Below are 55110 nucleotides of genomic sequence, written 5' to 3'. Positions count from 1 at the left end.
TTCAGATTTTCTCCTGCGAACCGACGGGTATTTCGCCACCTCGGCGGGTCGGGAGCGCGCTCACGAGGAGGCACGGTCCGAGTGCGCCGCCGGGCCGGTCACAGGGCCAGCACCGCGCGCACTCTGTTGCCACCCCCGGCGACCCGAACGATGTCGAAGCGCTGCGCCAGGCACCGCACCATGGCGAGACCCCGCCCGCTCTCGCTCCAGGTCGTCGGCGGCCGCACGACGGGTCGGCCCGGGCTGCTGTCGTAGACCTCGACGGTCACCTGTGTGTCGGACACCCGCAGGCGCAGCCGACAGGTGCCGCCGTGCCGTGTGGCGTTGGTGACCAGCTCGGAGACGATGAGGGTCGCGTCGCCGATGTGCTCGGCGTCGAGCCCCGCCGTCCGGCGGTCCGACCGGGTGAGGAACTGCGAGGTCAACTTGCGTGCCCTGCCCGCCGATTCGGCCTCGTCGGGCAGCAGGTACTCGACTTGCGCGGAACGCCTATGGGTACGCCGATGCGTACGCATGGCGGATCACTTCCCCTCCTGGGCCATCCGACCACCATGGCCGTGGCCGCTCGCCGGGCCGCGGCGTGTCCTGCCCGGCCGGGCCTGCCCGGTGCTGATGCCCGGTGCGGATGATCGCCAACCGGAAAGGGTGAGCCGGGCATCGCCGACGCCGCACGGTGCCTCACCGGAGGTCGTGTGTCCCCGGCGCGGTGGCGGCCGTAGGGGGCACACGCGGGCCGCACGGTCGGCAGGTCACCGGCACGGTCCACCGGCGCCGCCCTCGCACGGCCGTGCGGGAAGCCCCCGCTCCTCCGCCTCGGCATGCCGACAGGCGGGCCGCCCGAAGGGTGCTCGGTGGCCGTGCGGGCTGATCACCCTGGGGAGCCCGCCCGGCGCTTGCGGAGTCCTTCATCTGCTCGCCCCGCATCCCCCGCGTGGCGAGACCGTGGAGCGGACGACTGGCGGCCGTCGGAAGGCGCCGGGCAGGCGCTCGGCACGCGAAGCTGTGGTCGTTCGCGCCCGGCAGCCGCCCGGTTCAGGCGCGCAGCAGCCGCCCGGTGATCTCCCGGTACTCCCGGAGCGCGATCCGCAGTTCGGCGGACTGCGTCTCGGGGTCCCGGTCCTGCCAGCCCGTGCGCAAGGCGCTCCGCCGGTCCGCGAGGGCGTGCATCAGCGCGGCGGTGGCCTCGTCGAAGGCGGTCTCGGCCTCTTCCAGGGCCTTGTCCGGAGCGTCCGCGAAGGTGTTCAGGGCGTGTCCGAGGCGCCGGACGATCTTGTCCCGCTCGTCGGACGGGAGCAGTGGTTCCGGGCCCGTGGCGCGGCTCCCGGAGACGCCCGGGGGCCGGTCGGCGGGCTGCTGGGCGCGTGTCTGGTCGTACATCTTCGTGTGTACCGCTTCCGTTGCGTTGGGGGTCGCCGCCCGAGGACGCCCTCGGTCTTCTCGGCGGCCTGTTTCAGGCTGCCGGCAACCCGGTCGGCCCTGCCCTTCACGGCCCTGCGCCGTCCCGTCAGTCAACGTCCGGCGACGATCCGTGTCAACGCGCACCGGCCCGAGCGCCCCCATCGGGGGGGCCTGACCGGCGATCTCCGGGGGATTCCCGGCTCGGGGAGTACGGTCGGGCGAACGAGGGTGCGTCGTGCCCATCCGACAGGTCGTCTCCAGCACACCACCCGTCCACCAGGGGCAGCCCGTGGCCCCGGCCCGCACCTCCGTCCCAGCGGTCCACGCCGAGGCGGAGAAGCCCCTCCGAGGCACCCAGCCCCACCACGCCTGTCCCACAGCGCCCGGCACGGCGTCGACCGTCAGCCGCCCCCGTCGTGCTCGACGTCAACCACCCGATCGCGCACGGCAGTTGGCAGGAGCCATCATGACCACCGCACTGCAGGCCCCGCTTCCCTCCCAGCCGGTCCGCGCCTGCTCCTGGCCCCCCAGGGGGAGCTGCCCCGGGCCGTCGACGGCGCGTGGTGGCCCCGTTCGTACGACCTGCTCACCGAACTTCCGCACCTGCTGGCCGGGTTGCCGCGTACATGGGGCCAGATCACCAGTGTCACGGTCAGCGGGGCCACGTGGCCCGGCCGGATCCTCGTCTCCCACCAGGTCGTACGACTGCGCAGAATGCCGGGGGAATCCGCCCCGCGCACCGTCGTGCTGCTCGCACCCGGCCGGGGACGCCGGGACCTGCTGGTCGTGCCGCCGGACACGACCGAGGAAGCCGCGGAACCGCTCATGTCGGCCGCCGCGGGCGGTCAGGTCCGACCCGGCCCGTCGCTATGAGGCGGCGGCCGCCGCCGCGTCCCCGCGGTCGGCTGTCGCGTGTCCGTCGCCGGCCGGACCGGATCCGGTCCCGTACGACGGGGCGGTGCCGTCCGGCCGTTCCGCCGCCATGAGGGCGGACGCGGTGGACCGCGGACCGGCGCAGGCGCTCGCTGCGGCCATCAGCCGGGAGGCGGACGGGTCGGCGGTCTCCGGGGGGATCACCAGGAGGTTCCAGCGGACCACCGTGCCGGACAGCAGCAGGATCTGGTGCGGATCCAGCTCCGAGGTGAACCAACCGACCTGCACCACACGGCCGTTGACATAGATCCTGCGCGGAATGATCGGCCAGTAGCGGGGGTTGACGCCGATCCGGGTGACCCTCCCCCGCAGCGGGTCCAGTACGTCGGCCAGCGGGGGGAGTTCCTGTGTCAGATCACGTGTGCGGGGCCACCAGGCGCCGTGCGGTCGCGGTCCGACGTCTTCGCGGGGAGGACCGTCGGGTGCGAGGGCGAGGCGTGCGGGCGGGACCCCGAAGGGTGTGGCGCTCAGCAAGGCACGGTCGGTGGTCGCGGACATCGTGCGGACCCGTCTCCGGACCCCCTGCGCGGAGGCAGTCGTCCGGCGTCGTCGCTCACCAGGAACGACACCGGTATCGGTGCCGGCGCGCGAAGTGCTCCCGATGACCTCACGCTACTCCCCGAACAGACCGAACGCACCGCTCCGACCATCGCCTCACTCGTGCCGCCGGCCCTCGTCGTGGGAACGGCTGGTCTCCAGCCAGGACCGAGCGGGTTCCGCCGCGCGGGTGGTGTCCACGGTGAGGTCGAGGCGCGTCCCGCCGTCGGGGCCGGCGGGATAGCTGCGCTGCTCGGTGGCGTCGAAGCAACGGCGGAGTACCTCCGCGATCCGACGCGCGACCTCGGGCGAGGCGGCGACGACGCGGACCTCGGCGTGTCCGTCCGAGGGTGTTTCCAGGGACCGCATGGCGACCTCGGAGTTCGATGTCCCCGTACGAGACGGGCCGGATCTTTCACTCTACTCCCGCGGCCCCCACGGTCCCCGCGGCTCCTGCGCGTGACCGGCGGGCTCCCCGGCCGCTGTCGGGGGGGGGCGGGAGTACGGTGAGAACGAGGAGCCACTCGGTCCCCTCATCCCAGGTAGGCAGGCGAGTGCGATGGCCGACTCCGACTCCCCGAGGGTGACCAGACTCCTCCCGGACGCGGTCCACCGGGCCGTGCGGCCCGGGACGGTTGTCGTCCGGCTGGAGACGACGCATGACCGGCAGGGCGTGCTCGACGGGGTGTGGTGGCCCCGCTCCCGCGACATCGCCGCCGAACTCCCCAGCCTGATCAGCGCATTGACCGAGCACCTCGGCCCGGTCACGCGTGTCGGTCTGGACAGGGAAGCCTGGGAAGGGCTGCCGACGCGGATGACCATCGACGACCGCGTCATCCATATCGACTCCTTCCCGGTCGGCGACGACACCATCCTCGTCACCCGGGGCGAGCAGGATCTCTTCTCCCTCCTCGTGGTCCCGCCGGACGCGACGCCCGACGCCGCGCGCGCCGCCATGGCCGAGGCCGTCCGCGCAGGCAGCGGGAGGCGGGCCGAACAGATCCTCATCGACACCGGCGCCGGCACCGGGCGAGCGGAGCCGGGCGAACGGACCTGAGCGAGCGCACGGAAGCCCGGTGGGAGGAAGCGTCGCCGGTCACCCGGGCCGATGCCGCCGTCGTGGCGGTGGTCTCCGTGATCTTCAGGCCGCGGTCCCCGTGATGAGGACGGTCACGGTGACCGGGCCCGTGGCGCCGGTGGTGGCCGCGTCGGCCACGGCGTCCCGGACGGCGCGGGCGACTTCCAGCGGATGGTGACCGGGGGCGACCGCGAGTTGGACTTCGAGGTGCCGGCCGGGCGGATCGTCATGGTCCGCCACCATGACCGGGCGGCTTCCCCACACGGCGGCGAGGCGGGCGACGCCCGGAACACCCGTCACGACGTCCGCCAGCTCCCCGGCGACCCCCCGCAGGGATCCTGCTCCGGTCACCGGGAGTGAGTCTCGTGCGGCCGTGTCTTCCGGTGCGGGCGTCGTGCCCTTCGCCGCGGGCCGCGGCTTCACTCCCGTCTCCGGGCCTTCAAGGAGATCAGTGATGCGCAGATCAGCTGTCACGGTGGCCAGGCCGAGCTGTTCGCGGGCCGCGTCGAGCAGCGCGCTCCTCAACCGGTCGGCGGTCTCAGGCAGCGGCTGCGCGAGCGATGCCGTGCAGGCGGCTTCGATCCTGAGCGGGCCAGGCGGTAGCGCGCCGGTCGGCGGCCGGACGGCCGGCGCGGACACGGGCTCGTGCGGTGCCGGCCTGATGCGCAGGGCCTCCAGCCGGACACCGGGAATCCCGGCGGCCGCGCGCCCGACATCCCGGAGGGCCGCCTGCTCGGTGATCCATGTCCCGTCTTCGGGCCCGCCGAGCGGGAGGAACCGGCCCGGGGCGAACCGGTGCCGTACCGCCTGCGTCCACGCCTCGGCTTCCACGGCTTTCCACCCTCCTTCTTCCGGGGCCGCGATCCCTCCCCGCCCGCGCTGCGCCCGGAGTGTCCGCGAGGCCGCGGGCAGGGGCTCAGGCCACCCGTCCGACCACTCCACCTCACGGTCTGCAATACCATCAAAAGATATCAAAACGGCTGTAATCTTGAGGTGAGTCCTGTCTGGGTTTCATGAGGGAGGAATGTCCCGATGACTGAGAACACCGGCGTTGGACAGGGCGGTGCGCCCGGCACTCGCGGCCGGACGACCGTCGCCGATGTGGTGGTGGAGAAGATCGCCGGGATGGCGGCACGGGACGTGCCCGGCGTCCACGCCCTGGGCAGCGGATTCGCGCGCTCGATGGGATCCATGCGGGAGCGGATGCCTGGCACGGACAGCGGCAGGTCCGTCACGCGCGGGGTCAGTGTCGAGGTCGGAGAGCTGCAGGCCGCCATCGATCTGGAGATCGTCGTCGACTACGGCGTCTCGATCACGGACGTGGCCGGTGCGGTGCGCGAGAGCGTGATCTCCGCGGTGGAGCGGATGGCGGATCGGGAAGTCGTGGAAGTCAACCTCATGGTCAGCGACGTGCAGCTGCCCGACGAGGAGGACGAAGGGGCGGGGCGCCAGCGGATCCAGTAGCCGGGGCGGAGCAGCCCGCTTGAGTGAAGGAGCGCGTGATGAGCAGGGCCGTGGTGGGATTGATGGCCGGAATGGCGCTGGGTTTCGCCGCGTATTTCGGTGACTTCTGGGCTTTCGTGCTGGTGCTGGGGCTGGGCATCGTCGGTCTCGTGGTCGGGCGGTTCATGGAAGGTGATCTCGAACCGGGCGACTTCGTCCGCCGCCGGGACCGGCAGGATCGGATCCGCGACGACCGGCGACAGGCTCGGGGAGACTGGCGGCGGTGAGCGGGGAAGCCGACGAGCGTCCGGGCGTCCCCCGCGGGGAGCGCGGGGCGACCGCCGTCACCGACCGGGTCGTCGCGAAGATCGCGGCCCGGGTGGCGCGTGAGGCGCTGAGCCGGTTCACCGAGTCGGCCGGCCGCGTACCGCCCGGCCACCGGACGCCACAGGTGACCACGGCCGTGCGGCGGGCACCGGAACGGACCAGCGCGGGACGGGACGCCGAGTCCGCCGCCGGACGGCAGGCGGTGCTCGGCGAGGCACGGATGCGCATCACCGTCGAGCTCGGCTATCCGTCCGACATCGGGGCGCAGTGCGCCGCGGTGCGCCGGGAGGTCACCGAGCGGCTCAGGACTTGGGCCGGCATGGAGGTGTCCGACCTCGTGGTGTCGGTCGAGAGGCTGCACTCGGCGCACACGCGCCGCACGCGTCAGGAGAGGGTGAGATGAGCGCGAACACCTGGCGGCAGTCGACCGGCGACAGCGCCCCTCCCTCCGCATCCGGACCGGCGGCTCAGTCCGCCGATGGCACCCCGGAGGCGGGGACGGGCGCGGGTGCGACGACGGCGACGGATGAACCAGGCCGGCCGGCGCGCCGTTTCTGGTCGGGGCGGCGGATTTTCGCGGCCTTGGTGGCCCTGCTGTCCGCCGTTGCCGTCGGATTCCTCCTGTACGACGTGATCGCCGTCCGCGCGGGCCGGTCCGCGATGCGCTGGCGGCGGCGGCTCGCCGAGGAACTGGCCACACGGCCCCTGGACGACGTCTGGATGATCGTCGGGGCCGCCGTGGCGATGGCCCTCGGCCTGTGGCTCTTCCTGCTGGCCGTGACGCCGGGACTGCGCAGGCTGCTGCCCATGCGGCAGCTCACCGGCATCCCCGGGGCGGAGGACGTCCGCGCCGGGCTCGACCGCCGCGCGGCGGCCCTGGTTCTGCGCGACCGGGCCATGCGGGTGCCCGGTGTCCAGTCGGCGCAGGTCGATGTCGGCCGCCGGAAGGTCAAAGCCCGGGCACGAGCCCATTTTCGCGATCTCGAGGAGGTCCGCTCCGACCTGGAAGCCGAGCTGGGCGAAGCCCTGACGTCCTTGGGCCTGGCCCGGCAACCCACACTGGCCGTGCGCGTCCGGCGCCCCAAGAAGAGCTGAGGTGATCCTGATGCTCAGGACGGTGAACCGGGTGCTGCTCGGGCTTCTCGGTCTCGGACTGTTCGCCCTGGGCGGCGGCGTGCTGCTGGGCGCACTGGACCTGCAGCGCCACTGGGATTTCGACGTGCCGGGCTGGTGGCCCTTCCGTGGGCCGGACGATGTGGTGCTGGGCGCCTGGGGACGCACCCGGTGGCGGGAGGAAGGCTGGTGGTGGCCGACCGTCATCGCGGTGCTCGTGGTGCTGCTGGCCCTGCTGCTGTGGTGGCTCCTCGCACAACGCAGACACCGCCTGGACCGGGTCCTCGTCGACAGCGAGGACGGCACGGCGGCCCGGCTCGACGGCCGCACACTGGAGGACGTGATCGAGGAAGAGGCACAGGCCCTGGACGGGGTCTCGCGGGCTCACGTCCGGCTGACGGGCCGACGTACCGCTCCGACCGCGCGCGTACGGCTGCTGCTGGAGCCTCACGCCGATCCGGCGCGGACTCTGGGGCGACTGAGCCGGGAAACACTCGCACACGCGCGGGACTCGGCCGGCCTGGACCGCCTCCCCTCGAAGGTCCGACTCCGGGAAGCCCGCCACAGCGCCCGACGCACCGTCTGAGATTCCCTGGACGAAGCCCTCCGGGGTGGGGAGAGGAGAGCGGTTCAGCAGGCTTCCTGGTGCTGCCGGATCCGTGGACGTCGGCGTTCAGGGTCCCGTGACGCGACAGCGCGGGGCCGGGGCCGAAGGGGACGGGAGCTGCGGCCCGGACGGCGACGGTGAGGTTGAGGGAGGTGAAGGCGGCCCGGTGGGCGTGCTCGCTCCGGATGCCCGTCTCGTCCTTCCGGTACCCACCCCCTGAGCCGCGCGCCGCCACAGTCGTCCCAGCGCGCGGTAGAAGCGGTCCGGCAGGAAGACGGCGTCGGCGATGATCATCGCGCCGGAGAACAGGGGCAGCCCCATGAGTACCGCGATACCCAGGTGCATGCCCAACAGCAGGGTCAGAACGGGGTACTTGAGCCGCCCGAACAGGACGAACGGGAAGGCGACCTGCAACAGGACCGTCAGATGGCAGGCGATGGCGAGCAGTACGTCGTGCTCGTCCGCCATGAGCGAGAGGCCGGGCCAGGGCCGGAACAGGTCGAGGTTCAGGACGTAGTGAAGGGCGGTCCCGTTGCCCCAGGATCCGCCCTGCGCCTTGTACAGACCCGCGGACCCGTAGAGGAGGCAGACCTGGGCCGCGATGACGAACATCCCGCAGTTGTGCAGCACGGCGACCAGGGTCCGCCGGGAAGTACGGAGGTGATCCCGGAGCCCGCCCGCCGTCCGGTGCACCGGCAGGCGCGTCTCCGTACCCGCGCGGGTACGAAGCCTGGCTCTGCGCGCGTCGAGGGAGCAGCGACGGCCGCACGCGGTGAAGACGAGGTAGACGGCCATGAGGAGGATGAGGTTGTCCCCGCCGTCGGTCATGAAGATCGCCCTGCCGTGGAACGACGCGACCACGACCGCGAACAGCACGGACACCGCTCGGGTCCGCCACCCGAGGACGAACAGTGCCGATGTGCCGACGGCCAGTGCGTAACAGGCCTCGAAGTAGGCCCGGTTGTCGGACAGGGTGAGGAGGCTGATCCACCCCGTCTGGTCGAACAGCTGCCTCGCCAGCTCCGGCGTCCACGGTGATCCCGGACCCCAGATCTCGTCGCGGTGCGGAAACTCGCGCAACAGGAAGACGAGGTAGACGAGCCCGTATCCGATGCGCAGGACGGCTGCGGCGTACAGGGAGACGGGCCGCTCCGTCAGGACGCCGAGGCCCGCGTGCCACCGGTCGCGTGTGCGGTGCGACGCGCCCGCCGCCGTCCTCTCGGCCGCACGCGGGTCACGCGGCTCAGGCGGGCGCGGTGCGGGTACGTGCTCAGTTTCCAAGGGAGTCCGCCTTCACCTTCCACCAGGGCAGATGCCGCGTATCGGACGTTCTCGGCGCGACTGCGCCCGCGCCCGTGCCGCCCGCTGAGGCGGGCGCGGCGATGGGCACGGTGACCACCCGTAGCTGGACGGCCTCGAAGTTCCCGCCACGGTGGGCGGCGACGCGCTTCGAGGCGATGTTGGTCAGGTACCGCTGAATCATCAGTGCCCGCTGCGAGCGAGGCCGGTCGTCGCCACCGTGGGTTTCGAGGTAGGAACTCCAGGCTCGTCGCAGCATGTTCTGTGCCGTGTGACTCGGGAAGGGGTTGTGCTTCACGGCCGAGTTGTCCACAGCGGTCAGATCGAACCAGCCGCTCACCTGCTTGGCGCCGTCCGGGCCGGTGTGCACGGTCCTCACCGAGATCTGTCGGTTGACCGATTCCGGATCCGGGGCGAAGAGCCGCCAGTTCTGCTCGAACAGCGGGTGGACCCATGCGTCGACCTGGCGGCTGTACTGCTGGGAGAGCGGGTTCGGGGGCGCCACGTGCAGAAACACGAGGAGCGCATGGGCCAGGGCCGTCGCCAGGCAGAGGGCCGCGGCAGTACTCGTCAGCGCTTGCAGGAGGATCGGCGGAGGCTCCGATCGTGGCGGGGGCTTTTCCACGGATACTTGCTTGGATTCGGCGGCCGGTCTGTCCGTGGTTCTGTCGGCGGTTCTGTCCGTGGGTCTGTCCGTGGATTCTGTCGCGGATTCGTCCGCACCCGTCGACACAACGCCGTCCAACACGGCCTCACCCGGCCTTTCGATCCCGGCTTCTCTCACTGCTTCTCCTGAAGCTCGTCGGCGGCGCGCGACGGAATGGACAACGATCCGCCGCGCGCCGCCCGTCCCGTCAGGGACGCACGGGGGACTCAGCTACGAACGCTGCCGTGGCCGTCGCCCTCGCCGGACTTGCTGTCGTGCTCGCCGTGACCGCCGTGACCGCCGTGCTCTTCGTGCTTCCCGCCGTGGTCGTGCCGGCCGTGTTCTTCGGATTTCCCTCCGGGGCCGTGCTGGTCGTGCTCTTCGGGGCCGTGCTGGCCGTGTTCTTCAGGGCCGTGCTGGCCGTGTTCTTCGTGCTTTCCGCCGTGGTCGTGCTCCCCACCGTGGCCGTGTCCGGGCCCGCCGATCACGCCGCCGTCGACACCGCCGTTGACGCCGCCGTTGACGCCGCCGTTGACACCGCCGTTGACACCGCCGTTGACGCCGCCCGTGGTCCCGCTTGTCGTAGCACCGGCGACAAGGCCGCCGAGCGCTCCGCCAGTGGTGCCGCCCGTCGTCAGGACGCCGCCGAGGAGACCACCCGGGGTCCCACCGGTTCCGCCGCCCGTCGGCACGCCGCCGATGACGCCGACCGTGGTGCTGCCCGTGCCGCCCGTGGTGGCCCCGGCGATCACACCGCCGGTGACCAGACCGCCCGTGGTCGCGCCGGTCCCGCACGGTCCCAGGAAGATGTCGTTGGTGTCCAGCGTCACGGCGCCGTCACCCCGTGCGCCCGCATCGGCCAGCAGTCGGCCGTTGATGTCCGCCCCCGTGGTGGCGGTGATCGAGGTGTCGGCCAAGATGGTGCCCACGAAATCGGTGTTGGTGCCGAGCGTGGCCGAGCTGCCGACCTGCCAGTACACGTTGCACGGCGAAGCGCCGTTGACGAGGCTCACCGTGCTGTTCTCGGCTGCCGTGTTCAGGGTGGAACCGACCTGGAACACCCAGACGGCGTTGGGGTCGCCCTGGGCGTCCAGGGTGAGGGTGCCGGTGATCTGCGCGGAGCTGTTCGCCCGGTAGAGGCCCGGCGTCAGTGTCTGGCCGCCGTACTCGTGGGGAGCGTCGTTGTACACCGCGTCCGTCAGAGTCTGCCCGGCGGCCTGGTTGTACGCCGTGGTCAGGTCGATCTTCGCCTGGGCCGCGTGGGCATCGGCGGAGTGCAGGGTGCCGGGTGGGGTCACAATGCCGGGCGGGAACCCGGTGATGGCCGTACCGGGGCTCACGCCTACGTTGAGGCCCTGGACCACCGTGGGCCCGGTGTTGCTGACGGCCGCGCCGGCCAGTACTCCGTAACTGGCTGCCGTGCCCAGAGGCACGGGGGTGGCGATCGCGTGTGCGCGTGGCGGTGTCATAGCCACGACGACGGCGGCGATCACCACAGCCGTCACCGCCGCGATCCACACCGAAATGGTGCGCCGTACAGGCGCGTCAGGAATATGCGTCGTCATTGAGGTGGCCAGCTCCTTGAGGAAGGATCTCGGCGATTCTCGGCAGAATGGAATCGCCCGTATTCTGCCTTCGGCATATTACGCAGATAAGGAATGCGTCTGTGGAAACAGGAGCTGGTTTCGCTGAAGTGGAAGATGTTTGTGGAAGGTATGCGCAAATGATTAATGGGCTGAATGGCCCTGTAATCGGGGAGCGCCACCGATCGACGCTTCCTTCGGGCCGGTGCACAACGACCCCGGCGTATGCACGCCGGGGTCGCCCTTCCGGGCCGCGGCACGTGAGAGTGCGTTGACCCATTTGCCATTGTATGCCTGGTATGGGGGAGGTGTGTTGGTGTCGGGGATTCCCAGGCGCTCCGACTCGTCAACCGCGGCAGTCGCAGCCGGGACGGCACCCGCACGCGTCCGTCTCGGTGCCGACCGACGGCGTCGCCGAAGGGGCGGTCGGGGCGCAGCAGCCTTCGCCCCGCCAGGTGTCGCGGCCTTCCTTGACGGCGATCGCGGCGATGGCGAGGGCGGCGACGGGGTCGGCCCAGGACCAGCCGAGGGTGGCGTTGAGGACGAGGCCGGCCAGGAGTACGGCGGAGAGGTAGGTGCAGAGCAGGGTCTGCTTGGAGTCGGCGACGGCGGACGCGGAGCCGAGTTCGCGTCCGGTGCGGCGCTGGGCGGCGGACAGGAAGGGCATCACGGCCAGGGAGAGGGCGGCGAGCACGATGCCGGGGACGGAGCGTCCGGCTTCCCCGGTGCCGGCGAGGGCGCGGACGGCGTCGACGCCGACGTATGCGGCAAGGGCGAAGAAGGACAGGGCGATGATCCGCAGGGTGGTCTTCTCGCGGGCCTCCCGTACGGCGTGCTCGCGGGCGGAGAACTGCCAGGCGACCGCGGCGGCGGAGGACACCTCGATGACGGAATCGAGCCCGAAGCCGATCAGTGCGCTGGAGGAGGCGAGCGTCCCGGCGGTGATCGCGACGACCGCCTCGACGACGTTGTAGCTGATGGTGGCGGCGACCAGCAGACGTATGCGACGGGCGAGCGCGTCACGCCGGGCGGGGGAGGGCCCGAGGGGCAGTGATATGGAGGCCCCGGATGCCTCGGAGGTCATCAGCAGCAGCCCTTGTCCTCGGCGTCGGGGCAGGTCCTGTCCGCCTCGACCGCGACCACGGCGGTGCGCAGATCGTCCAGGGCATGGCCGAGGCGTTCGTCGGTCAGCTCGTACCGGGTGCGGCGTCCGTCGGGCACGGTGACGACGAGTCCGCAGTCCCGAAGGCACGCCAGGTGGTTGGACAGCCGCGTACGCGAGACGCCGATCGTGTCGGCGAGGTCCGCGGGGTAGGCGGGCGCCTCCCGGAGCGCGAGCAGGATGCGGCAACGGATGGGGTCGGCGAGCGCGCGCCCGAACCGGACCAGGACGTCGATGTCAGGGGCGAGAGTGAGCACCCTTCGAGAGTACAGCTAAACCTGAATTCAGGAATCCATGGATGCGCGGGCCTCGTACGGACCAGCGTGGGATCGAGGAGCGGATCAGCGCAGCCCGGCGAAGAGATCGTTCTCGGGTACGGCCGCGCCGGTGGCGTCCTGGACCCGGACGAAGGTCTCCATGCCCATCAACTCGCCGAACCTCTCCTTGCCCATCTTGAGGAAGAAGATGTTCTCGCCCTGACTGGCGTGCGCGGCCAACGCGTCGAACTTCTGACCGCTGAACGCGGTGGTGTCCACCCACGTGGTGATCTCGTCGTCGGGGAGGCCGATCTCGGCGAGCGCGGCGGCCTCGGCGGGGTCCGGCTCCGGCATGTCCTCACCGAACTCGCGCATGACTTCGCCGAACCGCCGCATCATCGAGTGGGGCATCGTGGTCCAGTACACCTTCGGTGTCAGCTCCGTCATCTCCAGCGCCGCCATCGTGATGCGATGGGCCTGGATGTGGTCGGGGTGGCCGTAGAAGCCGTTCTCGTCGTAGGTGACGACGACATCAGGCCGGTAGTGCCGCATGAGTTCCGCGAGCCGGGCCGCGCCCTCCGCCACGGGTGTCTGCCAGAAGGAGTCCGGGGCGTCGTTGGTCGGCCAGCCCGTCATTCCGGAGTCGGCGTAGTCCAGCATCTCCAGATCGCTGACCTTCAGGACGTCGCAGCTCGCCCGGAGTTCTTGACGGCGCATCGCGGCGACGGCCGAGGGGTCGTGCCCGGGGTCGCCCGGCTTGGCGCCCCCCGGTCCGTCGCCGCAACCGCCGTCGGTACACGTCACGAGCACCGTGCGGATGCCTTCCGCCGCGTACCGCGCGAGGACCCCTCCGGTTCCCGTGGCCTCGTCGTCGGGGTGGGCGTGCACTGCCATGAGCGTCAAAGGCCGGTCGGTCACGAAACAGTCCTCCTGCGGAATTACGTCCGGGTCCGAGTGCGCGGCGGGCGCACCACGATCTCGGGGACCGGATCCCGGTGGGACGGACGACCCCCTGGCCCTCCGTGTTCCCCGCCCGTGCGACGCCGCTCCCCGGTCGGTGCAACCTGCCGGCCGCGCCGGCTGTTCCCGGCGCGGCCGCTCGTACGGCGTTCACCGGGCTGTTCGGCTCGCGCGGTGCGGGGCGCGGCCTTCTCCGGCGACGACCGTCGGCAGCACGTTGCCGCCGGACTCGACGCGGCCGCCGGACTCGACGAGACCGTCGCGAGGCACGCACGGAAGGAAGTCACGGGGTCGGCAGACGCAGGGCGAGGAGGGCCACGTCGTCGGTGCTGCCGGGTGGCATCCGGGCCAGTAGTCCGTCGCACAGCGTGTCCAGCGGTGCGTCCGCGAGCGCGAGGGCGTGCCGGCGCAGCCGGACCAGGCCGGTGTCCAGGTCGCTGCCGGGGATCTCGATCAGGCCGTCGGTGTAGAGGAGGAGGGTGGCGCCCGGCGGCAGGGCCAGCGTGGCGTTCGGCCTGCTCGCGCCGGTGACAGGGGGAGCGCCGAGGACGACTCCCTGTCCGGCTTCGAGGTAGTGCGCCCGGCCGCCGGGGGTCAGGAGGAGCGGCGGCGGATGTCCGGCGCTGGTCCACCGCAGTGTCCAGGGGCCGGTCTGCGGGTCGCCTTCGACCCGGGCGAGGACGAGGGTGGCCATCGGGACGGTGGTGATGGCGGGCATCGCGTCGTCGAGGCGGTCGACGACCGCGCCGGGCGGTTCGGTGTGGTCCCAGGCCAGGGACCGCAGGATGCCGTGGAGTTGGGCCATCCCGGCCGCCGCGGTCAGATCGTGGCCCACGACGTCCCCGATGACCAGCGCGAGCGCGCCGTCCTTCAGCTCGAACGCGTCGTACCAGTCGCCGCCGACCTGGGAGCCGACCGGAGCGGGCTGGTAGCGGGCGGCCAGCCGCAGGCGGCCCGGCTGGGGGAGCGGGGCGAGCAGGTTGCGCTGCATGGCCTCGGCGACGGCGCGCTGACGGCCGTACCGGCGGGCGTTGTCGACGACCAGGCCGACCCGGCGGCCGATGTCGCTCACCACGTCCAGATCGGCGGTGTCGAAGGGGTGCGCCGGGTCGGTGCGCACCAGCGTCAGTGCGCCGGTGATCTCCCGCCCGGAGCTCAGCGGCACCGTGATGACGGACGTCGCGCGCACCGTCCGCAGGAAGTCGCTGTCGAGGGCGGACAGGGGAGAGCCGGGCGGGGCCGCCGGGGTCCCCGGGTCGTGCTGTTCCTGCCGCAGCACAGGGGGACCGCCGTTCAGCACCCGGACAAGCGGCGAGGGGTCTTTCTCCGCGGCCTCGGGAAGGTGCTCGCGCCCGCCCTCCAGGCCGGCGTCCCGGCCTCCGGGACCGGTCACCGTCACCCGGTGGATCTGCCCGGAACCGGCCCGCAGGTCCACCGCCGCCCAGTCGGCGAGGCGCGGAACCAGCAGGCGGCCCAGCCGGGCGAGGGCCTCGTCGGTCTCCAGGGTCTGGCCCAGTACGTCGGTGATCTCCGCGATCAGCGTCAGCCGCTCGTTGAGGTCCTCCAGAGCACTCGTATAGGCCGCACGTTCCCGGCGCGCGCCGTGGTCGACCGTGGCGTCGGTGAAGAGGACGGCCATGCCCTTGACGGAGCCGTCGGCCATCAGGGGAGAAGCGGACCAGGAGATCGTGACCAGGCGACCGTCACCGCGCATATAGCAGTCGCCCTCCCCGCGCGCGGCGGTTCCATCGGCCAGCGACTGGAGCAGCGGGCACCGCTTCCGCAGGAGCGTGCTGCCGTCCGCGTCCCGGTGCAGCATCTCGTGCGCGTCCACCCCGCGCATCGCGCGGGCGGCCCGGCCCAGCAGCCGTTCGGCGGCCGGGTTGACGTCGAGGATCCGTCCGGCCGGATCCAGCACCATCAGGGCGGTGCCCAGCTGCTCGACGACCTGCGGCCAGAAACCCGGCTCGGCCGCCGCCCGCGACGGCCCTTCGCCTCCCGCACCCTGCACCATGCCGCCCTCCAGTCATGGCGACCGTCAGCGGACAGGACGCCGTCCGGCGCGCCGGGCCGGCCGTACCGCGATGAAGGTCAGGTCGGCGACGAGGAGCACGATGCCGATGGCCAGAAGATAGCCCAGGCCGTCGGCTGCCGTACCGATTCCCGGCACACGGCCACGAGGGCGAGCAGAAGGAACACCGCCACCATCGACCCGATCACCTCCTCCGGACCGCGTGCCCGGGGTCAGCGGCGCGCGAGCTGACGTTCGCCCCCTGCTCCCGGCCGGTACGTCATGTCGTAGTGCCGGAAGATCTCTTCCTCCCCTTCGGCCGGCAGCACGTCGTCCGTCCCGATCGACGGGGCCTTCCGCACCTGCCCCCTGTCGTAGGGGACCTTGACGTAGCCGGGGCCGAGGACCGCGTCGTCGAGGGGGACGAAGACCAGGCGGTGGCGGGTCGGCAACCCGGTCCGGACGGTGGCCATGGCCGGTTCGTCGGTCGCCGTGTTCACATAGACCGCTTCGAGCATGCCGATCCTGCGCTGTTTCGGGTCGACCACGTCATGGTTGCGCCACTCGCGGATGTCGGCTGCACGGATCATGCCCCGCTCCTGTCTGTGTGCTCCGCCGGTGGTGAGAGGGCCCCGGCGGACCCATCTGTCATCGTATGACCGAAACACCCTGCCGTCATGGGGGGTGCTGTGGGGCGCCGCGCGCATCGGGCTGTTCCGCCGTCGGCCGGACGGTCTGCTCCCCGAACGGTCCGTCGGACCTGTCCGGGGAGTACGCTCGAAACTACCGAGGATATTTCGCGCACCGGCTTTCAGGCTCGTGTCGTTTTCGGCGATCGAATATGCCGGGCCGGTTGCGGTCGGCCCGGGGCAGGGTTCGCGTCATGACTGCGACCATCTCCCTCTCGCCGACGGCCGAAGCCGAAGACGGTCTCTCCTCGTCCTCGTTCTCCTCTTCCTCCTCGTCCTCTCCCCGTCTGTCGCTGGCTCCCGTGGGTCCCGCACCGGCTCTGCTGGACGGCGCCTGGTGGCCCCGCTCCCGCGATCTGGCGGCGGAACTCCCCTCTCTGACGGCCGTGTTGGATCCGCTGTGGGGGCGGATCACCCGGGTCACGGTGAATCCCACCCACTGGCCGGTCGTTCCGCGCAAGGTGCCCGTCGCCGGGCACGTGGTGAAGGTGGGCTGGTTCCTGTCCGAGCAGGACCCGCACGAACTGCTGTTGCTCTCCTACCGCACGGGCCGCTGGAACCTCCTGGTGGTGCCGCCGCAGACGTCCGCGGGCTCGGCCGCCTGGCTGATGGCCGCCGCGAGCGACCCCCTGGGCACGTCGAGCGCGAGCCGGTTGATGGAGGAGGCCGCGCGCCTGCGGACGGTGTCCGAGGCGGACCGGGCGCTGGAGGCGGTCTGGGACTCCGAAGGAGGACATGAGGCCGGCGAGCCGGTCGCACGTTCCCGGGTCCCGGGCGTGAGCGCCGCGATGCCGCGCCGGCAGACGGGAAGGTGAGCGTCGTGGAGACGTTCGTGACCGTGCTCGTGATTCTCGCGATGATCGCCCTCGGGGCGTACCTCATCCACCAGCTCAACTCGCAGCACGGCGAGCGCACCGCCGGCTTCCACTACGGGCACTCCGGGATGCCTGTCGGCGGGCCGACACCGTCGGCTCCGCGCAAGGGCCACGGCCGGGGCAGGGTGGGGACGGGCAGCGCCGGCCGTCGCCGCGACCATCGCGACGGCGGACGGGGGCGGCTCCGCCCCAGGCGCCGCATCCGTCACGGAGCCGGGTGACCTCCTTCCTCCGGCGGCACTCTGCCCCTGCAGCACTCTTCTCGGCAGGCACTCTTCTCCGGCAGCACTCTCCTCCGGCAGGCACTCTCGTCCGGCAGGTACCCCGCTCCAGGCTTGCGACAGTGCCTTCCGGGCCCCGGACGGCACCCCTTCAGGACACGATGCCCGCCGGGGCGCGGACCTTCCGTCCACCGATCCCGAGGCGCATCCCCGGACGGCCGATCCACCACGGCGCTCACCGACCGGGCTGCCGGACCGGACCGGTCGTTCACTCCTCACCACGCGCATCCCCCGCATCGGCGGTGCACCGCGAGGGCCGGACCCGGTCCTGCCGCGCGGCGGCACTCTTCCGACGGGCACTCCGAACCGAGGATTCATGCCCCTGCCCCAGCTGAACGTCCATCGGCGCGACCACACCACCCGCACCCTGATCACGCTCGCGGGGGAGATCGACCTGTCCACCGTCCCGCTCGTGTACGCCGCACTGGCCGGTTGCCTGCGCGACGGCATCCGCATCGTCGACGTCGATCTCACGGGGGTCCCCTTCTGCGACGTCAGCGGACTCAACGCGTTCCTCACGGCGTCCCGGCTCGGCGCTGATGACGGAGCGACCCTCCAACTGCACCATCCACCTGCGAGCATGGCCCGCGTCATCGAGCTGACCGGCTCCGGCTTCCTTCTCCACGGACCTCACGCCGTCCGATCCCCCTCACCCCGGGTTCCCGCCGTCGCGGGCGGTGCGCCGTGACCGCCCCGCTCCGCCGCGAGCCACCGCGGGGTGAGGGAAGCACACCGGATCCCGCCCGAGCGGTACGTCTGCGTCGGCTGAACCGCTGGCAGGCCGAGACCCTGCGGGAGGACCTGGCCGATCTGTACGTGGAGTCCTCCCGCGGGCAGGCGGGTCAGGAGTACCGGGGCCGGGAGGCGTTTCTGCGGCGGCTGACCGGTGACATCCGGCGGGCCGGGTTCGCCCTGCTCGTCGCGGAGGACACGGCCTTCGCCGGGTGTGCCTACGGGTTCCCCGTACCGCGCGAGGGGACATGGTGGAGGGGGTTCGACGGGGCCCTTCCGCAAAGCGTCGAACAGCTCACCGCGTCCGGACACGTCTTCGCGATCACCGAGACCATGGTGCATCCCCACACGGACGACCAGGACCTCGCCCGCCGGCTCCAGCAACGTCTGCTCGGCGACCACCACGCCTCGCTCGGGGCGACGCTGGTCGACCAGGCCGACACTCGGTCCTACGACACCCTCCTGTCGTGGGGATGGCAGGACATCGGATCGATCCGTCGACCGCCGGATCCCACGGCCGTCCGGCCGTCGGCCCCTCAACTGCTGCGGGTCCTGGTCCTTCCCCTCGGGCAACGCGGGGCCACCCACCCGGACGGCCTCGCCCACGAGAACCGCAACCAACGGCCCGACTGACAGTCGACGAGCGGTTGCCCATGCCCATGCCCATGGCGTTGGTGGGCAGGGCACCCGTGCCCTCGTGATCAGCCGGTGTGGACGCGTGGCCGGCGGGCGCGGTCCGGTTCGGCCTCGCGCAGGACCTCGCGGGTGACGGGGGCGACCTCGCCCTGACCGAAGAGGAGGAAGCGGAGGAAGTTGGCGAAGGGGCTGCCCTCGGTCCACTCGAAGTAGATGTGCGGGGTGCGGCCGGTGCTGTCGCGGACGTGGAGGAGGAGCGCGGCCAGCGAGTTGGGGATGGAGGAGGACTCCAGGGTCAGGACCCGGTAGCGGTTGTGCAGGACCTCTCCGCGCACGGCCAGGCCCGCCTCGAACTCGGAGGGGTCGGTGACCGTCACCTCGACGAACACGAAGTCCTCCTGCTCCGGCAGGTCGTTGTCCTGCCGGATCTGGTCGATCTTGTCGCGGTACTCGGCCGCGTCGCGCCGGTCCGGCTCGTTGGCGATGAAGCGGATACGGCGATGGGACATGTCCCGGACGAAGCGTTCCGCCATGCCGTCCAGTTCGACGCCGGTCACCCGGAGCTCGAAGGCGCGGGCGAGGCGGGAGAGGAAGGAGACCAGCATGATGCCCGCGATGAAGCAGGCGCCGATCTTCACACCGTCGGGGCGTTCGATGACGTTCAGGACGGTGGTGTAGAGGAAGACCGCCGAGATCACCGCGAAGCCGATGGTCCAGCCCCGTTGGCCGGCCTTGCGCGCGGCGATCGTCACCGCGATGGCGGCGGAACTGATCAGCACCAGCACACCGGTGGCGTAGGCACCGCCCTGGGCGTCGACGTCCGCGTCGAAGATCCAGGTGACGAGGAAACCGACGAGGGTGAAGACGATGACCATGGGGCGCACGGCGCGGGCCCAGTGCGGGGCCATGCCGTACCGGGGCAGATAGCGCGGCATCAGGTTGAGCAGGCCCGCCATGGCGGAGGCGCCCGCGAACCACAGGATCGCGATGGTGGAGATGTCGTAGACGGTGCCGAAGACGTTGCCCAGGTAGTCGTGGGCGAGATACGCGAGGGCGCGGCCGTTGGCGTCGCCGCCGTCCTCGAACTCCTTCTCCGGGATGAGGAGGGTGGTGATGAAGCTGGTGCAGATCAGGAAGACGCTCATGATGATCGCGGCGGCGGTCAGCAGCTTCTTCGTGTCCCTGATCCGGCCCCGGGGGTTCTCCTCGGTGTCGCCCGGGTCGCCCTGCACGTGCGGCATGACGGCCACGCCGGTCTCGAAGCCGGACAGGCCGAGGGCGAGCTTGGGGAAGACGATCAGTGCCACGCCGATCATGACGAAGACGTTGCCGTGCTCGGCGGTCAGCGCGCCGGCCCAGTCGGTGACGACATGGCCCTCGGTGATCACGTGCCACAGGCCGGCGACCACCACGACGACGTTCAGCGCGAGATAGACGCCCACCAGGGCCACCGCCACGCCGATGGCCTCCAGGAACCCCTTGAGGAAGACCGCGCCGAGCAGGGCGATGAGGAGGAGCGTGATCAGCAACTGCTTGTCGTGCAGGGCGTCGGCCAGGTGCGGGTTCTCCACGAGGTGGGTGGAGGCGTCGGCGGCGGAGAGGGTGATCGTGATCAGGAAGTCCGTCGCCGCGAAGCCCAGCAGGGTCAGGACGAAGAGCTTGCCCTTCCAGAACGTCAGCAGGCGTTCCAGCATCGAGATCGAGCCCTGGCCGTGGGGGCTCTCCTCGGCCACCCGGCGGTAGACGGGGAGCGCTCCCGCCAAGGTGACGATCACGAGCACGATGGTCGCCACGGGAGAGAGGAGACCGGCCGCGAGGGCGGCGATGCCGGGCTGGTAGCCGAGGGTGGAGAAGTAGTCGACGCCGGTCAGGCACATCACCCGCCACCAGCGTTGGCCCTTGTGCGGGGACTCCGGTTCGGCGTGCGGTCCCGTGTGGCCACGGGCCTTGCCCATGTCGGACAGACCCTGAAGCATCCACGTCCGCAGACGGCTCGGCGGAGAGTGCTCGGTGGTGGCCATCTGAATGCTCTCCCGGCGTGCGGCTCGTTCTCTTGCATACGTTTTCGGCCATCGCGCGGACAGCCGGATCAGCGTAGGCAGAGGGGCACACCAGGGCCCGTGGGATGAGTCACTCCACGGCGTCAAGCTTCCGTTAAGACCGGGTGCGAGGACGTCGACGGCCACGACGACGAGGGCGTTCGTTCGTGCGGTGACCCGGGCGGCCGGCGAGCCCGGGGCCGTATGGATCCCGTCAAGGGAGCGAGTCCCGCCGTCAGAGAGCCGTCAACGGCGGCCGATTCCGGCCGGTGGAGCGGTTTCCTCGAATCGTCCGTTCTTCCCGAATCTCACTCCAGGAGTTCGCGATGGCCGATGTGGCCTTCGTCGTCACCACGATCGCGGTGTTCGCGCTGGTGGCTCTCGTCGCCAAGGGGGTGACGAAGCTGTGACCGTCGAGAACGTCGTCGGCCTGGTCGTGGCCGTCTCCCTGCTGGGCTATCTCGTCCTCGCCCTGATCTTCCCGGAGAGGTTCTGACGGTGACTTCAGCCGCCACCGCAGCGGGCGACATGGGTCCTGTCCTCGCCGGCGTGCTCCAACTGCTGGCCCTCATGGGCGCGCTGGCGCTCGCCTACGTTCCCCTCGGCACCTACATGGCCCGGGTCTACTCCTCCGACCAGCACTGGCGCGTCGAGAAGTGGGTCTACAAGGGCATCGGCGCCGACCCCGACACGGAGATGCGCTGGCCCGCGTACCTGCGCGGCGTCCTCGCCTTCTCGGTCGTCGGCGTCCTCTTCCTCTACCTCCTCCAGCGGCTCCAGGGCGTCCTGCCCGGCTCGCTGGGCTTCGCCTCCATCGACGCGGACCAGGCGTTCAACACCGCCGCGTCGTTCGTGACCAACACCAACTGGCAGTCGTACTACGGCGAGCAGGCCATGGGCCATGTGGTGCAGGTCGGCGGGCTGGCCGTGCAGAACTTCGTCTCGGCCGCCGTGGGCATGGCGGTGGCGGTCGCGCTCGTACGTGGCTTCGCGCTCCCCCACTCTCGGCTTCGCTCGAGCGGGGGGACCCCCATCCGCTCCGGGGAACTGGGGAACTTCTGGTCGGACATGGTGCGCGGGGTGACCCGGATCCTGCTGCCGCTCGCGTTCGTCGCGGCGGTCGTGCTGGTGGCCTGCGGGGCGATCCAGAACTTCTCCGGCATCCACGAGGTCGGTCAGTTCATGGGCGGCTCGCAGCAGTGGAACGGCGGGGCCGTCGCCTCGACGGAGGCCATCAAGGAGGTCGGCACGAACGGCGGCGGCATCTTCAACGCCAACTCCGCCCACCCGTTCGAGAACCCGACCCCGTTCACCAACCTCTTCGAGATCTTCCTGCTGCTGGTGATCCCCTTCGCGCTGACCCGCACCTTCGGGATCATGGTCGGCAGCGTGAGGCAGGGGCACGCGATCCTCGCCACCATGGTCACCATCTGGGTCGGGTTCGTGGCACTGATGATGTGGACCGAGTTCGCCCACCACGGCCCGGCGTTCGAGATCGCGGGCGGCGCCTACGAGGGCAAGGAGGTCCGGTTCGGAGTCGGCGGCTCGTCGATCTTCGCCGTCTCGACCACACTCACCTCGACCGGCGCGGTGGACTCCTTCCACTCCTCCTTCACCGGCCTGGGCGGCGGCATCACCATGCTGGGCATGATGCTGGGCGAGATCGCGCCCGGCGGCACCGGCTCCGGTCTCTACGGCATGCTGATCATGGCGATCATCGCGGTGTTCATCGCCGGGCTGATGGTCGGCCGTACCCCCGAGTACCTGGGCAGGAAGATCGGCACCCGCGAGATCAAACTCGCCGCCTGCTACATCCTCGTCACCCCGGCTCTGGTGCTGGTGTTCACCGCCGCCGCGATGGCCCTCCCCACGCCCGGCCACTCGATGACCAACAGCGGCGCGCACGGATTCTCCGAGATCCTGTACGCCTACACCTCGGCCTCGAACAACAACGGCTCGGCCTTCGCCGGGCTGAACGCGGACACCCAGTGGTTCAACAGCACGCTCGGCATCGCGATGCTGCTCGGCCGGTTCGTGCCGATGGTGTTCGTGCTGGCGCTCGCCGGCTCGCTCGCCGAGCAACGGCCCGTGCCGGTCACGGCGGGCACCCTGCGCACCGAGAAGCCCCTGTTCACCGGGTTGTTGGTGGGCGCGATCCTGATCATCACCGGGCTGACGTACTTTCCGGCGCTCGCGCTGGGCCCGCTGGCCGAGGGGCTGGCGTCATGACCACCGACACGGCGAAGCAAGAGGACGCGATGTCCACAGCCACCACCCCGACCCGGGCGCCGCACAGCGACCTACCCACCGGGCACAAGCCCGCCGAGGGCCGCGTGGGCGCGGGCCTCTTCGACCCCGAGCAGCTGCTGAAGTCGCTGCCGGACGCCTTCCGCAAGCTCGACCCGCGGGTGATGATCAAGTCGCCCGTGATGTTCGTGGTGCTGGTCGGTTCGGTACTGACCACGGTCTTCTCCTTCAAGGACCCGACCGACTGGTTCGGCTGGACCATCAGCGCCTGGCTCTGGCTGACCGTCGTCTTCGCGAACCTGGCCGAGGCGGTCGCCGAGGGACGGGGCAAGGCGCAGGCCGACACCCTGCGCAGGGCCAAGACCGACACCATGGCCCGACGCATGGCCGGGGACGCCGAAGAGCACGTCCCCGGCACCGAGTTGAGGATCGGCGACCTGGTCGTCTGCGAGGCCGGCGACGTCATCCCCGGTGACGGTGACGTCGTCGAGGGCGTCGCCTCCGTGGACGAGTCGGCCATCACGGGTGAGTCGGCCCCGGTCATCCGCGAGTCCGGCGGCGACCGCAGCGCGGTGACCGGCGGGACGAAGGTCCTCTCCGACCGCATCGTCATCAAGATCACGACGAAGCCGGGTGAGACCTTCATCGACCGGATGATCAACCTGGTCGAGGGCGCGGCCCGCCAGAAGACGCCCAACGAGATCGCGCTCAACATCCTGCTCGCGTCCCTCACGATCGTCTTCCTGCTGGCCGTCGCCACGCTCCCGCCGTTCGCGGACTACGCGGGCACGCATCTCACGATGGTCGTACTGGTGGCGCTGCTGGTCTGCCTGATCCCGACCACGATCGGCGCCCTGCTGTCCGCCATCGGTATCGCCGGCATGGACCGCCTGGTCCAGCGCAACGTGCTGGCCATGTCGGGGCGGGCCGTCGAGGCCGCCGGTGATGTGTCGACGTTGTTGCTCGACAAGACCGGCACCATCACCCTCGGCAACCGTCAGGCCGCCGAGTTCGTGCCGGTCGAGGGCGCCACCGAGGCCGAGGTCGCCGACGCGGCCCAGCTGTCGTCGCTGGCCGACGAGACGCCCGAGGGCCGTTCCGTCGTCGTACTCGCCAAGGAGAAGTACGGCCTGCGCGAGCGCGTGCAGGGCGAACTGTCCGGCGCCGAGTGGATCGCGTTCACCGCCCAGACCCGTATGTCGGGCGTGGACGTCGACGGACGCAGGGTCCGCAAGGGCGCGGCCGGTTCCGTCATCGCCTGGGTGCGGGAGCAGGGCGGCACGGTCGCCGACGACGCGGGCACCCTCTCCGACCGGATCTCCGAGGCCGGCGGCACCCCGCTGCTGGTGGCGGTCGAGGACGCCGAGGGCGCGCGGATCCTGGGGGTCATCCACCTCAAGGACGTCGTCAAGGAGGGCATGCGGGAGCGGTTCGAGGAACTGCGCCGCATGGGCATCAGGACCGTCATGATCACGGGCGACAACCCGCTGACCGCCAGGGCGATCGCCGAGGAGGCGGGCGTCGACGACTTCCTCGCGGAGGCCACCCCCGAGGACAAGATGGCACTGATCAAGCGGGAGCAGGCCGGCGGCAGACTCGTCGCGATGACCGGTGACGGCACCAACGACGCACCCGCGCTCGCGCAGGCGGACGTCGGCGTCGCGATGAACACCGGTACGTCGGCCGCCAAGGAGGCCGGCAACATGGTCGACCTCGACTCCAACCCGACCAAGCTGATCGAGATCGTCGAGATCGGCAAGCAACTGCTGATCACTCGGGGCGCGTTGACGACGTTCTCCATCGCCAACGACGTCGCGAAGTACTTCGCGATCATCCCGGCGCTCTTCGCGGCCGTCTACCCGGGCCTGGACAAGCTCAACATCATGGGCCTGTCCTCGCCCGACTCCGCGATCCTCTCCGCCGTCGTCTTCAACGCGCTGATCATCATCGCGCTCGTGCCGCTCTCCCTGAGGGGCGTGCGGTACCGGCCGGTCAGCGCCGACAGGATGCTGCGGCGCAACCTCACCGTCTACGGCCTCGGCGGACTGATCGCCCCCTTCATCGGCATCAAGCTCATCGACCTGCTCATCTCGCTCATCCCCGGGATCGGGTGAAGGACATGAACGCCTCTCTCACGAACACCGCCCGACTGCTCGGGGCGGGCCTGCGCGCCCTCCTCGTGCTCACCCTGGTGACGGGCGTCCTCTACCCGCTGCTCGTCACCGGCTTCGCCCAGGCCCTCTTCCACGACAAGGCGAACGGCTCCGAGATCAAGGACCACACGGGCAGGGTCGTCGGCTCCTCACTCATCGGGCAGTCGTACAACCTGCCGCTGGAGAAGGGCCAGGAGACCCCGGAGCCCGACCTGAAGTGGTTCCAGGGACGTCCGCAGAACGGCCTCGGCAGCAACAGCGTCAACACCCAGTACAAGCTCATCCTGTCCGGCGCGACGAACCGGTCCGCCGACAACGAAGAGCTCATCCAGTGGGTGAAGGAAGCCAAGGCCGCCGTCGTCAAGGACAACTCCACCCCCGACCACAAGGTCGAGGCGTCCGAGGTCCCCGCCGACGCGGTCACCTCCTCCGGCTCCGGCCTGGACCCGGACATCTCCCCGGCCTACGCCGACCTCCAGGTCCACCGGGTCGCGGAGAAGAACGGCCTGCCCGTCGCCCAGGTCGAGAAGCTGGTGGAGAACCACACCGAGAACCGCACCCTCGGCTTCATCGGCGAGCCCCGGGTGAACGTCCTCGAACTCAACATCGCCCTCAAGGAACTCCTGGCGAAGGACTGACGGCGTCACGCGACCCACAGCGGAGTCGGCGGCCCGGAACACCCCGGCGCCGCCGACCCCCGCCGTCACCTACGGCACGCGCGTCACGCACGGCGGTCCGGCACTCATGACACGAAAGGTCACACCCATGACACGGGTGCTGGTGGTGGAGGACGACCCGCAGCTCGTACGGGCGCTCATCATCAATCTCCAGGCACGCCAGTACGGCGTGGACGCGGCCCCCGACGGCGCGAGCGCGCTCCGGCTCGCCGCCGCGCGGCAGCCCGACGTGGTCCTGCTCGACCTGGGACTGCCCGACATGGACGGCGCCGACGTCATCAGGGGGCTGCGCGGCTGGACCCGCGTACCGATCCTCGTCCTCTCCGCGCGCCAGGCGTCAGCGGAGAAGGTCACCGCGCTCGACGCGGGCGCCGACGACTACATCACCAAGCCGTTCAACATGAACGAGCTGCTCGCCCGGCTGCGGGCCGCCGTCCGCCGCACCGAGGAGGCGGCGCTCGATTCCGGTGCGACGTTCGTCGCGACGAACGGGTTCACCGTCGACCTGCTGGCCAGGAAAGCCGTACGGGACGGCCGCGACGTACGCCTGACCCCGACGGAATGGCATCTGCTGGAGCTCCTGGTGACCAACCCCGGACGGCTGGTCACCCAGAAGCACCTGCTCCAGGAGGTCTGGGGCGTCACCCAGGGCAACAAGACCAACTACCTGCGCGTCTACATGGCCCAGCTGCGGCGCAAACTGGAAACGGATCCCGCCCACCCCCGCTATCTCATCACCGAGCCCGGCATGGGCTACCGCTTCGAAGCGTGAACGAAAGGACGCAGACGAAGCCGGCACGCGGCACGGGTCTTGCGTCTCGCGCGGCGACGGTCGCGCATCTGCTCGTACGTCAGCCGCCGGTCGGTGACCGTGCGTCCGGTCACCTCGCCGAGGACGGCCGCGATGTCGTCGGCGTCGACGAAGCCCCGGAACGGGGGAGGCATGTGTCTCTGCCGTCGCTCGGCTGTTCCTCCGCTTCTTCCGCACCACGCTCGGAGGCGTTGCCACCAGTACGGCCGATCAACCCTCTTAGTCCTGCGAAGGCTCCACTCTTGATCTGACGAAGCTGAAAGGACTTCCCAATCGTGATGTCAAGCCGCTGCCGTGACGGGAGGTGAACCTTGGTAGCACTGTCCGTCACGCATCATCGCCCACAGCACATTGAGCCTGCGACGGGCGAGAGCGAGGAGAGCCTGCTTGTGCCCCTTCCCCTCGCTTCGTTTGCGCTGGTAGTACGCCTTGGAGGCGGGGCAGGCCGTGATACTGACCATCGCCGAGAGGTACATGCTCCGCAGCAGGCCGCGGTGGTATCGCCTGGGCCTGCGCAGGTTGCCGCTGACGCGGCCGGAGTCGCGTGGTCTGGGGGCCAGGCCGGCGAAGCCGGCCAGGCGGTCGGCACTGCCGAAGGCCTCCATGTCGCCGCCGGTCGCGGCAATGAACTCGGCGCCGAGTTTGGGGCCCATGCCGGGCAGGCTGCGGATCACCTCGCCGTGCGGATGCTCGCGAAACTTGGCCTCGATCAGGGCGTCGAGCTCGGCGATCTCCTCATCGAGGGCCATCACCCCCTTGGCGAGGCGGGCCACCATGGCAGCGGCCAGCTTCTCGCCAGGCAGCGCGGTGTGCTGGGCCTGGGCGGCCTCCGTGGCCGTCTTCGCCAGGGCTGCGGCGCCGCGGACCTTGCGGTTCTTCAGCCAGGTCTCGATCCGCTTGGTGCCGGCACGGCGGATCGCAGTCGGGGTCTGGTAGCCGGTCAGCAGCATCACCGGCCCTTTGTTGACCAGCTCCAGCGACCGCTCCAACGCGGGGAAGATCTCCAGCAGTTGGGCGCGGAGCCGGTTGATCTGCCGGGTGCGGTCGAAGACCACATCCAGGCGCCGGGTGGTCAGGGTGCGCAGGTCGACGGCGATCTCGTCGCCAGGCCGCAGCAGGCCGAGGTCCCGGCGGACACGGGCCTGGTCGGCGATGACGAATGCATCCTTCGCATCGGTCTTGCCTTCGCCCTTGTAAGTGGCCGAGGCCCGGTGGACCGCCAGGCCGGTGAGGTAGGCCATCGGCTGGCCGTGGCCGAGGAGCAGGCCGATCAGCAGTGCGGCACCGCCGTGGTTGAGGTCGACAGCCCACAGCACGTCGGTGGATATCTCCAGGACATCACCGATGAGCTGAAGCAGCTCGGTCTCGTCGTTCAGGACCCGGCGGGACAGCAGCCGTTCACCGTCCCCGTTGATCACCACGCAGTGGTGATGTTCCTTGCCGATGTCCACTCCGGCCCAGATCTCGGGCACGGCCACCTCCGCCAGCTCGCCGTCTCACATGTCACCCGCAGACGACCTCGCCGACGTTGTCCTACAGCAGCGATCGGAGTCGCGTCTCCCAATTGGCGGTCGAGTCGTCGCGGGGCTCCGGGCGGCCAAGTCCTTTGAGCCATCCAACGGCTTCCCTGTGACAGCCATACCCAGAATCCCTGGGCCCTCCGATCTTACGAATGACCGGAGCAACCACCCTTGAAAGGTAGGACACCGTGTGAGCGGGAATTTAGTCCGGGAACTCGCGGTGGTCTCTGCCACCGCGGTCACCACTGTCGGCGCCGTTGTGGGAGTCGGCCAGAGCAGCACCGGCCAGGCGGTGAACGACGCCGAAACGACGGCGAGCGGCTCGACCCTCCTCGCGGACATACCCATGGGGCAGCAGGCCCGGATACAAACGGCCTCCTTGACCCAACAGGCCGACGCGCAGTCCATCGCCGCGGACAACAGCGCGAGGGTGACCGCGGCGGAGGCGGCCCGCAAACAGGCCGCCAGGGACGCGATCGCCAAGCAGAAGGAGGCCGAACGGAAGAAGGCCGAACGGAAGAAGGCCGAGCAGGACGCCAAGGATCGCCAGGAGGCGCAGCAGGCCGAACGCTCGTCGACGAGCTCCTCCACCGTCGCGCCGCAGTCCTCGTACACCGTTGCCCAGGTCCAGGCCATCGCACGACAGATGGTGCCCGGCGATCAGTTCCAGTGCTTCAGCAACATCGTGGACCACGAGTCCGGCTGGAACCACAAGGCGGTCAACCCCTCTTCCGGGGCCTACGGTCTCGTACAGGCCTATCCCGGCTCCAAGATGTCGTCCGCCGGAGCCGACTGGCAGACCAACCCGGCCACGCAGATCAAGTGGGGCCTGAACTACATGAACGACCGCTATGGCAGCCCCTGCGACGCATGGGCGTTCTGGCAGGCCAACGGCTCCTACTGAGCCGACACCGGGGGCGCTGATGTCACTCGCCCCGGGGGTTCCTCACCGTTCCACGGTGAGGAACCCCCGTGCGGGGCGGGCGAACCGGTGAAGCTGCAGTTCCGTGAGAATCCGTTGGAAGGGGACATCCACCAGAACCCGGCGACAGCCCGTACGGCGGTGGCGTGCGACCTGCCGACGCCCGGCGGCCCGTACCGCTCGCCGTCACCTCGTACTCGACCGGGTGTGCAGGAACAGAACACTGGTGAGGGTGCCGAGGAGCACGATGGCGGCGTTCACCGCGATCGCGACCTTCAGACCGCCGAGGATGGCCGACGCTCCGGCGCCGGTCATGGCGGCCGTGGCGACGGCGCTCGTGATCGGTGTGCCCATGGTGATGCCGACCTGCTGGGTCATGGTGGCGAGGCCGGTGGCCAGACCCTGTTCGTGATCGGCGAGTCCCGAGGTGGCGGTGACCATGAAGCCCACGATGACGAGCATGTTGCCGACCCCACCGGCGGAGGTGCCGATCAGTAGCAGCCACATCCACGAGCGGTCGTCGCCGAGGCCGAGCAGCGCGGCCGTGCAGACGGTCTGCAGAATGCCGCCGGTGATCGTATGGGGCACGCGCTGCTCGCCGGGCACCTGGCGCCCGAGAGCCCCGACAGCCCGGCCACCCGCCCCAACCTGACCCGGATGCTGTTCCTGGACGAGCAGTACCGGGAGCTGTTCACGGACTGGAACGGGCAGGCCCAACTCGGCGTGGCCTCCCTGCGCCTGGTCGCCGGCCGCCATCCCCACGACCGTGCCCTCGCCGAACTCATCGGCCAACTCGCCATGAACTGCGACGAGTTCGCCACTCGCTGGGCCCGACACCCGGTGCGCACCTGCACCTCCGGGGTGAAGCACCTGCGTCACCCGCTGGTCGGCGCGCTGGACCTCAGCTTCGAGAACCTCGTCATACCCGGCGCCTCGGGCCAGCGCCTCATCGCCTACACGGCCGAGCCCGGCTCGCCGTCGGAGGCCGCGCTACGGCTCCTGGGCAGCGTGACGGCGCCGGTGGCAGAGGACCCGACGGCGGTACGGCGCTGACGTCCCTGCGGTGGAACGGTGCCGGAGCGTGGCGTGCGGCACTCACTTACCGCACTCCGCACTCCGCACTCCGCGCTCCGCGGCCCGCTCACCGGGACATTCCTGGAGTGCGGGCGGTCCTCGCCAGCCTTCCGGCAGGCCGCCTCGCGAACGACGGTTCGACCGGCGTGTCAGCGTGTGAGGTCGAACGTGGCGGCGCGGGGCACGAACGTCGTGCCTCCGTCCTTGGCCGTCGCCAGTGCCGAGACGTACCAGGTGCCCTTGGCCAGGTCGGCCGCCTCCCGCTTCGTGACCTTCAGCGTGTAGGTGCAGCGGGTGGTCTCGTCCGAGGTGCTCCGGCACTTGGCGCTCTCCACCGAGCGCAGCTCCGCCTCGGTCGGGTCGAGCTTCGAACTCGCGGGCCAGGCGAGGACCTTGAGGTCTCGGATGCCCGAGCCGTCGCTCACGTCCACGGTGTAGGCGAACGAGCCCGCGCTGGCGTCGGACGGAGCCGTGTAGCGAGCCGAGCCGTGCTCCAGGGTCGGCTCCGTGGGGGCCGAGGCCAGGGCGAGGCCGCCGACGGCCACTCCGCCGAGGGCGACGGCGCCGATGAGAGACGAGAAGAGAATGCGCTTGGACATGGGAGATCCCCCTGAATGTGTTGGAAGGTTGGGCCGGATACGCGGAAGAGCGTGGAAGAGCGTGGAAGAGCCGCTGGCAGAGCCGGTCTTGGAAGTCGTCGTAGAAGCGGTGGCCGACCGCGTTCTCGATGTGATTGAGCCTATGGCCGGGGGTGTGGAGCCGTCCTCGCGCTGCAGGACGAATGGCGCCTCGAACCACAGGTAGAGACTCTGCAACCCACGTAAGAGGCCGGACTCCGCCTGCGGCCGGAGGCGGGCCGCTCACCTGCGGACGTGGCCCCATAGCCTCACAGCCCTGATCCGCCCTGCATCGAACCGACGGCCGGATGTTCCCGGTCCTGCTGATCCGCGCCCAGGCCGTGGTGCGGCCGGGGGTGCCGCCGGTGCGCGGGTCCGTCCCACCCGGGTCCGTCCCACCCGGGTCCGTCCCTCGTCGTGGTCGCCGCCGCCTGCGCGCTGGGTGCCGGACCGCTGCCCGCCGGGGCGATGGCGGTGCTCGGGACCGCGGGTGTCGCGCCGGCTCGGTTCACCGTGGCGACCGGACACGACGCCTTGCCGCACGGTGGTCGACGGTGCTGGGGGCTCCGGTTGATCCGGGGCAGAACCCTCAGCGCGTCGCGATGCGGCCCATCATTCACTCATGCGGAATTGCAAAATTTCGCAATTAGCTAGATGCTGAGGTTGGCTGCACACGGTCCGGTAGTCGCGGACACACAGCCTTTGTGCCCGGCCCGCGGGGCGGGGTTCGCAGGGAAGCCGAGGGGTTGTGTCTGTTCCGCTGTACCAGGCCAAGGCCGAGTTCTTCCGGATGCTGGGGCATCCGGTACGCATACGTGTTCTGGAACTGCTGCAGGACGGGCCGTTGCCGGTGCGGGACCTGCTTGCCGCCATCGAGGTGGAGCCGTCCGGCCTGTCCCAGCAGCTGGCGGTGCTGCGGCGTTCCGGGATCGTCACCTCGACCCGGGAGGGCTCGACGGTGGTCTACGAGCTGGCGGGCGGGGACGTCGCCGATCTGATGAGGGCCGCGCGCCGGATCCTGACCGAGATGCTCGCCGGGCAGGGCGAGCTGCTGACAGAGCTGCGGGAAGCCGAGGGCGCGGCGCGATGACTCCGGGGATCAGCCGGGCCGGGGCCCGGCTCACCGCGCTCATGCCCGCCCGCGCCCACCTGGCGGACATGCGACGGGATCCGCGCAGGGACCTGCTCGCCGGCCTCACCGTGGCGATCGTGGCCCTGCCGCTCGCTCTCGGCTTCGGTGTCTCCTCCGGTCTCGGTGCCGAGGCAGGACTGGCGACCGCCGTGGTCGCCGGCGCGCTCGCCGCGCTGTTCGGCGGGTCCAACCTCCAGGTGTCCGGGCCGACCGGGGCCATGACCGTGGTGCTGGTGCCCATCGTCGGCGCGTACGGGCCGACCGGCGTGCTGACCGTCGGGCTGATGGCCGGCGTCATGCTCGTGGTGCTGGCAGCGCTGCGGGCCGGCAAGTACATGCAGTACGTGCCCGCGCCCGTGGTGGAGGGCTTCACGCTCGGGATCGCCTGCGTGATCGGACTGCAGCAGGTCCCGAACGCGCTCGGGGTGCCCAAGGCCGAGGGCGATCGTGTGCTGGTGGTGGCCTGGCGGGCCGTCGTGGAGTTCGCGAGGGATCCGAACTGGACGGCGGTCGGCTTCGCGGTCGCGGTGGCCGCCGTCATGCTGGTGGGCGCCCGCTGGCGGCCGACCGTCCCGTTCTCCATCCTGGCGGTCATCGCGGCCACGGCCGTCTCCCAGGTGGCGGGCCTGGACGCGGCGCAGCCGATCGGTGACCTTCCGTCCGGGCTGCCCGCGCCCTCACTCGGCTTCCTGGACCTCGGCTCGCTCAGCACCCTGCTCGCCCCGGCGGTGGCCGTGGCGGCGCTCGCGGCCCTGGAGTCCCTGCTGTCCGCCTCGGTGGCGGACGGCATGACGGTGGGGCAGCGCCACGACCCCGATCGCGAGCTATTCGGCCAGGGGCTGGCCAATATCGCGGCCCCGCTGTTCGGCGGCGTGCCCGCGACCGGCGCGATCGCCCGGACCGCGGTCAACGTCCGCACCGGTGCCGTGTCCCGGCTGGCCGCCCTGATCCATGCCGCGATCCTCGCGGTGATCGTGTTCGCCGCGGCTCCCCTCGTCTCCAGGATCCCGCTCGCCGCCCTCGCCGGCGTGCTGCTGGCCACCGCGGTCCGCATGGTGGAGGTCGGCTCGCTCAGGGCGATGGCCAAGGCCACCCGCTCGGATGCGCTGATCCTCGTCCTCACCGCGGTCGCGACCCTGGTATTGGACCTCGTGTACGCGGTGATCATCGGCCTGGTCGTCGCGGGTGCTCTCGCCCTGCGCGCCGTGGCCAAGCAGGCCCGCTTCGACCAGGTCCCGCTCGACCGCGGCGACCACAGCGCCGAAGAACACGCCCTCCTCGCCGAGCACATCGTCGCGTACCGCATCGACGGGCCGCTCTTCTTCGCCGCCGCGCACCGCTTCCTGCTGGAGCTGACCGACGTGGCCGACGTACGTGTCGTCATCCTGCGCATGTCGCGGGTGTCGACCATGGACGCCACCGGCGCGCTGGTCCTCAAGGACGCCGTGGAGAAACTGAAGCGGCGCGGCATCCTCGTCCTGGCCTCCGGGATCCGCACCGGTCAGCGCCAGGTTCTGGACTCCGTCGGCGCGCTGGAACTGCTGCGGCACGACGGCCGGGAGTACGACACCACCCCCGAGGCGATCCGGGCCGCCCGGGACCACCTGGCGACGACCGGAGTCCTGACGGCCGTACCCGCCCAGAAGCCCCGAACCCCCAGCGAGGAAGCCGTCCGATGAGCACTGCCCCCGCCCCCCTGCGACTGGTGGAGATCTCCGGAGCGGAGGCCCTGTGGCTGCTGGAGGGCAGCAGCCTGGGACGGCTGGTGTACCAGCAGCGGGAGCTGACCGTCGTACGGCCGGCCCGGCATGTGTGGGAGTACGGCCGACTGATCGCCCGGGCCCCCGTCCAGGCGGCGGCGATGCCGGCCACGGTGACCTACCACGTGGACGAGATCCGGGCGGTGCACGGCACCGGCTGGACGGTCACGGTCCATGGCCCCGCCGACGTCCTCGGCGACGCCGACGAGACAGACCATTACCGCCGCACCCTGCCGGGCTGGACGCACGGGCCGCACGACACTCTGCTGCGCCTGAATCCCCAGAGCGTCACCGGCTTCCGCCTCGCCCGCCTGGAGACATGATGGTCCCCGTTCTCGATGTCCTTCCGTACCGGCACGTGCTCACCCTGCCCAACGAGCCGTCCGCCGTCCGTCTCGCCCGTGAGACCGCCGAAGAGGCGCTGGCCGAGTGGGGGATAGATCTGCGCCGGCCCGTCGTGGACGCGGCGCTGCTGATCCTCAGTGAGCTGGTGACCAACAGCGTCCGGCACGCCGCCGAGGTGTCCCCGCAGATCACGGTCATGTATGCGGCGAGCGGAGGCCGTCTGGCCTTCGCCGTCCACGACCGCCACCCCCACCAGCCCTCGCTGCACCATGTCGCAACCGGCACCAGTGGTGGTCTCGGCATGGTCATGGAGCTCACCCGGCAACTCGGCGGCACCGTCGCCGTGCACGGCGACGCCGACGGCAAGAGCATCTGGACAACTCTTCCCCTCAACCTCGACGGGCCGCCCACGCAAGGAAGTTCACCGTCATGACCATCGAGTGGCGCTACACCGTCGAGGACGACTTCGGGGTGCTCTCCGTCGCAGGCCACCTGGGCCCGGCGGCGGTCCGTCGCTTCGAGGGAGCGGTCGGCTGGGTCGTCGCCCGCGGCACCGGGCCGGTCATCCTCGACCTGACCGGACTGCGCGGATGGTCCACGGAAGGCCGGTTGGCCATCACCGAGACCGCACGCCGCCTCGCGGGCACGGGCCGGAGCCTGGAACTGGCCGCCATCCCCGCCGACGGCTCGCTCGTCCCGCCCGGCGACTGCCCGGACCTCCCCGTCCATGGCGACCTGGCCACCGCCCTCGCCGCCCACGCCCGGCACAAGTCGCCTCCCGACGAGGCACAGCAGGCGTGGCGCACCGACGGCTGGCCCACCTGACCCCTGACCCCTGACCCCCGTATCCGCACACCGACCGAAAGACACCTGTGCCATGAGTGACAACCTTCCCCCCTGCCCCGAATGCTCCGGCGCCTACAGCTACGAGATGGGTGCGCTCCTGGTCTGCCCTGGGTGCGGGCACGAGTGGTCACCGTCTGCGGAGTCCGCGGACGGCGCCTCCGGAAGCAGGGTGATCAAGGACGCGGTCGGCAACGTGCTCGCCGACGGTGACACCGTGACGGTCGTCAGGACGCTGAAGGTCAAGGGCAGCCCGAGCGGGATCAAGGCGGGCACCAAGGTGCGCAACATCCGCCTGGTCGACGGCGTGGACGGCCACGACATCGACTGCAAGGTCGATGGGTTCGGCGCGATGCAACTCAAGTCCGGCGTCGTGAAGAAGGCCTGATCCGACACCGTGCTGTGCCGACCGCCCAGGTCGACGACCCGGGCGGCCTCCCCGTATGCCGCCCGATGGCTCCGATGGCTCCGATGGTCCCGACGGCGGCGATGGTGCAGGCGTCGTCCTGGCCGTCTGGATCCGAGCTGCTCTGGTCACTCGCATCCGGGTTCGGCGTGGCCGGTGCCGCAGGCGAGGATGGTCCGCGTGTTCTTGACGAGTGGGTGGTTGCGATGCGCCGTGCTCCGGCCGGAGGGGCCGTGCCGTTGCGTCGGGGAGGGGACGGCACGATGAGTACGCCGCTGTACCAACTGAAGGCCGAGTTCTTCAAGACGCTGGGCCATCCGGCCCGTATCCGGGTCCTGGAGCTGCTGAGCGAACGGGAACACGCGGTCGCGGAGATGCTGCCCGAGGTCGGTATCGAGCCCGCTCATCTGTCCCAGCAGCTGGCGGTGCTGCGGCGGGCGAATCTGGTCAAGACCCGCAAGGAGGGTTCGACCGTGTACTACTCGCTGACCAGCCCGCAGGTCGCGGAGCTTCTGCGGGTCGCACGGACCATCCTGTCCGGGGTGCTCGCCGGGCAGGCCGAGCTGCTGGCCGACCTGCAGGCCGCGCAGGGTGAGCAGAAGCCGCCGTCGTAGTGCCGACCCTCGAACAGCGGCCTTCTCACGGGAGTTGGACAGCTGGACGGCCATCCGGGGGAGCCACCCACGGCCCCGCCCGGGTGGCACGGCGCGTCGGGCCGGGTGGGCAGAGCATCGGCCGTCAGACGGAGCGCGTACACATCCCGGTCTAGGTCTGGGTCTGGGGCGGCGACGGGCCCGAGGTAGGTGTGGCCGGTGCCGTCGACCGTGATGTCGGCCGCCGGGGCGGTGAGGCTGGTCATCGGCGGCTCGCGGTGGCGGCGATGGCGGGCAGGACGGCGAGGGCGAGGATTCCGCCGGTGAGGGCGAGGACGGGGTAACCGGAGGCAGCCACGACGAGGCCGGAGGACAGGCCCCCGGTGGCACCTGCGATCGCGATCGAGACGTCGACCATGCCCTGGGTCTTGGCGCGGGTGGCCAGGGGCACGGTGTCGGTGATGATCGCGGTGCCGGCCACGAGGCCGAGGTTCCAGCCCAGGCCGAGCAGGGCGAGGGCAAGGGCGAGCGGGGCGACGGAGTCGGCGGGTGCGGTGGCGGCGAGGACACCCGAGGCCAGGAGGGTGATGCCGGAGGCGACGGCGACCTTGATGCGCCCGTAGTGGTCGGCGAGCCGTCCGGTCAGGGGCGAGGGCAGGAACATCGCGGCCACGTGGACGGCGATGACGAAACCCGAGGCGGTGGTGGTGTGGCCGTGGTCGTGCATGTGGACGGGCGTCATCGTCATGATCGCGACCATGACGAGCTGGGTGAGGACCATGATCAGCGCGCCCAGGACGACACCGGCACTGCGGCCCTGGGCCGAAGCCGTCTCCTCCGTACCGGTGGTGCCGTTGCCGAGGGACTGCTCGGTGTCGAGGGTCCGGGCGAGGAGCAGGGGATCAGGGCGCAGCCAGATCACCAGGACGAGGGCGGCGGCCACGTAGGCGACGGTGGCCAGGAGGAACGGCCCGGCCAGGCGGGGGATGCCGAGGGCGTGGGCGAGGTCGCCGGTCGACGAGGTGAGGACAGGGCCGACAACGCCGCCGAGGGTGGTGGCGACCAGGACGGTGGAGACGGCGCGTCCGCGGTGGGACGGGGCGGCGAGGTCGGCGCCTGCATAGCGGGCCTGGAGGTTGGTGGCGCTGCCGGCCCCGTAGACGAAGAGCGAGATGAAGAGCAGGAGGGGGTTGTCAGCGACGGCTGCGGTGACGACACCGGCGCCGCCGACCGCTCCCACGAGGTACCCGGCGGCGAGGCCGGAGCGGCGGCCCCGGGCCTGGGACATGCGGCCGACGGCGACGGCGGCGAGGGCGGATCCCGCGGTGAACAGGGCACTGGGCAGGCCGGCCAGGCCGGTGGAGCCGAGCATGTCCTGGGCCAGCAGGGCGCCGACGGTGATGCCGGCGGCGAGGCCTGCGCCGCTGAGGACCTGGGCGGTGACCAGGACGGTCAGGACGCGTCGCTGCGCCTGGGAGCGCGGGGATATCTCGGTCGGGGCGGAGTCGGTGTTCGTCAAGGAGGCTCTTTCGCTGGGGCGGCGGGGACGGGGAGCCGGGCCCGCCGCCGCGAGGAGAGGGCGGACGGCCGGGACGTGGTGGTCAGGAGGTGTCGAGGGCTTGGGCCAGGTCCTGGACGGAGTCGTGGGCGCCCTGACGCCCCAGGTGCGACAGCATCGCGTCGACCACCCGGGGGTCGACGCGGCTGGTGGCGTTGCAGTGCGGAGAGACCATCTCGTCCCGCGGCCTCAGACGCGCGGGGATCACGCCGCCTCCCCGGTGGCTACCGGCATCTGGGCGAGGCGCCACTCCAGCATGCCGTCGGTCAGCCGCACGGCTCGGCGGCCACGGGTGCTGAGCAGGCGTACGGCGTCGTGGGCCATGACGCAGTACTCGCCGCGGCAGTAGGCGACGACCTCGGCGTCGACGGGCAACTCGGCGATGCGGTCGGCGAGTTCCTCGAACGGGATGGAGATGGCGCCGGGGATGTGCCCGGCGGCGTACTCCTCGGCCGGACGCACGTCCAGGACGACGACCTCGCCCGCCTGCGCGCGGGCCAGCAGTTCCTCGCGCCCGACCCCCTCCGGCCGGTCGTCGCCGAGGTAGGCGGTGCGGGCGGCCTCGACGCCTGCCTGGTGGGTCTGTGCGACCCGGCGCAGCAGGGCGTAGAGGGCGGCGACGTCGTCTCCGGCCAGCCGGTAGTGGATGCGCACGCCCTCACGGCGGGTCGCCACGAGCCCGGCCTGCTTGAGGGTCTGCAGATGCGCGGAGGCGGTGGTCAGGTTCAGGCCGGCCGCCTTGGCGAGGGCGTCGACGGTGCGCTCGCCCTGGGCCAGCAGATCGAGCAGTTCCAGGCGCTTCCCACTGCTCAGCGCCTTGCCGGTGTGGGCGAAGGCGTCGTACAGCGCCGACCTGCGTGAGGGGTCTCCCATGACATCCTCCAGAAATCCATGGAACATTGTATTGGCGGGCGGGCGTTGTGACCACCCGGCGCCTGGAGCCGTGATCTGCGCGCCCTGCGCACCGCCGCCGAGCGGCGCGGGCTGAGCAGCGCCCACGCCGCCGACACCCACCTGCATGCCGACTTCCTCACCGCGCCCTCCAACTCGCCGCCGACGACGGCGCGGCCGTCCTGGCCTCCGCCGCCGGACACCGCGCGTTCCCGCACACGGCGCTCGCCGACGGTGACGAGACCGATCTGGGCGGGCCGACGCTGCGGGCCCTGGCCACCCCAGGCACTGCTGGTCGCCGTACGGGAGTTCACGGTGACCCATGCGGCTGCCCGCCCCGTGCCGCAGCCGGACATCAGACTGTCGCCACGCCAGCAGGAGGTGCTGGCCCTGGCCGCGGAAGCCCTGTCGAACAAGCAGACAGCCCGGAGTCTGGATATCCGGAATGTGCCACCACCGCTCGGAATGTGCCACCACGCGGGCGGGCTCGGCCGTGGACGGACGACGTCGCGGGTGCGAACAGCGCGTCGGCCGGGCCGACGTCAGCGGCTCGCGGAGTCCAGCGCCGACTGGAGTGACTGGCGGTAGCCCTCGCTGGTGTACGTGGCTCCGGAGACTGTGTCGATGTCCGCGCTCTGGGCGGTCAGCGCCTCTCTTGTCAGCTGCGGGATCGCGTAGCCGTTGATCTGCTGATCCCTCGGGCTGTTCCGGGGGTAGGCGACCGCGGTGACGTCGGTGAGTTTCCCGTTCTTCAGCGTGACGCGGACCTGGACGGGTCCGTAGCGGGTATGGACCGCGTCCCCGGTGAGGGTCTGGGTGCCCGTGGCCGAGCCGTTCGATCCACCCGACCCGGTTGTCCCGCTCGACGCGGTGACGGACGCGCAGGCAACGGGCCCCGGACACCGATGGACGTTGGAGCTGCCCGAGGAGCCGGTGACGGTGCCGGGCGACGCCCACCGTCTCCATCAGGTACTGGCCAACCAGCTGGCCAACGCCCGCCTGCACACACCTGCCGGCAGCACGGTGACCGTCTCCCTGGCGACCGACGGCACGACGGCCGTGCTGAAGGTCCACGACGACGGGCCGGGCGTCGCCGCAGAGGTACGGCCCAAGGTCTTCGAACGCTTCACGCGCGCGGACCGCCGCCGCACCGAGGGCGCGGGCGATGGCACCGGCACCGGCACCGGCCTCGGTCTGTCGATCGTGGCAGCGGTGGTGGAGGCCCACGGCGGGAACACCGCATGCGAAAGCGGCCCGGGATCGACCACCTTCACTCGTCCGTCTCCCCACGGGCGACGGGTGATCAGAAGGTGTCGCGCTGTCCCGGTCCCCGCGCGGTCGAACGCCTCCCGTGGCTGTGACACGTTGTCGTCGGCGGCGGACGGGAGGAAGCCGAAGGCGGTTGCGACCGCGGCGGTGAGCGACATCAGCGTGCCGCCGAGCGCGCTCCGTACGGCGACGCGCCGGGCTCGTACCGCGATGGAGACACCGGCCGTCCCGGTGCCGGAGCCGGGACGTCGTGCCTCGGCCGCCGATGGTCGGCGAAGCCACGCCGCTTCGCCGTGCCCCGGTGTCACCACTGCCGTTCTTCGCTCGTGATCGCACGTCGTGGCCGGTCAGGAGCCGCCGATGGCGGAGCAGAAACAGAACATAAATCCATATTTGTCTTTTGTCGCCCTTAGTCTGGAGAATGCTGATTGGTGCTTCCTTGACAAGGGATGCGGTGACGAGAGAGCAGCAGGCGCCCGAGCTGCCCGGCGCACGTGAAGCGGTACAGGCCGATGGTCTGCCGTTCCGGGTGTCTGTCCTGGCCGCTGCTCGCGCGATGGCTCGGGCCGCCGCCCTGACGGCAGCCCTGCTGGGCGCGGTGAGCCTGGCCGGATGGGTCGCCGACGTCGAAGCGCTGAAGAGCGCGCTGCCCGGCGACCTGGTGACCGTGAAGCCGAACACCGCCGTGGCCGTTCTGGCGCTGGGGCTCTCCCTGGCCATGGTGGCCACCGGTCCCGGCCGCCGACTGATGGTCGCGGCACGTGCGGCGGCGGCTCTGGCCGCCCTGATCGGCGTGCTCACCATCGTGGAGTACACGACCGGGGCGGGCCTCGGCATCGACGAGCTCCTCTTCACCGACGACACCGCGGGAGCGACGACGGGAACGCCCGGCCGGATGGCCCCCAACACGGCCGCGGCACTGACGCTCGGGGCCGTGGCGTCGCTGTGCGCCAGTACGCCCCGAGTCCCCGCCTGGTTCAGCCAGATCCCGGGCCTGGCCGTGGGGGCCCTCGGCATGCTCCGGCTGTACGGGGCCGCCTACGCGGTGCCCGAACTGGAGCGGTTCGGCGCCTACACGGGCATGGCCCTGCACACCGCGCTCGCTCTGGTGCTGCTGGGCACGGCCGCCTTCCTGGCTCGGCCGGACGAAGGTCTCGCGGGACTGCTCACCAACGCGGGCACCACGGGCGCGCTGGGCCGTTGGCTGTTCGCCACCGCCGTGGTCGTGCCGCCGCTGCTGGGCTGGAGCGTTCTGGCAGGCGAGGACGTGGGGCTGTTCGGGGCGCGGCTGGGCACCGCGCTGCTGGTGTGCGGCCACGTCGCCGTGTTCAGCGCGGTCATCTTCACGGCCCTGGTCGTGGGCCGCCGCGTCGAGGTGGCTCATGCCCGTGCCGAATGGCAGGTGCGGCAGAACGCGCTGCTGCAGGCCTTCATGGACCACACGCCGGCCGTGGTCTTCATCAAGGACCTGCACGGCCGCTTCCTGGCGGTCAACACGACGTTCGAGGAGAACACGGGCCTGTCCCGGGAACGGGTACTGGGCCGTCTGGACAGGGACGTCCTGCCCCCCGGCCTCGCGCGTCAGGCGCGGGCCACCGACCTCGCCGTGCTGACCGACGGCACCCCCGTGCAGCGTGAGGAGTCGATCACCCTGCCGGGGGGTCCACAGGACGTCCTCACCTCCCTGTTCCCGCTCAACGACGCGAACGGCACGCCCTACGCGCTGTGCGGCGTGGTCATCGACATCACCGAGCGGGTCGCGGCTCAGCGGGAGGTCCAACGGGCGCACCGGCGCTTCCGCGCGCTGCTGGAATCCGCACCCGACGCCACCCTGATCACGGACGGCCGCGGCACCATCGTCATGGCCAATACGCAGGTGGAACGCCTGTTCGGGCGTGCGCCGGGTGACCTCGTCGGGACCGAGGTCGTCGACCTGGTGCCCCGTCCTCTCCGTCGGCGGCACGGCGCCCTCCTCGGCGCCTACCTGCGCCTGCGCGCCCCGAAGCCGACGGTCATGGACAGGGAGCTGTACGGGCTGCACGGCGACGGCCGTGAGTTCCCCGTCGAGGTGAGCGTCAGCAGCCTCCGGGCCGAGCACGAGACCCTCGTGTTCCTGACCGTACGGGACATCACCGAACGCAGACGGGCCGAGGCCGAACGCGCCGAGCGCTACGAGCAGCTACGACACATCGCCTACACCCTGCAGCACAGCCTCATGGGCGAGCCGCCCCGCCTTCCGTACCTGCCCAGCGCCCACCGCTACCTGGCCTCCGTCCAGGACCCCGGCGTCGGTGGTGACTGGTTCGACGTCATCCCGCTCGGCGGGCGCCGCACCGGCGTCGTCATCGGCGACGTGATGGGCCGTGGCCTGGAGGCGGCGGCCGTCATGGGACAGCTGCGTGCCGCCTCCCACGCGCTGGCCCGCACAGGCACGTCGCCCAGCCGGCTCATGACCGGGCTCGACACGTTCGTCGGCGACCTGGCGGACCAGCTCGTCACCTGCGCCTACCTGGTGATCGACCAGGACGCGTGCGAGGTCACCCTGTGCTCGGCCGGGCACCTGCCCGTCATCGTCCTGCCCCCCGACGGGCCCGCCCACCGGCTGCCGGTACCGGTCGGTGTGCCGCTGGGCGTCAACGAGGCGTGCGGTGGCGAGGAGCTGTTCGAGGAGGTGACCCTGCCGCTGCCGCCGGGGAGCACCCTCGTGCTCTACACCGACGGACTGGTCGAACGGCCCGGCACCGACATCGAGGCCCAGATCGACGTGCTCGCCCACGCCCTCGAAGCCGTGCCGAAAAGCGTTCCCCCGGATCCGGAGAACCTCGACCGTGCCGCGGCCCGGCTGATCAGGACGCTCATCCCGGACACGGCCGCCCACGACGACGACGTGACGCTGCTGATGATCGCTGTGCCCGGGCCGGAAGGGGAGGACACCTGTGCCTGATCGCCGACGCGGTGCCCTCGCCGCAGAAAGCATTACGCGGAACGCATTACGCGGAACGCATGACGCGGAACGCGCAGGTCAACGCCGGATCGACGCGGCTCGGGGCCGCCCGTGGGCTGACGGTAGGTCAGCCGGGTGCCCTGTGGGAGCCGTGTCTCCGCGGGGCGGCCGACGTGCGGCTTACCGGAACGCGTCGAGCACGGTCGCACACCCCACGGGGCGGAACACGACCCAGGAGAAACCCGGCCGGAGACGGAGCAGCGGGAGACCGGGGGCGGGCCGGGGCGCGGGTTGCTCGTGGTCGACGGGGAGCCCGCCGTCGAACTCAAAGTGTTCGGCGCGCTGTGCTGTGACTGAACATTTCGGTCAGTGCCCCGGCCCCTTCTCGACCGACGCTATCGGAGCCACGCCTTCACCTTGTCGGGGTTGGCCGCGACCCACTTCTTCGCCGCCGCCTCCGGTGTCATCCTGTCGAGCGCGATGTACTTGGCGACGGTGTTCTGGTCGTCGTTGGTCCACGTGAAATTCTTCACCAGGTCGTAGGCAGGGCTGCCCGATTTCGCGAACCGGGTGCTGACGATCTTGTCGAGGTCGAACACCGGATAGTCGCAGGCGACCTTCGCCGGGTCCGCGTCGCAACCCTCGGTGTGCTTGGGCAACTCGACGTGGACCAGCGGCACCTCCGAGAAGAACCACTGTGGCTCGTAGAAGTAGCCGATCACCCACTTCTTGTTCTTCTCGGCGTCCCGGAAGGCCTGGATCAGCGCGGTCTCGCTGCCCGCGTACACCACCTTGAAGTCCAGTTTCAGGTTCTTCACCAGGGACTCGTCGTTGGTCTGGTATGACGGGTCGCCGTCGAGGAGCTGGCCCTTGCCGCCCGACTCGGAGGTCTTGAAGTTCGAGGCGTACTTGTCGAGGTTCTTCCAGTTGGTGATGTCCGGGTGCTTCTTCGCGATCCACGGGGGGATGTACCAGCCGATGATTCCCTTGTTGCCGGTCGGGCCGAGGTCGACGGCGGTCTTCTGCTCGGTGATGTATTTCTTCTTCAGGTCGTCGTGGCCCCAGTTCTCCAGGATGACGTCGACCTCGCCCGTCTCGAACCCCTGCCAGCCGATCTCCGCCTTCAGGTCCTTCTTGACCACCTCGCAGCCGAGTTCCTCCTCCGCGACGTGGGCGACGACCGCCGCATTGGCCTCGTAGCCCACCCACGGGCTGACCGCGAGGTCGAAGGTGCCGCACTTGCCCGAACTGCCGTCCGCCGCGGCAGAGTCGTCACCGACCTTCGCCCCACCGCAGGCGGTCAGGGTGAGACCGAGTACGGCCACCCCCGCCGCACCGGGACGCCACAGACTTGCTCTCTTCGCCATGGTCCTGCTCCTTGTGCGCCGAGCGCCTCGCGCCGTTGTTCGAGTAATCGATTCGAAAGGGGTCACATCAGGTCACGTCATGTCCAGAGCGCACCGGAACCCCACGTTGCCGGTTGCCGAGTCCGGGAACAGGCCCTGCCGCGCGGCGACCCGGTAGCGGCGGCAGTAGGACGCGTGGCAGAGGTAGGAGCCGCCCTTGGTGACGCGCTGCTGTCCGCCGGGGGCGCCGGGGGAGGGGGAGAACGGGTCCTCGCACCACTCCCAGACGTTGCCGGTGGCGTTGTACAGGCCGAAGCCGTTGGGTTCGAAGGCGCCGACCGGACAGGTGCCGTACCAGCCGTCGGCTGTCGGGTGCCGGTTCGGGAAGTCTCCCCGCCACACGTTCATGCGAGGGCGGCCGCCCGGCTCGAACTCGTCGCCCCAGGGGAACACCTTCGCGTGCAGTCCCCCTCGGGCGGCGCGTTCCCATTCCGCCTCGGCGGGCAGGCGTTTGCCTGCCCAGGCGCAGTAGGCGCGGGCGTCGTCCCAGTCGACATGGACGACTGGGTGATCCACCCGGTCCTCGCAGGTGGAGTGCGGTCCGTCGGGGTGGCGCCAGTCGGCGCCCTCGACCTGTCGCCACCAGGGCGCGCCCACCACTGCCCGGGTCGGCGGGAAGTCGTCCGGGAGCAGGCCCGCGAAGACGAACGACCAGCCGATCCGCTCGGCGGAGGTGCGGTGGCCGGTCTCGGCGGCGAAGCGCGCGAACTGTGCGTTGGACACCGTGCGGGCGTCCATCCAGAACGCCTCGACATACACCGTACGCACCGGGCCTTCCCCGTCGGCCGGGTAGGCGAGTGCGTCCTCGCTGCCCATGAGGAACTCGCCGGCGGGGACGGCCACCATGCCCTCGGTGGCCGCCGCGCGGACGGCGGACCGCCGGGGTCCCGGCGCCCGGTCCGCGGCCCGGCCGCCCGACGGCGTGCAGCAGCTCACTGGGCCCCCATGACGCGCCGGTGCAGTCCGCCGTCGAACTCGGACGACTCGGTGCTCCGGTCGTCCAGATCGATGCGCACCGTGTGCAGGATCCCGGTGAACTCGTTGTCGAGGACCGGATAGTCGTCGGTCACCGGTGTACTCAGGTCCACCCCTACGTCGAGCGTCTCGTCGAAGGAGAAGTAGTACGGAATGGTCCGCTCGACCCGTCCGGTCGCGTGCTTCTCACCGTCCACCAGGAGCACGGCGGTCCCGCCCTTTCCGAGCCCTCCGCCGTCGTAGGCGAACTCCAGCCGGATCTCGTGCCGTCCCGGTGCCAGGGGCTCGCCGCCGCGCACGGTGTACAGGTTCATGCCGAAGTAGTTGTAGGCGTAGGCCGGTCTGCCCCCGGTGAAGTACAGGGTCCAGCCGCCGAACCTGCCGCCCTGCGCGATGATCACGCCCTCGGCCGCTGTTCCGGGCAGGTCGACGTCCGCGGTGACGCTGTGCGAGCGGTTCTTGACGTTGAGGGTCGTCTCCTCGGTGAACCGCCGCATCCCCGCGCGGTAGGTGACGGACGTCCGGCCGCCGAGCAGATCGATGCGGCCGGCCATGGCGGGGTTCTCCCGCTCGGTGACCCGGTCGTCCAGGGGGAAGACCTGGTACTTCGCCGCCTCGATCAGGAACAGGTCCTGCAACTGCCGCAACCTCTCGGGGTGTTCGGCGGCGAGGTCGCGGGCCTGGCTCCAGTCGTGGTCGATGTCGTAGAGCTCCCAGACGTCGTCCGCGAACCGCCGCTCCTTGTCCGGCACCATCTCCCAGGGGATGCCGTGCCGGGTGACCGCCATCCAGCCGCCGTGGTAGATGCCCCGGTTGCCGCACATCTCGAAGTACTGGGTACGGCGGTGCTCGGGCGCCCGGGCGTCGGCGAGCGTCCGGCGCATGCTCGTCCCCTCGATGGGCTGCTGCGGCACCCCGTCCACGCTGAACGGCGCCGGGACTCCCACACAGTCCAGGATCGTCGGCAGTACGTCGATCACGTGCGAGAACTGGTGACGCAACCCACCGCGCTCGGGGACTCCCCGCGGCCAGTGCAGGATCATGCCGTCCCGGGTGCCGCCGAAGTGCGAGGCCACCTGCTTGGTCCACTGGTAGGGAGTGTTCAGTGCCAGCGCCCATCCCGCCGGGGCGATCGGGTAGCTGAGCGGGCCGCCGATCTCGTCGAGGTGGTCGATCATCTCGTCCGGGTCGTCCACGATGCCGTGCCCCAGCCGGTGCTCGACGACCGTCCCCTCGATGCCGCCCTCACCCGAGGCGCCGTTGTCGCCGAGGATGTAGAGGAAGAGGGTGTTGTCCAGCTCGCCGAGTTCCTCCAGCGCGTCGACGAACCTGCCGACCTGTACGTCGGCGTGTTCGGTGAACCCGGCGAACGTCTCCATGAACCTGGCCGCCAGCCGCCGTTGACTGCCGGTGAGTTCGTCCCAGTGGGGAACACCCTCGGCCCAGGGCGCGAGGTCCGCCTCCGGGGGCACGACGCCGAGTTCCTTCTGCCGCCGCAGGGTCATCTCGCGCTGCCGGTCCCAGCCGTGGTCGAACCGTCCGCGGTACTTCTCCTGCCACTCCCGGCCGACGTGCAGCGGAGCGTGCGCGGCACCCAGCGCGAGGTAGGTGAAGAACGGCCGCTCCGGAGTCAGCGTGCGCTGGGTGCGCACCCAGTCGATGGCGTGGTCGACGAGGTCCTCGGACAGGTGGTAGCCGTCCTCGGGCCGGCGATCCGGCTCGACGGGGGTGGTGCCCTGGTACAGCAGCGGGTACCAGTGGTTCATCTCGGCACCCATGAACCCGTAGAAGGTGTCGAACCCCTCCCCGGTCGGCCAGCGGTCGAACGGCCCGACCGCGCTGATCTCCCGCGGGGGTGTCTGGTGCCATTTGCCGAAGGCGGCCGTGCTGTAGCCGTTGCCCTGCAGGATCTGGGCCATGGTCGCCGCGGTGCGCGGCCGGAACCCGTTGTACCCGGGGGCCGCGGTGGTCATCTCGGTGGTGCCGCCCATGCCCACCGAGTGGTGGTTGCGTCCGGTCAACAGGGCCTGCCGGGTCGGCGAGCACAGGGCCGTCACATGGAAGCGGGTGTAGCGCAGCCCGTTGTCCGCGAGCCGCTGCGCGGCCGGCATCTCACACGGTCCGCCGAACGCACCGGACGTACCGAACCCGAGGTCGTCGACGAGCACGATCACCACGTTCGGCGCGTCCTCGGGCGGAGGGACCGGGCCGACGGGGGTGAAGGCGGTCTCCTGGTCGTGGACGTCCATCGCGGTCGTCAGGGGCCGACGGTTGTCCGGCCGTGGAAGTATGTGCCGACCGGCGTCGAACTCATTCATCTATTTCTCCGATTCGGAACCCGGCGGGGAAATGTGACGCCCTCTTGACGCGGCCGAACTACCGGCGTGACACGGCTGACTTCAGCGACCTCGGAAATATCTCGGCCCGCGATGCAGACAAAGTGTCAGCCGCCGCCGACGCCGGTCAACAAGGCGCCTTGAATTCTCGTGAACCGGTTTTGAATGAAGGCAATAGAAGGTTTCTATACCTGCTGCAGGTGTCAGTCCCGGGCGGGCGAGGCCGCCAGGTCCACGAACGCCTGGGCGGCGGGAGACAGCGGGCCCGACCGCCAGACCAGCCGGCCGTGGCGCAGCAACCGGGGCCGATGGGACAGCATCCGGGCCCCGTGCAGGGCTGCGTCCTGGGCCATCGAGGTCGGCAACAGGGCGGCACCTACGCCGGAGAGGACCAGCGGCACGATCATCGCGCGGTGCGCGGTCTCCACCGCTATCCGCGGCGTGACGCCCAGCGCGGCGCACACGTCGTCCACCGCGGCCCGGGTTTCGGTGCCCGGCGGGGTCACGATCAGGTCCAGTGCGACCAGTTCACGTGAGGTGATGGTGTCGCCCGCCGGATGCGGGTGGTCGGCGGGCAGTACGACGTGCATCTCCTGCTCCGGCAGGTCGACTCCACGCAGGTCCGCCGTGGTCACCGAGGCGTCCACCAGACCGAGTTCGCACTGCCCGGCCGCGACCATCTGCGCCACGGCAGGTCCCTGCTCCGGGTCGACCACACGCACGGAGACCTGCGGATGCGCGCGGTGGAAGCGCCCCAGCATGCCGGCCAGGGGGTCGACCGAAAGGGTCGTCTGCGAAACGATGTCGAGTCGGCCGCCGCTGAGCCCGAGGACTTCCCGGACCAGGGAACTGGCCGTGGAGAGGTCGCGCAGGACCTGCTGGGCCGGCCGGACCAGCGCCTCACCGGCCGCGGTGAGGGCGACGCCGTGCGGGAGACGGTGAAACAGTCTGCCGCCGAATTCGCGCTCCAGGGACCGGATCGCATGCGACAGCGAGGGCTGGGCGACATGGAGCGCAAGGGCCGCGGCGGTGAATCCGCCGTGCTCGACGACGGCTATGAAGTACTCCAGCTGGCGTCGTTCCATCTGCTCTCCATCTGCTCTCCGTCGGCTCTCCGTCGGCTCTCCGTCGGGTCCCCGCCGGGTCTGTGAGCATCCCAGGGCCGCTGCACGCCCCGGGTCGGGCGGGTGGCGGGAACAGTGTCCACCGGCTCAGCCGCGCGGGCGAGCCTTGCCCACGGTCGGCACTGAGGGCGGCCCACGGCGAGCGGCTGCGGACGACGGGCGCGAAGACGGTCGTTGCCAAGGCGTACCGCTCACTCGTACCGCCTACTCGTACCGCCTATTCGAAGGGTCGCTGATCGACGAGGGCATCGTGCGCGACGACCGCGGCGGCGCCATCGACGGGGCGGGCAACGCCGCACCCGACGGCGTCCTCGGGCCTCGGGTGAGGGCCAGGGCACATACTTGGCTAGCCACATGATTGCTGCTACGGTAGCTATGTGGCTAGCCACACTTTCTCTTGGACTTCCCCGCCGCCGGACTGAGGAGACCCCATGTCCCACAAGAACTCTCAAGTGAAGCCTCCGATCAATCAACGCGTGCTGACCCTCGGCATCACCTCTGATGCGCTTTCGCCGGACGATTTCCCGCCGGGGGTCGCGACGCTCGAGGAGCTGGCCGCCATGAGGAAGCGCAGCTGGGCTGCGCTCCAGGCCACAGGCATCGACGGCGAGGAGGGCTATGTCAGCCTGGACCCCGACGAGGCTGAGGCCGAGCTGCGCCGACTGTTCGACGGGCACTCGTTCGGGGTGGTGCTCATCGGCGGCGGCATCAAGAATGTCCCGAAGTACACCGTCCTGTTCGAACGGATCGTCAACGTGCTCATCGACCTCCAGCCCGGCATCCGGCTGAGCTTCAGCTCGCATCCGACGAACGTGCCCGACGCGCTGCGACGCTGGCTTGAGAGGTCCTGACAAAGTCATCTCATGGAGCCAGGTGTCGGACGTGGCGGTGGGTGATACCGGTGCGGCCGACGGCGCCGGCCACGGCCGGGACCTTGTCCGGCATCGGCAGCAACCGCGTGCCACGGCATGGCCGACCTTGTCTCCGTCGGCGCCCTCGCGCTCGCCAACCCGGACCTGGTCGAGAGGCTCCGCGCCGGCGCGCCGCTGAACCCCCCGACCCCGGGGACCTTCTACGGCGGCGGAGTGGCCGGCTACACCGACTACCCCACCCACACCGTCCGAGGAACCGAACCATGCCCACCCCCGAACACCGCATCCCCACGACGGCCGGCGCAGGACCGATGAGCTACGCGATCTTCCAACTCGCCCGCGCCCACCGCGCCTACGCCGCCACCCTGCTGCGCGAGGTGGCCCTGCATCCCGGACAGGAACTGCTGCTGATGCACCTTCTTGACCGGGACGGCCAGTCCCAGTCCGAGCTACTGGAATGCCTCGGCGTGGACCACTCCACCATCTCCAAGGCGCTACGCCGCATGCAGGACGCCGGCCTCGTCGTCCGCGAGCCGGCCGCGCATGACCGGCGCGTCATGGTGGTCCACCTCACCGACAAGGGCCGGGCGATGCGCGAGCCCATCGCGGCCCTGTGGCAGGCCCTGGAGGAGACCTCAGCCCGGGACCTCTCGAAGCAGGAGTCAGAGTCTTTCGTCCGTATCGCCTACGCCATCGCCGACGCGATCAACGGCCGCGCGCTGCCACGCGAAGAGTCCGAGTAACTCCCCTCGGCTTGCACCCCGGTTCCGGCCTGGAACGCACATCGCCTCCGGCGTTCCTGCGACGTGGACAGTGCTGCAGCGCACTCAGCCGCACGAAGGCGCGGTTGAACGGAGCCAGGCTCCGCGACTGCCGGAAAAAGCCCGGTGAGCCGAGCCGGCGGATGTGGCGCGCCCCCGCTCACCCCGGTACGTCACGGAGAACGGGCTGGTGCGAAGGTGTCTGCGGGCTGGGCGCGTGGCGTCCGGCTCTCCGGGGCCTCAGCCCGCAATCACCGTGACCTCAATGGGTGGTCGGCATGCTCGCCGAGGGTCGGTCAGGCCCAGGGGCTGACCGCCTTGAAGGAACTGTCGGCGCGGAACGTGGCGGTGTCCTGGAAGGTGTCGATGCGCAGCTCGTAGTTGTAGTGGCGGAGGTAGCGGCCGGGGTAGTTGTACGACTCCAGGCTGACCGAGCCGGTGACCGAGCCCGGCCGGGCGCAGAAGGTGGCGTCCTTGGTGAAGACGGCCGTGCCGTTGCTCGCGTCGGCGCGGACCCGGAAGTCCTTGTGGCGCAGGTAGCGGCCGGACGAGTCGCGGAACGAGTAGCAGGTGGGGTCGGCCAGGCCGGGGACGACGGTGAAGGTGGCGCTCTGCTTGACCGTCGGGGTGCTGGAGGAGGTGACCGGGTCGAGGTAGGCGAGGTTGTCGGAGCGGACGGCGGTGTAGCGGCCGGGGAAGTTGACCGACTGGAGTGAGCGGTTGGTGTGCGTCGGCAGGACGGTGCCGACGGAGACCGGGTCGATGCTGCTCAGGGTGGGGACGACCTTCTTGATCAGGCCGCCTGAGTCGAACTCCAGCCTGTCGACGGTGGTTTCGCGGTGGGTGCCGTCACCGCCGGGGATGGCGAAGCGGTGGTAGGCGATGTACCAGTCGTCGGTGCCCGGTACTTGGGCGACGGAGTGGTGGCCCGGGCCCTTGATGCCGAGCGTGAGGTCCTTTTCGAGGATCACGCCTCGCTTGGTCCAGGGCCCGGTGGGTGAGGAGCCGGTGGCGTAGGCGACGCGGTAGTTCTCGTCCCGGGTGTCGTTCTCCGACCACATGAAGTAGTAGGTGCCGTTGCGCTTGATGACGAAGGTGCCCTCGTTGTAGCCGCTGGGGGTGATGTCGGTGACCTTCGAGGCGTCGAAGGAGACCATGTCGTCGTTGAGCGGGACGACGTACGCCCGGCCGTTGCCCCAGTAGAGGTACCTTTTCCCGTCATCGTCGGTGAAGACCGCCGGGTCGATCATCTGGCCGGTGAAGGCGCCGCGGGCGATCAGCGGCTTGCCCAGGGGGTCCGTGAACGGGCCGGTGGGCGAGTCGGAGACCGCGACGCCGATGTTCGTGTCGGCGGAGTAGTAGAAGTAGTACTTGCCGTTCTTCTCGGTCGCCGTCGGGGCCCAGGCCCGGGCGTCGGCCCAGCTGACGTCGGGTCCGAGGTCCAGGATGACGCCGTGGTCCGTCCAGTGGACCAGGTCCTTGGAGGAGTACGCCTTGAACTTCGTGCCGCTCCAGCCCGCGAAGCCGTCGGTGGTCGGGTACATGTAGAAGGTGTCGCCGAACCGGACGAGGTTCGGGTCGGCGGTGAGCCCCGGAAGCACCGGGCTCTTCATCTCCAGCGCCTCGACCGTCCAGGTGCGCTTCTCGCCGCCCGAGCCGGTGACCTCGTACGTCACGGGGCTGGTGAAGTCGCGCGGGGTGCCGGAGGCCGGGCTGATGGTCGCGCCCTGGGCGATGGTGAACTGCGGGGCGAGCGTGGTGAGGTCGGTGCCCTCGGTCAGTGGGAGGGTGATTTCGCTGGTCGCGTCGTCGACGATGGCGTCGATCTTCAGGTCGGGGTGGGTGGCGGCGCCGATGCCGGTGGTGTTCCCGCTGACATCGAGAACCTCGCCGGGGGACAGCGCGCGGTCGTAGACGCGGAAGTCACGGATCCTGCCCTTGAAGAGCTTGTCGCTGGTGTAGACCGACCTGCCTATGTGGTTGGCCGTGGTGATGCCGGAACCGATGGAACCGGGGGTGAGGGTGACCGACGTGTTGCGGGCCTTCTCCACGCCGTCCTCGTAGAGAACGCCCGTGGTGCCGGTCTGGGTGTAGGTGACGTGCTTCCAGACCGAGCGCTGCAGCGCGGCGGAGGTCCGGGTGTTCTGCTCGGTGGACGAGTTCCCGGAGGCGATCGCGGCCCTGAACGAATTGCCGGTGGTGAACAGGTACCCGTTGCCGGCGCCGCTGCTCGCGGTGTTGCCGAAGCCGTAGAGGAAGTACGGCGTGGCCTGGGTGGCGTCGATCTGCACGTCCATCGAGACGGTGATCGAGTTCATGCCGCTCATGATGTTGTCCGGCACCTTGACGTAGGTGTCGGATCCGTTGAACGTCAGCCCCTGTCCGTTGCCCGACCAGCCCGCGGTGCCGTTGACGGTGCCGTTCCTGCCGTTGCCCGAGGAGTCCACCGCCACGGTCCCCGAGGTGGCGTCGAGTTTGTACCAGAGAGCAAGGCCGTCGGTGATCTCCGCCGCCTGGGCGGGGGCCGCCGGGCCGGCAAGGCCCATGAGGAGTGAGGCGACGGCCACGGCGGCCCCCGCCCGGGCCGGATAGCCCGGCCGGAATCTCCGAAGGCCCTGAGGTCTCACGCTGTGCATGGTTCACATCCCCTGAAGAAGACATGCCTGAGGAGCGGGACGCGGCACCTCGGCCGAGGTGCCGCGTCCCGCCGGGATACATGTGGTGTCGCGTTGCGCTCGCGGGTGGGATGCCGGCGCCTTTCCCGATCACGGGCGGGCGGCAGGGGGGGGCGTCGCCCGAGGGCGCCGGCATCCCGGTCGGGTCAGCTCGTCAGACGGAAGGTGGCGTCGCTGCGTCCCGTCGCGGTGGTGATCGTTTCGAGCTTCAGCTGGAACGCGTAGTGGCGGATGTACCGGTCGGGGCGGTTGTACGACTGGAACGACGACCAGGTCGAGTCGGCGAGTCCGGCGACCTGGCGGAAGGTGGCGTCCTCGGCGAACTGGGTGGTGCCGTCGTTGTAGACCAGTTGGAAGTCGGAGCCGTCGCTGCGCAGGTAGTAGCCGGGGAAGTTGACCGACTCGAAGGAGACGGTGCCGGAGCCGGCCAGGCCGGGCCGCGTCCGGAACTTGGCGTCGTCGTTGGTGACGTTCTGGTCGATGCGCACGTCGAAGTTGGCGTGCCGGACGTAGCGGTCCTGGAAGTTGAAGGACTGCAGCCGCCTGCCCGGGACGTTGGCCCAGCGCGCCTGGATCCGGGCGTCCTCGGCGGCCGTCAGGTTCAGGATCGAGCCGTGGCGCTTCTTGGTGCCGCCCAGGGAGTAGGTTCCGGACGTCGGGAGCTTGTAGGTGCCGGTGGCGGACGGGTTCGTCGTCGTGACCGGCATGTATCCCTTTCCGGCCGCGTACTGGTCGAGGTAGAGGGTCCACTCGTTGCGGTCGCGGAACTTCATCCACATCGGGCCCTCGACCTGGGAGCCGGTCAGGCCGATGCCGGAGAGGTTGCCGAGGCTGGTCCAGGTGCCGAGGATCGAGTTGCTGCCCTCGATCGTGATCTGGCCGTCGCCGGAAGCCCGTACGTAGCGGTAGTTGCCGACACCGGACGGGACCTCGACGATCTGGGTGTCGATGATGCCCTGGGTGCCGGGGCGGTCGATGTAGATCTGCGGGGTGGTGATGGAGCGGAAGTCGCTGGTGCGGGCGTAGTAGATGCGGTGCTTCAGTACGCCGTTGAGGGTCGCGTTGGTCGCCCAGTACAGGACGTAGTCGTTGGTGGCGGGGTCCCAGATCGCTTCCGGCGCCCACGCGTTGCGCCCGTCGGGGATGGCGCCGGCGACGTTCAGCAGCCATGGCGAGGACCAGGTGACCAGGTCCGTCGACTCCCAGACCACGAGGTTGCGGCTGCCGTTGGAGGTGGAGTCGCCCCACGACTGCCCGCAACCGATGCACAGGTCGGTCGCGATGATCCAGTACTTGCTGCCGTCGGGCGAGCGGACCAGCGCGGGGTCACGCACCCCTCGCGTGCCCACGGTGGAGCGCAGGGTCATCCCCCCACCGTTGAGGTCGGTCCAGTTCAGACCGTCCGCGCTGTACGAGAAGTACATCTGCTGACCGGTCGACCCCTCCCCGATGAAGTGCGTCATCAGGTATCCCGGATCGGCGGCGGCGGCCCGTTGAGGTGTGGTCACGACCTGGGCGGTGAAGAGCACGCAGGCGGCGACGAATATCGCCGCCAGCCTGGAGAGAACCGCGGGCATATTGGTTCCTGTCTTTGTGGAGTGCACTCATCAGGTGCTGGTGAGGTCGAGAGGAGGCCCGGCCTCCGTACCGTCGGGGCAGGGCTGGTTCCCGCGCGACGTGGGACGCCGCGTCATGACGGTCAGCGACCGCCGAACCTGGGTTTCCGCGTGAGCCTGGCAGCGGCCGGACGCCCTGCGGTGGCGGGCCGGGTGGCGAAGGCGGCGGAGACGGCCGGCGGAGGAGCCGGCTCAGAAGTGTGCCGGAGACGGATGCGCAACACGGGCTGTCTCCTTTGACGGCCATGGTTCGAAAAATCGAACATTGTTCGCAAGTTCGAGCAGAAGATAGATGTCGGTCAGTGGTACGTCAATGGAACTGGCCAGTTCGGTTTCCCGTGTTCGCACCCGTGACCGCTCGCGGCGGTGGGCACTCGCCTGACCCAGCCCTTGAGCTGCGGAGACCTCCTTGTGCGTTCGGACGGGTCGCGGGAATTCCTGCCGCGCAACCATCACGTGGCATCGAGAACAGGACAAATGATCGCGCCTGCGGCCAGGCTATTGAAATGATTCAAAGACGCTTCCCTTCCTTCTGGCCTCCGGATTGCTGCCCCGTTCGCCGCCCTCCCCGCAAGTCCCGCGCAGGAGCCCGCGATGCACGATGTAACGCGCCGGTGCGGGCCGTTTGCGCCTGGGCCGTGCGACGGTGCGCCGTTGAGCGCGAGGCGGCCGTGTGGTGTCGTACGTCGTTCGGGTGCGGCTGTCGAGGCCGTAAGGCGTGGTCGCTGTCGGCTCCGAACCGGCGCGCGAACTGAGGGGGATCGCTGATGGATTCGGACGCGCTACCGGGCTGGGACGCCGACGCGGCGTCGCAGGTGACACTGGAGCGTTTGCCTACCGTGGTGGGCGCGGGTGCCCTGGAGCTGCACATGGCTCCTGGCGGTCTGGTGGCAGCCGTCACTGGTGTGTGTGCTGGATCCGCTGGACCCTGGTCTCCGGCCGCGGGAGCTGGTGCTCGCGGTCGGCGTCGACGCGCG

General features: G+C 70.5%; 58 protein-coding genes and 2 pseudogenes. 31 read left to right on the top strand and 29 right to left on the bottom strand.

Translation table 11 applies throughout. The annotated features are described in order from the left end of the window. Positions 1-98 precede the first annotated feature (98 nt). On the bottom strand, positions 99-515 hold the full coding sequence (locus K1J60_RS20480; protein ID WP_220647475.1) for an ATP-binding protein: 417 nt from the start codon (positions 513-515) through the stop codon (positions 99-101). A 517-nt stretch (positions 516-1032) separates the two neighbouring features. Continuing rightward, a complete protein-coding gene (locus tag K1J60_RS20475; RefSeq protein ID WP_220647474.1) occupies positions 1033-1377 on the bottom strand; it encodes a hypothetical protein in 345 nt (114 codons plus the stop codon). 6 nt (positions 1378-1383) lie between these two features. Between K1J60_RS20475 and K1J60_RS45970 the strand changes: the two genes are divergently transcribed. After that, positions 1384-2271 carry a DUF5994 family protein gene (locus tag K1J60_RS45970; RefSeq protein WP_259407815.1) on the top strand — a complete coding sequence of 296 codons (888 nt, stop codon included), beginning with the start codon at positions 1384-1386 and terminating at the stop codon, positions 2269-2271. On the opposite strand, the gene K1J60_RS20465 is transcribed toward K1J60_RS45970, so the two are convergent. Both K1J60_RS20465 and K1J60_RS20460 read right to left on the bottom strand, forming a co-directional pair. After that, the gene (locus K1J60_RS20465; protein WP_220647473.1) at positions 2266-2829 is read right to left on the bottom strand and encodes a DUF5994 family protein; all 564 of its coding nucleotides are present in this window, start codon (positions 2827-2829) and stop codon (positions 2266-2268) included. The two genes, K1J60_RS45970 and K1J60_RS20465, sit on opposite strands and share 6 nt — an antisense overlap. A 156-nt stretch (positions 2830-2985) precedes the next feature. Then, on the bottom strand, positions 2986-3237 hold the full coding sequence (locus K1J60_RS20460) for a hypothetical protein (protein WP_220647472.1): 252 nt from the start codon (positions 3235-3237) through the stop codon (positions 2986-2988). A 190-nt stretch (positions 3238-3427) separates the two neighbouring features. On the opposite strand from K1J60_RS20460, the gene K1J60_RS20455 reads away from it, so the two are divergent. After that, a complete protein-coding gene (locus tag K1J60_RS20455) occupies positions 3428-3925 on the top strand; it encodes a DUF5994 family protein (RefSeq protein WP_220647471.1) in 498 nt (165 codons plus the stop codon). 84 nt (positions 3926-4009) lie between these two features. Here K1J60_RS20455 and K1J60_RS20450 read toward each other — a convergent pair whose 3' ends face one another. Then, positions 4010-4777 carry a hypothetical protein gene (locus tag K1J60_RS20450; protein WP_220647470.1) on the bottom strand — a complete coding sequence of 256 codons (768 nt, stop codon included), beginning with the start codon at positions 4775-4777 and terminating at the stop codon, positions 4010-4012. A gap of 201 nt (positions 4778-4978) precedes the next feature. Between K1J60_RS20450 and K1J60_RS20445 the strand changes: the two genes are divergently transcribed. Genes K1J60_RS20445 through amaP form a run of 5 tightly spaced genes read left to right on the top strand, consistent with a single transcriptional unit; the run spans position 4979 to position 7415 of the window. Next, positions 4979-5410 carry an Asp23/Gls24 family envelope stress response protein gene (locus tag K1J60_RS20445; RefSeq protein ID WP_220647469.1) on the top strand — a complete coding sequence of 144 codons (432 nt, stop codon included), beginning with the start codon at positions 4979-4981 and terminating at the stop codon, positions 5408-5410. Between the two features lie 38 nt (positions 5411-5448). After that, on the top strand, positions 5449-5676 hold the full coding sequence (locus tag K1J60_RS20440) for a hypothetical protein (RefSeq protein WP_220647468.1): 228 nt from the start codon (positions 5449-5451) through the stop codon (positions 5674-5676). Then, a complete protein-coding gene (locus K1J60_RS20435) occupies positions 5673-6119 on the top strand; it encodes an Asp23/Gls24 family envelope stress response protein (protein WP_220647467.1) in 447 nt (148 codons plus the stop codon). Before K1J60_RS20440 ends, K1J60_RS20435 begins: the two co-directional genes overlap by 4 nt. Then, complete coding sequence (locus K1J60_RS20430) at positions 6116-6811, top strand: DUF6286 domain-containing protein (protein WP_220647466.1); 696 nt, start codon at positions 6116-6118, stop codon at positions 6809-6811. The genes K1J60_RS20435 and K1J60_RS20430 overlap by 4 nt, the downstream gene beginning before the upstream one ends. A gap of 10 nt (positions 6812-6821) precedes the next feature. After that, positions 6822-7415, top strand: a complete 594-nt coding sequence (amaP, locus tag K1J60_RS20425; protein WP_220647465.1) for an alkaline shock response membrane anchor protein AmaP — start codon at positions 6822-6824, stop codon at positions 7413-7415. 87 nt (positions 7416-7502) lie between these two features. On the opposite strand, the gene K1J60_RS20420 is transcribed toward amaP, so the two are convergent. The 9 genes from K1J60_RS20420 to K1J60_RS20385 form a co-directional block, all read right to left on the bottom strand. Then, a complete protein-coding gene (locus K1J60_RS20420) occupies positions 7503-8717 on the bottom strand; it encodes an HTTM domain-containing protein (protein ID WP_398683258.1) in 1215 nt (404 codons plus the stop codon). After that, positions 8707-9252, bottom strand: a complete 546-nt coding sequence (locus K1J60_RS20415) for a DUF5819 family protein (RefSeq protein WP_317619721.1) — start codon at positions 9250-9252, stop codon at positions 8707-8709. Before K1J60_RS20415 ends, K1J60_RS20420 begins: the two co-directional genes overlap by 11 nt. A 356-nt stretch (positions 9253-9608) precedes the next feature. Next, positions 9609-10946 carry an ice-binding family protein gene (locus K1J60_RS20410; protein ID WP_220647463.1) on the bottom strand — a complete coding sequence of 446 codons (1338 nt, stop codon included), beginning with the start codon at positions 10944-10946 and terminating at the stop codon, positions 9609-9611. Positions 10947-11310: 364 nt separating this feature from the next. After that, complete coding sequence (locus K1J60_RS20405; protein WP_220647462.1) at positions 11311-12048, bottom strand: cation transporter; 738 nt, start codon at positions 12046-12048, stop codon at positions 11311-11313. Then, positions 12048-12383, bottom strand: coding sequence for an ArsR/SmtB family transcription factor (locus K1J60_RS20400; RefSeq protein WP_220647461.1), 336 nt, complete (start codon positions 12381-12383; stop codon positions 12048-12050). The genes K1J60_RS20405 and K1J60_RS20400 overlap by 1 nt, the downstream gene beginning before the upstream one ends. Positions 12384-12467: 84 nt before the next feature. Next, positions 12468-13301: a PIG-L family deacetylase gene (locus K1J60_RS20395; RefSeq protein ID WP_220647460.1), complete on the bottom strand. Its 834-nt coding sequence runs from the start codon at positions 13299-13301 to the stop codon at positions 12468-12470. 325 nt (positions 13302-13626) lie between these two features. Further along, positions 13627-15357 (bottom strand): SpoIIE family protein phosphatase, encoded by a 1731-nt coding sequence (locus K1J60_RS20390; protein ID WP_220647459.1) that lies wholly within the window; start codon positions 15355-15357, stop codon positions 13627-13629. A gap of 24 nt (positions 15358-15381) precedes the next feature. After that, a complete protein-coding gene (locus K1J60_RS45965) occupies positions 15382-15513 on the bottom strand; it encodes a hypothetical protein (RefSeq protein ID WP_259407814.1) in 132 nt (43 codons plus the stop codon). Between the two features lie 74 nt (positions 15514-15587). Next, a complete protein-coding gene (locus K1J60_RS20385) occupies positions 15588-15944 on the bottom strand; it encodes a PRC-barrel domain-containing protein (protein WP_220647458.1) in 357 nt (118 codons plus the stop codon). Positions 15945-16237: 293 nt separating this feature from the next. On the opposite strand from K1J60_RS20385, the gene K1J60_RS20380 reads away from it, so the two are divergent. The 4 genes from K1J60_RS20380 (at position 16238) to K1J60_RS20365 (ending at position 18564) form a co-directional block, all read left to right on the top strand. Then, positions 16238-16858 (top strand): DUF5994 family protein, encoded by a 621-nt coding sequence (locus K1J60_RS20380; protein ID WP_220647457.1) that lies wholly within the window; start codon positions 16238-16240, stop codon positions 16856-16858. A gap of 5 nt (positions 16859-16863) precedes the next feature. Next, positions 16864-17139 carry a hypothetical protein gene (locus K1J60_RS20375; protein ID WP_220647456.1) on the top strand — a complete coding sequence of 92 codons (276 nt, stop codon included), beginning with the start codon at positions 16864-16866 and terminating at the stop codon, positions 17137-17139. Positions 17140-17515: 376 nt separating this feature from the next. Then, entirely contained in the window at positions 17516-17887 is a 372-nt protein-coding gene (locus K1J60_RS20370) for an STAS domain-containing protein (RefSeq protein WP_220647455.1), read from the top strand. Continuing rightward, complete coding sequence (locus K1J60_RS20365; protein ID WP_220647454.1) at positions 17884-18564, top strand: hypothetical protein; 681 nt, start codon at positions 17884-17886, stop codon at positions 18562-18564. Before K1J60_RS20370 ends, K1J60_RS20365 begins: the two co-directional genes overlap by 4 nt. A gap of 68 nt (positions 18565-18632) precedes the next feature. Here the strand turns inward: K1J60_RS20365 and K1J60_RS20360 are convergent, their stop codons facing one another. Beyond that, entirely contained in the window at positions 18633-20588 is a 1956-nt protein-coding gene (locus K1J60_RS20360) for an APC family permease (protein ID WP_220647453.1), read from the bottom strand. A gap of 287 nt (positions 20589-20875) precedes the next feature. Between K1J60_RS20360 and K1J60_RS20355 the strand changes: the two genes are divergently transcribed. The 6 genes from K1J60_RS20355 (at position 20876) to K1J60_RS20330 (ending at position 26455) form a co-directional block, all read left to right on the top strand. After that, positions 20876-21016 carry a hypothetical protein gene (locus K1J60_RS20355; RefSeq protein ID WP_220652002.1) on the top strand — a complete coding sequence of 47 codons (141 nt, stop codon included), beginning with the start codon at positions 20876-20878 and terminating at the stop codon, positions 21014-21016. Beyond that, positions 21013-21102 (top strand): K(+)-transporting ATPase subunit F, encoded by a 90-nt coding sequence (gene kdpF / locus K1J60_RS20350; protein WP_033530374.1) that lies wholly within the window; start codon positions 21013-21015, stop codon positions 21100-21102. The genes K1J60_RS20355 and kdpF overlap by 4 nt, the downstream gene beginning before the upstream one ends. A 32-nt stretch (positions 21103-21134) precedes the next feature. Further along, entirely contained in the window at positions 21135-22835 is a 1701-nt protein-coding gene (gene kdpA, locus K1J60_RS20345; RefSeq protein ID WP_220651574.1) for a potassium-transporting ATPase subunit KdpA, read from the top strand. Continuing rightward, positions 22832-24967: a potassium-transporting ATPase subunit KdpB gene (kdpB, locus tag K1J60_RS20340; RefSeq protein ID WP_220647452.1), complete on the top strand. Its 2136-nt coding sequence runs from the start codon at positions 22832-22834 to the stop codon at positions 24965-24967. Before kdpA ends, kdpB begins: the two co-directional genes overlap by 4 nt. A gap of 5 nt (positions 24968-24972) precedes the next feature. Continuing rightward, a complete protein-coding gene (locus K1J60_RS20335; RefSeq protein WP_220647451.1) occupies positions 24973-25644 on the top strand; it encodes a potassium-transporting ATPase subunit C in 672 nt (223 codons plus the stop codon). Between the two features lie 127 nt (positions 25645-25771). Then, entirely contained in the window at positions 25772-26455 is a 684-nt protein-coding gene (locus K1J60_RS20330; RefSeq protein ID WP_220647450.1) for a response regulator, read from the top strand. Here the strand turns inward: K1J60_RS20330 and K1J60_RS47180 are convergent. Both K1J60_RS47180 and K1J60_RS20320 read right to left on the bottom strand, forming a co-directional pair. After that, a complete protein-coding gene (locus K1J60_RS47180) occupies positions 26437-26628 on the bottom strand; it encodes a hypothetical protein (RefSeq protein ID WP_398683257.1) in 192 nt (63 codons plus the stop codon). The genes K1J60_RS20330 and K1J60_RS47180 overlap by 19 nt on opposite strands. A 147-nt stretch (positions 26629-26775) precedes the next feature. Continuing rightward, entirely contained in the window at positions 26776-27972 is a 1197-nt protein-coding gene (locus K1J60_RS20320) for an IS110 family RNA-guided transposase (protein WP_259407813.1), read from the bottom strand. A 232-nt stretch (positions 27973-28204) separates the two neighbouring features. On the opposite strand from K1J60_RS20320, the gene K1J60_RS20315 reads away from it, so the two are divergent. Further along, complete coding sequence (locus K1J60_RS20315; protein WP_220647449.1) at positions 28205-28918, top strand: aggregation-promoting factor C-terminal-like domain-containing protein; 714 nt, start codon at positions 28205-28207, stop codon at positions 28916-28918. A 204-nt stretch (positions 28919-29122) separates the two neighbouring features. Here K1J60_RS20315 and K1J60_RS20310 read toward each other — a convergent pair whose 3' ends face one another. After that, entirely contained in the window at positions 29123-29524 is a 402-nt protein-coding gene (locus K1J60_RS20310) for a hypothetical protein (protein ID WP_398683256.1), read from the bottom strand. Here K1J60_RS20310 and K1J60_RS20305 point away from each other — a divergent pair. After that, positions 29516-29989, top strand: coding sequence for an MmyB family transcriptional regulator (locus tag K1J60_RS20305; RefSeq protein WP_220647448.1), 474 nt, complete (start codon positions 29516-29518; stop codon positions 29987-29989). The two genes, K1J60_RS20310 and K1J60_RS20305, sit on opposite strands and share 9 nt — an antisense overlap. 170 nt (positions 29990-30159) lie before the next feature. On the opposite strand, the gene K1J60_RS20300 is transcribed toward K1J60_RS20305, so the two are convergent. After that, on the bottom strand, positions 30160-30609 hold the full coding sequence (locus tag K1J60_RS20300; protein WP_220647447.1) for a DUF5707 domain-containing protein: 450 nt from the start codon (positions 30607-30609) through the stop codon (positions 30160-30162). A gap of 766 nt (positions 30610-31375) precedes the next feature. Between K1J60_RS20300 and K1J60_RS20295 the strand changes: the two genes are divergently transcribed. The 7 genes from K1J60_RS20295 (at position 31376) to K1J60_RS20265 (ending at position 35727) form a co-directional block, all read left to right on the top strand. Then, positions 31376-31717, top strand: coding sequence for an ArsR/SmtB family transcription factor (locus K1J60_RS20295; protein WP_220647446.1), 342 nt, complete (start codon positions 31376-31378; stop codon positions 31715-31717). Continuing rightward, positions 31714-33438, top strand: coding sequence for a SulP family inorganic anion transporter (locus tag K1J60_RS20290; protein ID WP_220647445.1), 1725 nt, complete (start codon positions 31714-31716; stop codon positions 33436-33438). Before K1J60_RS20295 ends, K1J60_RS20290 begins: the two co-directional genes overlap by 4 nt. Beyond that, positions 33435-33842, top strand: coding sequence for a pyridoxamine 5'-phosphate oxidase family protein (locus tag K1J60_RS20285; protein WP_220647444.1), 408 nt, complete (start codon positions 33435-33437; stop codon positions 33840-33842). The genes K1J60_RS20290 and K1J60_RS20285 overlap by 4 nt, the downstream gene beginning before the upstream one ends. After that, a complete protein-coding gene (locus K1J60_RS20280) occupies positions 33842-34297 on the top strand; it encodes an ATP-binding protein (protein WP_220651573.1) in 456 nt (151 codons plus the stop codon). The genes K1J60_RS20285 and K1J60_RS20280 overlap by 1 nt, the downstream gene beginning before the upstream one ends. Continuing rightward, on the top strand, positions 34294-34689 hold the full coding sequence (locus tag K1J60_RS20275; protein ID WP_220647443.1) for an STAS domain-containing protein: 396 nt from the start codon (positions 34294-34296) through the stop codon (positions 34687-34689). Before K1J60_RS20280 ends, K1J60_RS20275 begins: the two co-directional genes overlap by 4 nt. A gap of 52 nt (positions 34690-34741) precedes the next feature. Continuing rightward, positions 34742-35095 carry a zinc ribbon domain-containing protein YjdM gene (locus K1J60_RS20270; protein ID WP_220647442.1) on the top strand — a complete coding sequence of 118 codons (354 nt, stop codon included), beginning with the start codon at positions 34742-34744 and terminating at the stop codon, positions 35093-35095. Between the two features lie 281 nt (positions 35096-35376). Next, the gene (locus K1J60_RS20265; RefSeq protein ID WP_093912064.1) at positions 35377-35727 is read left to right on the top strand and encodes an ArsR/SmtB family transcription factor; all 351 of its coding nucleotides are present in this window, start codon (positions 35377-35379) and stop codon (positions 35725-35727) included. 241 nt (positions 35728-35968) lie between these two features. On the opposite strand, the gene K1J60_RS20260 is transcribed toward K1J60_RS20265, so the two are convergent. From K1J60_RS20260 to K1J60_RS20245, 4 genes and pseudogenes are all read right to left on the bottom strand, one after another. Continuing rightward, a complete protein-coding gene (locus K1J60_RS20260) occupies positions 35969-37225 on the bottom strand; it encodes an MFS transporter (protein ID WP_220647441.1) in 1257 nt (418 codons plus the stop codon). Between the two features lie 82 nt (positions 37226-37307). Continuing rightward, on the bottom strand, positions 37308-37472 hold the full coding sequence (locus K1J60_RS20255) for a hypothetical protein (protein ID WP_220647440.1): 165 nt from the start codon (positions 37470-37472) through the stop codon (positions 37308-37310). Further along, positions 37469-38137, bottom strand: a complete 669-nt coding sequence (locus K1J60_RS20250; protein WP_220647439.1) for an ArsR/SmtB family transcription factor — start codon at positions 38135-38137, stop codon at positions 37469-37471. Before K1J60_RS20250 ends, K1J60_RS20255 begins: the two co-directional genes overlap by 4 nt. Before the next feature lie 560 nt (positions 38138-38697). Further along, positions 38698-38994, bottom strand: a pseudogene (locus tag K1J60_RS20245) (FMN-binding protein); the annotation flags it as partial. On the opposite strand from K1J60_RS20245, the gene K1J60_RS46895 reads away from it, so the two are divergent. Both K1J60_RS46895 and K1J60_RS20235 read left to right on the top strand, forming a co-directional pair. Then, on the top strand, positions 38960-39754 hold the full coding sequence (locus K1J60_RS46895; protein WP_220647438.1) for a sensor histidine kinase: 795 nt from the start codon (positions 38960-38962) through the stop codon (positions 39752-39754). The pseudogene K1J60_RS20245 and the gene K1J60_RS46895 sit on opposite strands and share 35 nt — an antisense overlap. A 124-nt stretch (positions 39755-39878) precedes the next feature. Beyond that, positions 39879-42368, top strand: a complete 2490-nt coding sequence (locus tag K1J60_RS20235) for a SpoIIE family protein phosphatase (protein WP_220647437.1) — start codon at positions 39879-39881, stop codon at positions 42366-42368. Between the two features lie 395 nt (positions 42369-42763). On the opposite strand, the gene K1J60_RS20230 is transcribed toward K1J60_RS20235, so the two are convergent. From K1J60_RS20230 to K1J60_RS20215, 4 genes are all read right to left on the bottom strand, one after another. Continuing rightward, positions 42764-43735, bottom strand: coding sequence for an ABC transporter substrate-binding protein (locus K1J60_RS20230; protein ID WP_220647436.1), 972 nt, complete (start codon positions 43733-43735; stop codon positions 42764-42766). A gap of 72 nt (positions 43736-43807) precedes the next feature. After that, on the bottom strand, positions 43808-44620 hold the full coding sequence (locus tag K1J60_RS20225) for a formylglycine-generating enzyme family protein (protein WP_220651572.1): 813 nt from the start codon (positions 44618-44620) through the stop codon (positions 43808-43810). A gap of 86 nt (positions 44621-44706) precedes the next feature. After that, positions 44707-47067, bottom strand: a complete 2361-nt coding sequence (locus K1J60_RS20220; RefSeq protein WP_220647435.1) for an arylsulfatase — start codon at positions 47065-47067, stop codon at positions 44707-44709. 221 nt (positions 47068-47288) lie between these two features. Then, positions 47289-48170 carry a LysR family transcriptional regulator gene (locus K1J60_RS20215; protein WP_220647434.1) on the bottom strand — a complete coding sequence of 294 codons (882 nt, stop codon included), beginning with the start codon at positions 48168-48170 and terminating at the stop codon, positions 47289-47291. Positions 48171-48640: 470 nt separating this feature from the next. Here K1J60_RS20215 and K1J60_RS20210 point away from each other — a divergent pair, with 470 nt between their 5' ends. The 3 genes and pseudogenes from K1J60_RS20210 (at position 48641) to K1J60_RS20205 (ending at position 49824) form a co-directional block, all read left to right on the top strand. Then, positions 48641-49060 carry a hypothetical protein gene (locus tag K1J60_RS20210; protein WP_220647433.1) on the top strand — a complete coding sequence of 140 codons (420 nt, stop codon included), beginning with the start codon at positions 48641-48643 and terminating at the stop codon, positions 49058-49060. A gap of 114 nt (positions 49061-49174) precedes the next feature. Next, a pseudogene (locus K1J60_RS45955) lies at positions 49175-49396 on the top strand (hypothetical protein); the annotation flags it as partial. Further along, positions 49345-49824 (top strand): MarR family winged helix-turn-helix transcriptional regulator, encoded by a 480-nt coding sequence (locus K1J60_RS20205; RefSeq protein WP_220647432.1) that lies wholly within the window; start codon positions 49345-49347, stop codon positions 49822-49824. The pseudogene K1J60_RS45955 and the gene K1J60_RS20205, both read left to right, overlap by 52 nt. 314 nt (positions 49825-50138) lie before the next feature. Here K1J60_RS20205 and K1J60_RS20200 read toward each other — a convergent pair whose 3' ends face one another. Then, positions 50139-52469 (bottom strand): family 43 glycosylhydrolase, encoded by a 2331-nt coding sequence (locus K1J60_RS20200; RefSeq protein ID WP_317619720.1) that lies wholly within the window; start codon positions 52467-52469, stop codon positions 50139-50141. 194 nt (positions 52470-52663) lie between these two features. After that, positions 52664-54094 (bottom strand): glycoside hydrolase family 43 protein, encoded by a 1431-nt coding sequence (locus K1J60_RS20195; RefSeq protein ID WP_220647431.1) that lies wholly within the window; start codon positions 54092-54094, stop codon positions 52664-52666. Between the last annotated feature and the right edge of the window lie 1016 nt (positions 54095-55110).

The organism is Streptomyces akebiae (genome assembly GCF_019599145.1).
In the GTDB taxonomy this organism is placed as follows: Bacteria; Actinomycetota; Actinomycetes; order Streptomycetales; family Streptomycetaceae; genus Streptomyces; species Streptomyces akebiae.
The sequence above is the reverse complement of the archived record's forward strand: the minus strand, read 5'-3'. Positions and strand labels throughout refer to the sequence as shown.

Coding starts and splice junctions, on each gene's coding strand:
- K1J60_RS20265 (WP_093912064.1), top strand. CDS start 35,377: ATGAGTACGCCGCTGTACCAACTGAAGGCCGAGTTCTTCAAGACGCTG.
- K1J60_RS20215 (WP_220647434.1), bottom strand. CDS start 48,170: ATGGAACGACGCCAGCTGGAGTACTTCATAGCCGTCGTCGAGCACGGC.
- K1J60_RS20230 (WP_220647436.1), bottom strand. CDS start 43,735: ATGGCGAAGAGAGCAAGTCTGTGGCGTCCCGGTGCGGCGGGGGTGGCC.
- K1J60_RS20410 (WP_220647463.1), bottom strand. CDS start 10,946: ATGACGACGCATATTCCTGACGCGCCTGTACGGCGCACCATTTCGGTG.
- K1J60_RS20250 (WP_220647439.1), bottom strand. CDS start 38,137: ATGGGAGACCCCTCACGCAGGTCGGCGCTGTACGACGCCTTCGCCCAC.
- K1J60_RS20380 (WP_220647457.1), top strand. CDS start 16,238: ATGACTGCGACCATCTCCCTCTCGCCGACGGCCGAAGCCGAAGACGGT.
- K1J60_RS20210 (WP_220647433.1), top strand. CDS start 48,641: ATGTCCCACAAGAACTCTCAAGTGAAGCCTCCGATCAATCAACGCGTG.
- K1J60_RS20460 (WP_220647472.1), bottom strand. CDS start 3,237: ATGCGGTCCCTGGAAACACCCTCGGACGGACACGCCGAGGTCCGCGTC.
- K1J60_RS47180 (WP_398683257.1), bottom strand. CDS start 26,628: ATGCCTCCCCCGTTCCGGGGCTTCGTCGACGCCGACGACATCGCGGCC.
- K1J60_RS20285 (WP_220647444.1), top strand. CDS start 33,435: ATGAGCACTGCCCCCGCCCCCCTGCGACTGGTGGAGATCTCCGGAGCG.
- K1J60_RS20195 (WP_220647431.1), bottom strand. CDS start 54,094: ATGCCCGCGGTTCTCTCCAGGCTGGCGGCGATATTCGTCGCCGCCTGC.
- K1J60_RS20290 (WP_220647445.1), top strand. CDS start 31,714: ATGACTCCGGGGATCAGCCGGGCCGGGGCCCGGCTCACCGCGCTCATG.
- K1J60_RS20300 (WP_220647447.1), bottom strand. CDS start 30,609: ATGTCCAAGCGCATTCTCTTCTCGTCTCTCATCGGCGCCGTCGCCCTC.
- K1J60_RS20385 (WP_220647458.1), bottom strand. CDS start 15,944: ATGATCCGTGCAGCCGACATCCGCGAGTGGCGCAACCATGACGTGGTC.
- K1J60_RS20220 (WP_220647435.1), bottom strand. CDS start 47,067: ATGAATGAGTTCGACGCCGGTCGGCACATACTTCCACGGCCGGACAAC.
- K1J60_RS20305 (WP_220647448.1), top strand. CDS start 29,516: ATGGGGCACGCGCTGCTCGCCGGGCACCTGGCGCCCGAGAGCCCCGAC.
- K1J60_RS20475 (WP_220647474.1), bottom strand. CDS start 1,377: ATGTACGACCAGACACGCGCCCAGCAGCCCGCCGACCGGCCCCCGGGC.
- K1J60_RS20370 (WP_220647455.1), top strand. CDS start 17,516: ATGCCCCTGCCCCAGCTGAACGTCCATCGGCGCGACCACACCACCCGC.
- amaP (WP_220647465.1), top strand. CDS start 6,822: ATGCTCAGGACGGTGAACCGGGTGCTGCTCGGGCTTCTCGGTCTCGGA.
- K1J60_RS20225 (WP_220651572.1), bottom strand. CDS start 44,620: ATGGTGGCCGTCCCCGCCGGCGAGTTCCTCATGGGCAGCGAGGACGCA.
- K1J60_RS20430 (WP_220647466.1), top strand. CDS start 6,116: ATGAGCGCGAACACCTGGCGGCAGTCGACCGGCGACAGCGCCCCTCCC.
- K1J60_RS20205 (WP_220647432.1), top strand. CDS start 49,345: ATGCCCACCCCCGAACACCGCATCCCCACGACGGCCGGCGCAGGACCG.
- K1J60_RS20360 (WP_220647453.1), bottom strand. CDS start 20,588: ATGGCCACCACCGAGCACTCTCCGCCGAGCCGTCTGCGGACGTGGATG.
- K1J60_RS20390 (WP_220647459.1), bottom strand. CDS start 15,357: ATGGTGCAGGGTGCGGGAGGCGAAGGGCCGTCGCGGGCGGCGGCCGAG.
- K1J60_RS20465 (WP_220647473.1), bottom strand. CDS start 2,829: ATGTCCGCGACCACCGACCGTGCCTTGCTGAGCGCCACACCCTTCGGG.
- K1J60_RS20275 (WP_220647443.1), top strand. CDS start 34,294: ATGACCATCGAGTGGCGCTACACCGTCGAGGACGACTTCGGGGTGCTC.
- kdpA (WP_220651574.1), top strand. CDS start 21,135: ATGGGTCCTGTCCTCGCCGGCGTGCTCCAACTGCTGGCCCTCATGGGC.
- K1J60_RS20270 (WP_220647442.1), top strand. CDS start 34,742: ATGAGTGACAACCTTCCCCCCTGCCCCGAATGCTCCGGCGCCTACAGC.
- K1J60_RS20330 (WP_220647450.1), top strand. CDS start 25,772: ATGACACGGGTGCTGGTGGTGGAGGACGACCCGCAGCTCGTACGGGCG.
- kdpB (WP_220647452.1), top strand. CDS start 22,832: ATGACCACCGACACGGCGAAGCAAGAGGACGCGATGTCCACAGCCACC.
- K1J60_RS20445 (WP_220647469.1), top strand. CDS start 4,979: ATGACTGAGAACACCGGCGTTGGACAGGGCGGTGCGCCCGGCACTCGC.
- K1J60_RS20405 (WP_220647462.1), bottom strand. CDS start 12,048: ATGACCTCCGAGGCATCCGGGGCCTCCATATCACTGCCCCTCGGGCCC.
- K1J60_RS20335 (WP_220647451.1), top strand. CDS start 24,973: ATGAACGCCTCTCTCACGAACACCGCCCGACTGCTCGGGGCGGGCCTG.
- K1J60_RS20480 (WP_220647475.1), bottom strand. CDS start 515: ATGCGTACGCATCGGCGTACCCATAGGCGTTCCGCGCAAGTCGAGTAC.
- K1J60_RS20455 (WP_220647471.1), top strand. CDS start 3,428: ATGGCCGACTCCGACTCCCCGAGGGTGACCAGACTCCTCCCGGACGCG.
- K1J60_RS20280 (WP_220651573.1), top strand. CDS start 33,842: ATGGTCCCCGTTCTCGATGTCCTTCCGTACCGGCACGTGCTCACCCTG.
- K1J60_RS20440 (WP_220647468.1), top strand. CDS start 5,449: ATGAGCAGGGCCGTGGTGGGATTGATGGCCGGAATGGCGCTGGGTTTC.